This is a genomic window from Sphingomonas sp. (assembly GCF_042096255.1).
Taxonomy (GTDB): Bacteria; Pseudomonadota; Alphaproteobacteria; order Sphingomonadales; family Sphingomonadaceae; genus Sphingomonas.
This window is the reverse complement of sequence record NZ_JBELLZ010000016.1, coordinates 1-50,796: the sequence shown is the minus strand read 5'-3', so window position 1 is coordinate 50,796 and position 50,796 is coordinate 1. Positions and strand designations below refer to the sequence as shown.

The window sequence follows — 50,796 nt, the reverse complement described above, 5'->3', positions numbered from 1 at the left end:
GCTGTTCGTTCCCCGCGCCCGCGCGGGCCGACCGCAATGACCGGCGGGCTTCTCGGATCGTTGGTTCCCCTCGGTGAGAAGGGCGAAGGGGCAGGAAGGAGTTGGAGGGGACGAGGGCAAGATACAAGGCACGCCCCGTTCAGCCGAAAAGCCGAGGCTTTTCCGTGGCTTCACATGGGGGCGTCGGTCGACGAGCGTGCCGCTCGGACGGAAAAAGCTAAGGATTACAAAGCGCCGAACGGCACGACGGCCGGTTTTCGGCGGAAAACGGCCCGGCCATGAGCGAGGAGCGCGAATTCCGCGTCCGGCCGGGCAAGGCCAAGCGCAGCAAGGCGCAGGGCCGCAATGCGCGCGGGCTGGTAGCCGAGGTGCTGCGCATCGCCGCGATGAGCGGCGGCAGCCAGCGTGCGGGCTGGGGCGGATCGCGCCGGCGCGGCCAGTCGAGTTTCGGGAGGGGACGCACGGCCTTCGCGCGCAGCCGCCTGTTCGGCTCCGGCCGGCGCGTGATGGTGAAGGCGCTGCCCGTCAACCACCGCGGCCGGGGCGGATACCGCATGGCGCCGCTGTCCGCGCATGTCGCCTACCTTAAGCGCGAGGGCGTGACCCGCGACGGCTCGCCGACCCGCATGTTCGATGCGGCTGGCGACAACGCCGACGATCGGGGTTTTACCCAGCGGTGCAAGGATGACCGGCACCATTTCCGCATCATCGTCTCGCCTGAGGATGCGGCCGAGCTGACCGACCTGCGCGAATACACCCGCGACCTTGTGCGCCAGATGGAGGCCGACCTGGAGACGCGACTCGATTGGGTCGCGGTCGATCACTGGAACACCGACAATCCGCACGTCCATCTGCTCGTGCGCGGCGTCACCGACCAGGGCGCCGATCTCGTCATGTCGCGCGACTATATCAGCCACAACCTGCGCTCCAACGCCGAGGAGCTGGCGCAGGCCGAGCTAGGTCCCAAGCCCGAGCACGAGGTTCGGCGCAGCCTTGAGCGGGAGGTGACAGCCGAGCGCTGGACGCGGCTCGATACCGAGATCAAACGCGCATCCGACGAACTGGGCGTCATCGACCTGCGCCCCGAGCGCCCCGGCCCGGACGACCCGCAGCTCCGCCGATTGATGGTCGGGCGGTTGCAGCACTTGGATTCGATGGGGCTTGCCGCCGAGGGCGAGCCGGGCCAGTGGGCGGTCGCCGAAGGGGCTGCGGCGAAGCTGCGCGAGCTGGGCGCGCGCGGCGACATCATCCGCACCATCGGCGCGGCGCTTGAACGACGCGGCCAGGACCGGCCGCTCGACAGCTACGCCGTCGTGAGCGGCGCGCCCGAGAAGCCGATCGCCGGCCGGCTGATCGACAAGGGGCTGCACGACGAGCTGACCGGCACCGCCTATGCCGTGATAGACGGCACGGACGGCCGCACCCACCATGTCCGGCTGCCCGGCATCGAAGCGCTGGAGCAGAGCCCAAAGCTCGGCGGCATCGTCGATCTGCGCGGCGTCGGCCGGCCCGGCGAAGCCAAGCCGACGCCGGTTCTCGCCACGCGGTCGGACCTCGACCTTGCGGCACAGGTCAAGGCGCCCGGCGCGACGTGGCTCGACCATCGCCTGATCGAGCGCGGCGCCAGCGTCGCGGACGGCGGGTTCGGCGCGGAGGTGCGCCGCGCGATGGACGCGCGCACCGACCATCTCGTCAAGGAAGGGCTGGCCCGCCGGTTCGGTGAGCGGACGGTGTTCGAGCGCGGGATGCTCGACACGCTGCGGAAGCGCGAGCTGGACTCGGTTGGCGCGAAGATCGCGGGCGAGACCGGGCTTGCCTATCGCCCCGCCGCGTCCGGCGACAAGATCACCGGCGTCGTTCGCCAGCGCCTCGCGCTCGCATCGGGGCGCTTCGCCATGATCGACGACGGCCTCGGCTTCCGGCTCGTGCCCTGGGCCAGCACCCTCGAACAGCAGCTCGGCCGTCAGGTGTCCGGCGTCGTCCGGGCGGGCGGCGGCATCGACTGGACGCTCGGCCGCAAGCGCGGCCTCGGCATCTGAATCAGGAGACCTCCATGTCCGCGACCAAAATCCTCTGGGGCCAGATCATCATCGTGTTTCTTATCGTGCTCGCCGGCGTGTGGGGCGCGACACAGTGGACCGCCGCCGCACTCGCCCATCAGCCCGAGCTGGGGCCGCCGTGGTTTGTGGCCTTCGGGTGGCGCATCTATCCGCCACCGGCCTTCTTCTGGTGGTGGTTCTCGTTCGACGCCTACGCGCCCCGTATATTCCTGACCGGCGCCTATATCGCTGCGTCCGGCGGATTCGCGTCGATCGCGGTCGCCATCGGCATGTCGGTGTGGCGCGCGCGCGAGCTGAAAAACGCCGAAACCTATGGCTCGGCTCGCTGGGCGAGCGAGCGGGAGGTGCGCGCGGCCGGGCTGCTCGGGCCGAACGGCGTTGTGCTCGGCAAGCTCGCGCGCGACTATCTCCGCCACGATGGCCCCGAGCATGTGCTGTGCTTCGCCCCGACCCGTTCGGGCAAGGGCGTCGGCCTAGTCGTGCCCTCGCTGCTGACCTGGCCGGCATCGGCGATCGTCCACGACATCAAGGGCGAGAACTGGACGCTCACCGCCGGTTTCCGAGCGCGGCACGGCCAGGTGCTGCTATTCGATCCGACCAACGCCGAGTCCGCCGCCTATAATCCGCTGCTGGAGGTGCGGCGCGGCCAGTGGGAAGTCCGAGACGTGCAGAACGTCGCCGACGTTTTGGTCGATCCTGAAGGCTCGCTGGAGCGCCGGAACCACTGGGAGAAAACGAGCCACAGCTTGCTGGTCGGCGCGATCCTCCACGTCCTCTATGCCGAGCCCGACAAGACGCTGGCTGGCGTTGCGGGATTCCTGTCGGACCCCTCGCGCACGATCGAACAGACCCTGGCCGCGATGATGGCGACGCCGCACCTGGGCGAAGCCGGCGTGCATCCCGTCGTCGCCAGCGCGGCGCGCGAGCTGCTCAACAAGTCCGACAACGAGCGATCGGGCGTGCTCAGCACCGCCATGTCGTTTCTCGGGCTCTACCGCGATCCCGTGGTCGCGCAGGTAACGCGGGCGTGCCAGTGGCGCATATCGGATCTGGTCGAGGGCATGTCGCCGGCGACGCTCTATCTGGTCGTGCCGCCCAGCGACATCTCGCGCACCAAGCCGCTGATCCGCCTCATCCTCAACCAGATCGGCCGCCGGCTGACTGAGGAGCTGACCCCGAACGGCAACCGGCATCGCGTGCTGTTGATGCTCGACGAGTTCCCGGCGCTCGGCCGGCTCGACTTCTTCGAGTCCGCCCTGGCGTTCATGGCCGGCTACGGCCTCAAGGCGTTCCTGATCGCGCAGTCGCTCAACCAGATCGAGAAGGCTTACGGCCCGAACAACGCGATCCTCGACAACTGCCATGTGCGGGTGAGCTTCGCCACCAACGACGAACGCACCGCCAAGCGGGTGTCGGACGCGCTCGGCACCGCGACCGAGATGCGGGCGATGAAGAACTATGCGGGACACCGGCTTTCGCCGTGGCTGGGCCATCTGATGGTGTCGCGGTCGGAGACCGCTCGCCAGCTCCTCACGCCGGGCGAGGTGATGCAGCTCCCGCCCGATGACGAGATCGTGATGGTGGCGGGCGTCCACCCGATCCGCGCGAAGAAGGCCCGCTACTATCAGGACCGCCGCCTCTCGGAGCGGATCGAGAGTCCGCCGACCCCGCTCGCGGCGAAGGCGCGGCCCGACGACTGGACCGGCCGGCAGGCGTCCGCCGATCCGAAGCAGGTGGCGCGGATCGTTCGCGACGCGGAAGACGCTGCCAATGGCGGGCTGCGCCGGGAGCCCGAGCTGCCAGAGCATGTCGCCATCGCGCCGGAGGCGACGGCACCACCCGCGCAGGAGTTCGCCATCGTGGACGACGATCCCGATGATGCCGCCAGACAAGCCGCCGTGCGCCGCCGGATGCAGGGGTTGGCACGGCAGGCGTCGCTCGATCCCGGCGACGGCATCGAGTTGTAGGAGACCGCCATGCGCACCCGGCTCAACGTCTATTTCCCGCCCGCGCTCGCCAAGCAGGTCGACGAGCTGGCGATCCGGCGGCGCATCTCGCGATCGGCGATCGTGGAGGCGGCGGTCACGTCCTACTTGTCGCCGGACGGCGCCGACCGGATGGAGGCGGCGTTCGCACGCCGGCTCGACCGCCTCTCCCGGCAGATGCAGCGCCTAGAGCGGAATACCGGCCTCTCGACCGAGGCGCTGGCGTTGTTCGTTCGCTTCTGGCTGTCCGTCACGCCGCCGCTGCCAGATGAGGATCAGGCGGCCGCACAGGTGAAGGGCCGTAAGCGCTACGAAGGGTTCGTTGAGACGCTCGGCCGACGTTACGCCAGCGGCAAAACCTTGATGGACGATATACCTGAGGACGTTTGCCCGCGTGCGTCAACGGACCCCGAATGATGCACCCACCGGCCGATAACCTGAGCGTCACGCTTCAAGTTGCATCCGCCAGATGACACGCCAGCCGTCATCGGTTCGCGTGAGGATCAGGATTTCGCGCCCCTTCGCCTCATGGTCGGCACCCTGATCGGCCCAGGCCATGTCCCAGCCATATTCCACCACCGCGGTCGCGCCGCGTTCCGTGACGACATAATCATCGGCGTGGAAGCGCGCGACAGACGAGCGGCTCATGAAATCCCGGTAGCTCTCGACCGCAGCAGTCAAGCCCTCGGCGCGGTGCGCACCGCCGGGGGCGATCATGACGACATCATCGGCGATGTAGGCGGAAAGGTCATCGAAGCGGCTCTCCATCCAGCAACGATCCATCTGGCGTGCGAAGGCGATGAGTTCGTCATCCATGCTCTTCCAATAGCCAACTTGAAGCACGACTCGAAGCGCGCTTGATCGCCACGGTTTCTGTCCGACGGCGGTCGGGGGAAGTCTTGGCCGATAGTCTGCTCCGCCACCGGCAACGTATCTGCCGCCGCCTCTACTACGCTCGCAAGTAGCTGTTGCGACACGACTATTCCTGCGTCTCTTGATGTGCCCCGACAGCCGGGCGGCGGTTCGCCCGGCTCACTTGAGGGGCCGATCCTTGACCGTCCATCCGATCCGATCCGAGGCGAAGGCACGCGGCGTGCGAATGCTGCGCACGGCGCTCGGGCCGTCGATCGCGGCCTGGCTGGACGACCCTGCGGTTATAGAAGTGATGCTCAACCCGGACGGCCGGCTGTGGCTCGACCGGCTCGGCGAGGGGATCAGCGACACCGGCGAGCTGTTGAGCACGGCCGATGGCGAACGGATCGTGCGCCTGGTCGCGCACCATGTCGGCGTCGAGGTTCATGCGCGATCCCCGCGCGTGTCCGCCGAATTGCCCGAGGGCGGCGAGCGGTTCGAGGGGCTGCTGCCGCCCGTTGTCGCCGCGCCGGCTTTCGCGATCCGCAAACCCGCGGTCGCGGTGTTCACGCTCGAGGACTATGCGGCGGCCGGAATTATGTCATCGGCCGAGGCGGCGGCGCTGCGCGAGGGCGTGCAGACACGCGCCAACATCCTCGTCGCCGGCGGCACCGGCAGCGGCAAGACCACGCTGGTCAACGCGCTGCTGGCCGAGGTCGCGAAGACCACCGACCGCATCGTCCTGATCGAAGACACGCGCGAGCTGCAATGCGCCGCGCCCAACCTCGTCGCCATGCGGACCAAGGATGGCGTCGTATCGCTCTCGGATCTCGTCCGGTCCAGCCTGCGGCTGCGGCCCGACCGCATCCCGATCGGCGAGGTGCGCGGCGCCGAGGCGCTCGACCTTCTCAAAGCCTGGGGCACGGGGCACCCCGGCGGCATCGGCACGATCCACGCCGGCACCGCGCTCGGCGCGCTGCGCCGTATGGAGCAGCTCATTCAGGAGGCCGTGGTCACGGTCCCGCGCGCGCTGCTGGCCGAGACCATCGACCTGATCGCGGTCCTCGTCCGCGACGGCCACGGCCGCCGGCTCGTCGAGCTGGCCAGCCTCAGCGGGCTCGACCCGGCCACCGGCGATTACCGCATCACGCCGCTCACCACCCCCCAGACCGGAGACCTGCCATGATCCATGCCTTGTCGCATGGCGCACGCCGCGTCATGCTCACCGCCACCGCCAGCGTGATCGCGCTGACCTTCGCCGTCCCGGCGCACGCGGGCGGCTCGTCGATGCCGTGGGAAGCTCCGCTCCAGTCGATCCTCGAATCGATCGAGGGGCCGGTGGCGAAGATCGTCGCGGTCATCATCATCATCGTGACCGGCCTGACGCTCGCGTTCGGCGATACGTCCGGCGGCTTTCGCCGCCTGATCCAGATCGTGTTCGGTCTCAGCATCGCGTTCGCGGCCAGCTCATTCTTCCTCAGCTTCTTCAGTTTCGGCGGCGGAGCGCTGATCGCGTGACCGGCGCCGGCGATCCTGTCGAGCCGATCCCCGGCTATTACGCGCCGGTCCACCGGGCGCTGACCGAGCCGATATTGCTCGGCGGCGCACCGCGGGCGCTTGCCATCGTCAACGGCACGCTGGCGGGCGCCATCGGTCTCGGCCTCCGGCTCTGGATCGCCGGCCTGGTCATCTGGGCGATCGGGCACGCGATCTCCGTTTGGGCGGCGCGGCGCGACCCGCAGTTCGTGGACGTCGCCCGCCGCCACCTCCGCTTTCCGACATGGATGCAGCCATGATGAGCTTGCGCGAATACCGCAACAAGGCGGCGCACCTCGCCGACTTTCTGCCCTGGGCCGCGCTGGTCGGCGAAGGCGTCGTGCTCAACAAGGACGGCAGCTTTCAGCGCACGGCGCGCTTTCGCGGTCCCGATCTCGATAGCGCGACGCCGGCTGAGCTGGTCGCCACGACCGCGCGGCTCAACAATGCGCTGCGCCGGCTCGGATCGGGCTGGGCGATCTTCGTCGAGGCGCAGCGCACGCCCGCGCTCGACTACCCGGACTCTCTGTTTCCCGATCCCGTCTCGGCGCTGGTGGACATGGAGCGGCGCGAACAGTTCCGCGAGGAAGGCGCGCATTTCGAGAGCGCCTATTATCTCACGCTGCTGTGGATACCGCCGGCCGAGGAAGCCGCGCGCGCCGAAGGCTGGCTCTACGAGGGCCGGTCAACGTCCGGCGTCGATCCGTGGGAGCTGCTCAAGAGCTTCACCGATCGCAGCGACCGCGTGCTCAATCTGGTCGAGGGCTTCGTGCCCGAGGTCCGCTGGCTCGATGACAGTGAGACCCTGACCTACCTGCACAGCACCATCTCCACCCGCCGCCAGCGCGTGCGCGTGCCGGAAACGCCGATGCACCTGGATGCGCTGCTCGCCGACGAGCCGCTGACCGGCGGGCTCGAACCGCGCCTGGGCGACCATCATCTCCGCACGCTGACGATCACGGGATTCCCTAGCGTCACGTTCCCCGGGCTGCTCGACGAGCTGAACCGGCTCGCCTTCGAGTATCGCTGGTCCACCCGCGCGATCATGCTCGACAAGACCGACGCGACCAAGCTGCTCACCCGCATTCGCCGCCAGTGGTTCGCCAAGCGCAAGAGCATCGCGGCGATCTTGAAGGAGGTGATGACCAACGAGGCGAGCACGCTGCTCGACAGCGACGCTTCGAACAAGGCAGCCGACGCCGACACCGCCCTGCAGGAGCTGGGGGCCGATTATGCCGGCATGGCCTATGTCACCGCGACGGTGACGGTATGGGACCGCGACCTCGCCATCGCCGCCGAGAAATTGCGGCTGGTGGAGAAGGTCATTCAGGGCCGTGACTTCACCGTCATCCCCGAGGGCATGAACGCGATCGAAGCATGGCTGGGAAGTCTTCCCGGCCACACCTACGCCAACGTCCGCCAGCCCCCGATTTCTACCATCAATCTCGCCCACCTGATCCCCCTGTCAGCAGTATGGGCGGGGCCGGAACGGGACGAGCATTTCGGTGCGCCCCCCTTGCTCTATGGCAAGACCGAAGGCTCGACCCCGTTCCGGTTTTCCCTTCATGTCGGCGATGTCGGCCACACGCTGATCGTCGGCCCGACCGGCGCGGGCAAGTCGGTGCTGCTCGCGCTGATGGCGATGCAGTTCCGTCGCTACGAGAATGCGCAAGTCTTCGCCTTCGACTTCGGCGGCAGCATCCGCGCCGCCGCGATCGGGATGGGCGGCGACTGGCAGGATCTCGGAGGGATGCTCGCCGACGAGGCCGGCGACGGCGTGCAGCTCCAGCCGCTCGCCCATATCGACGATACGGCAGAACGCGCATGGGCGGCCGAATGGCTGGCGGCGATCCTCGCGTCCGAAGGCGTCGCGGTTGATCCGCAGGCCAAGGAGCATCTGTGGTCGGCGCTCGGTTCGCTTGCCAGCGCGCCCGTGCCGGAACGCACGCTGACAGGGCTCGCGGTCCTGCTCCAGAGCCAGCAGCTCAAGCAGGCGCTCGCCTCCTATTGCCTCGGCGGACCGTGGGGCCGGTTGCTCGATGCCGAGGCCGAACGGCTCGGCGAAGCGTCGGTGCAGGCGTTCGAGACCGAGGGTTTGGTCGGCGCCGGCTCGGCCGCCGCTGTGCTGTCCTACCTGTTCCACCGGATCGAAGGCCGGCTGGACGGTTCGCCCACGCTCATCATCATCGACGAGGGCTGGCTGGTCCTCGACAGCCCGGACTTCGCGGCCCAGCTCCGCGAATGGCTGAAGACGCTGCGAAAGAAGAACGCCAGCGTCGTGTTCGCGACGCAGAGCCTCGCCGACATCGAGACGTCGAGCATCGCGCCGGCCATCATCGAGAGCTGCCCGACACGCATCTTCCTGCCGAACGAACGCGCGGTCGAGCCGCAGATTGCCGCCATCTACGAGCGGTTCGGGCTCAACGCGCGGCAGATCGAAATCCTTGGCCGGGCGACGCCCAAGCGCGACTATTATTGCCAGTCGCGGCGGGGAAACCGCCTGTTCGAGCTGGGGTTGGGCGAGGTCGCGCTGGCCTTTGCCGCCGCGTCGTCGAAGACCGACCAGCTCCGCATCGCCGAGATCACCGAAACCCACGGGGCATCCGCCTTCGCGGCCGAGTGGCTGCGCCATCGCGGCTGCGCCTGGGCCGTCGAGCTTCTTCCCCCCAGCCAGCAGGAGTTACCGCTATGAAGACCAGAATCCTGCGCCGCGCCATCGTGGCCGGCGTCCTCGCCACGTCGGGCGTCATCGGCATCACCGCCGCGACTCCGGCCTACGCGCAGTTCGGCGGGATCGTCTATGACCCGACCAACTACGCGCAGAACGTGCTGACGGCCGCACGGTCGCTGGAGCAGATCAACAACCAGATTCAGCAAATCCAGAACCAGGCAACGAGCCTTATCAACGAGGCGCGCAATCTGGCCTCGCTCCCATTCAGCTCGCTCCAGCAGCTCCAGCAGCAGGTGCAGCGCACCCAGCAGCTTCTCGGCCAGGCGCAGCGCATCGCGTATGACGTGCAGAACGTCCAGCAGGCGTTCACTGACCGCTACAAGGGCACGGCGCTTTCCGGCACCAACGCGCAGATGGTCGCCAACGCCAATGCGCGTTGGCAGGATAGCGTCAGTGCGTTCGAGGATGCGCTGCGCGTGCAGGCTGGCGTCGTCGGGAATATCGACGGCGCACGCACGACGATGGACGGCTTGGTGTCGTCCAGCCAGTCGGCGACGGGTGCGCTTCAGGCCGCGCAGGCAGGCAATCAGCTTCTCGCACTGCAATCGCAGCAGCTCGCCGACCTGACCGCACTGCTGGCCGCGCAGGGACGCGCGCAGACGCTGGACGCAGCGCGCAAGGCGGCCGTCGAGGCCGAGAGCCGCGAGCGCCTCCGCCGCTTCCTTGAGCGGCCGACCGGCTATCAGCCGGGCAACGCACAGATGTTCCACGACTGAGCCGATGGATACCAAGCTCTTCGCGCGCATCGGCGCTGTCGTCTTCGTCGCCATCGCGATCACGATGACCGCGATCGAGATGAGCCGCCCGCCTCGGCCCGCGCGCGAGGAGCCGACGGCCGTCGCCGACACTTCGGCGAAGGCCGATCCGCTGTTGATCGAGCTTCGTCGCTGCCAGTCGCTCGGACAGGCCGGCGCGAGCGACGCCAACTGCCTCCGCGCCTGGGCCGAGAACCGTCGCCGGTTCCTCGCGCCCGGCGCGCCCCCCGCTGCTCGCATCGCCGACGGCATGTCGGCACAGGAGAATTAAACATGGGCGGCACCGGCGTCGTCGATCGTTTCCTAGAGGTCTTTACCCGCTACATCGACAGCGGGTTTGGTCTGCTTGGCGGCGAGGTGGCGTTCATCGCCACCACTCTGATCGTCATCGACGTGACCCTAGCGGCGCTGTTCTGGACCTGGGGCGAAGGCGACGACATCATTGCGCGCCTTGTCAAGAAGACCCTTTTCGTCGGGATCTTCGCCTACATCATCGGCAACTGGAACAGCCTTGCGCGGATCGTCTTCGAGAGCTTCGCCGGCCTCGGCCTGAAAGCGTCCGGCACCGGCTTCACCGCCGCCGAGCTGCTCCAGCCGGGGCGCGTCGCCCAGGTCGGGCTCGATGCCGGCGAACCGATTCTCCAATCGATTTCCGATCTGATGGGCTGGGTCGCGTTCTTCGAGAACTTCATCCAGATCGCGGTGCTGCTGTTCGCCTGGGTGCTGGTCATCCTGGCCTTCTTCATCCTGTCGATCCAGCTCTTCATCACCCTGATCGAGTTCAAGCTGGCGACGCTCGCAGGCTTCGTGCTCATCCCGTTCGGCCTGTTCGGCAAGACCGCCTTCATGGCCGAGCGTGTGCTGGGGCTGGTCATCTCCTCCGGCGTCAAGGTGCTGGTGCTCGCTGTCATTGTCGGCATCGGCTCGACGCTATTCGACGAGTTCCGCGCCGGCTTTGGCGCCGCGCAGCCGAGCATCGAGGATGCGATGGCAGTCGCGCTCGCCTCGCTCTGCCTGCTCGGCCTCGGAGTCTTCGGGCCGGGCATCGCCAACGGCATCGTCTCGGGCGGTCCGGCGCTCGGCGCTGGCGCAGCGGCTGGAACCGTACTTGCGGCCGGCGGTGCCCTGGTCGGCGGCGCAGCCGCCGCCCGTCTCGGCGCGGGTACGGCCGCTGGCGCGATCGGCGGTGTAGCGCGCGGCGCGGCCTTTACATCCGGTGCCGCCAACAGCGCCTATGCGCTCGGCTCGGCCGGGAAGACTGGCGCGGCCGCCGTTGCGGGTGGAGCCGCCGGCGTCGGCAAGGCCGCGGCCGGCGCAGCCATGTCGCCGCTCCGCCGGGCTGCCGCCTCGCTCAAGGACAGCTACCGCTCGGGCGGTCGCGCCGCCGTGTCCGCTACCGGCGGCACGATCTCGGGCGGGCCGCCGACCCCGTCGCCGTCGCCGGACGGTCCCCCCGCCTGGGCGTCCGCGATGAAGCGCCGCCAGACCATGACCCACGGCGCGACCGTCGCCGCTCACACGCTGCGCTCCGGCGACGGCGGGGGCAGCGGCGCATCGGTCGACGTCAGCCAGAAGGATTGATCCATGTTTAGACGCCCCTCCATCCGCTACGGCCAGACGCCCGAACCCACGACGCCTTACCAGCGGGCGGCCCAAGCCTGGGACGATCGCATCGGCTCCGCGCGCGTGCAGGCGAAGAACTGGCGGCTCGCCTTCTTCGGCTCGCTCGCCCTATCGGGCGGCCTGGCCGGCGGCCTGATCTGGCAGTCGGCACGCGGCCACATCGTGCCGTGGGTGGTGCAGGTCGATCGGCTGGGCGAGGCGCAGACCGTCGCACCCGCCGAGGCTGGCTACCGCCCGACCGATCCGCAGGTGGCGTTCCACCTGGCGCGCTTTGTCGAGCAGGTGCGCAGCATCCCGGCTGATCCGGTCATCGTCCGCCAGAACTGGCTCCGCGCCTACGACTTCACGACCGACAAGGGCGCGCTGTTCCTCAACGATTATGCGCGCGCCAACGACCCGTTCACGCAGGTCGGCAAGGTGCAGGTCGCGGTGGACGTGTCGAGCGTGATCCGCGCCTCGCCCGACAGCTTCCGCGTTGCATGGACCGAGCGCCGCTATCAGGACGGCAGCCTTGCCGCCATCGAGCGCTGGTCCGCAATCCTCACCGTCGTCGTGCAGCCGCCGCGAACGCCCGACGCCCTGCGCAAGAATCCGCTCGGCGTCTTCGTCAATGCCCTCAACTGGTCGAAGGAGCTGTCGCAATGACCGCCAGTCCGTTCCGCCGCGCGGTGTCCGCTGCGCTGCTCGTCTCCGCATCGGCACTTGCTGGATGCGCTACCATGTCTGCGAGGCCGCCGGCGATCGCCTACGACGATCCGCCGCGTGAGATCGCGGCGACGCCCGCGCCCGAACCCGCGCGCGCTGTCGAGGTGGTGACAACCCCCGAGCCGCTGCCGCTGCCCGGCCAGTTGAAGCCGGTCGGGAACACCGCATCGCCGCCGGAGCCTGCCGATCCGCGCCGCCGCGTCGGCGCCGCCAACGCCGCCGCCCGCGTGCAGCCGGTGCGCGACGGGTTCCTCAACGCCATCCAGCAATATCCGTGGACCGATGGCGCGCTCTATCAGGTCTATGCCGCACCCGGGCAGGTAACGGACATTGCCTTGCAGGAAGGCGAGCAGCTCGTGGGGCCGGGGCCGGTCGCGGCCGGCGACACGGTGCGCTGGATCATCGGCGACACGATCAGCGGCAGCGGCCCGACCGCGCGCGTGCATATCCTCGCGAAGCCCACGCGGCCCGACATCGCAACCAACCTCGTCATCAACACCGACCGCCGCACCTATCACCTCGAACTGCGCGCGACGCCTTCGACCTACATGGCGTCGGTATCCTGGACCTATCCGCATGACCAACTCATCGCGCTGCGCAGCGCCAACGCGGCGGCAGCATCCGCGGCACCCGCAGCGAGCGGCGTGGACGTGTCCGCGCTCAATTTCCGCTATCGGATCGACGGCGACCGCGCGCCGTGGCGCCCCGTCCGTGCGTTGGATGATGGCCGACAGGTCTTCATCGAGTTTCCCGCCGGCATATCGCAGGGCGAGATGCCGCCGCTGTTCGTGACCGGCGCGGCTGGCGGTGCCGAGCTGGTCAACTACCGTGTTCAGGGCCGCTACATGGTGGTCGATCGCCTGTTCGCCGCCGCCGAGCTGCGCCTCGGCGACCGGCGCGCCGAGCAGCGCGTCAGCATCGTGCGCGACGATGGGCGCAGGGGGCGGCCGTGAGCGAACCTGCCGACACCGCGCCCCAGCCGCCCGCCGCACAGCCGGCCCCGGCCGATCCGCACGCCTTCCAGCTTCGCGGGCCGCCGCCGCGCGTCATGCGCCTGTCCCGCAAAGCACTTACCGTCGTCGGCGTCGCCGCCGGCTTAGGGATCGGCGGCTCGCTGATCTACGCACTGAGGCCAGCCGGCGAGCGCAAGGCGCAGGAACTGTACAACACCGACAGCCGCGCCACCGCCGAGACCATCACGTCGGGGCCGCGCGACTACGCGCAGGCGCCGCGTCTCGGGCCGCCGCTTCCCGGCGACCTCGGTGGACCGATCGTCTCGGCCCAGCAGCGCGGCGATGCAGTGCCCGTCCCGCCGGTCGGCGCGCAGGCAGCGCAGCCCGATCCGCGCGTGCAGGCCGCCGAAGCGGCTCGCCAGCGCGCCCAGCAGGAGCGCGACGCGGCCCGCACCAGCTCGGTCTTCCTCGGCAGCGGCGAGGGAGCCACGTCGTCGTCGCCGCCGGCCGCGCCGAGTCTTGCCGCAGCAGCCCCAGCGGCCCCGGTGTCGGCCGATACGGCGGCGCAGGGCGACCAGGCCGGCAAGCGCGCCTTCATGGCGCAGGCATCGAATCAGCGGACGGTCAGCGTCGAGCGGCTGACGGCGCCGGCGTCGCCTAACATCGTGCAGGCCGGCAGCATCATCCCGGCCGCGCTCATCACGGGCGTCCGTTCCGACCTTCCCGGCCAGATCACCGCGCAGGTGACGGCCAACGTCTATGACAGCCCGACCGGGCGCATCCTGCTCATTCCGCAGGGCGCGCGACTGATCGGCGAGTATGACAGCGAGATCGCCGCCGGGCAGACTCGGGTGTTGCTGGCATGGGATCGCCTCATCATGCCGGACGGCCGCTCGATCGTTCTCGAGCGCCAGCCCGGCGCGGACGGATCCGGGTTCGCGGGCCTTCAGGACCGCGTGAATCAGCACTGGGGTAATCTCCTGAAGGCCGCAGCCGTCTCCACGTTGCTTGGCGTTGGCGCCGAGCTGGGTGCAGACAGTGAGGACGACCTGACCCGCGCGCTGCGCCGCGGCTCGCAGGACACCATCAACCAGACTGGCCAACAGATCGTGCGTCGGCAGCTCAACGTGCAGCCGACGCTTACTATTCGGCCGGGCCATCCGCTGCGCGTGATCCTGACCCGCGACCTTGTGCTCGAACCGATCGGAACTGCACGATGACGAAGTTGAAGCTAGGACCGCTCGCCGACGACCGGCCTGTCAAGTTGACGGTCGAGCTGCCCGCTGCCGTTCACCGCGATCTCGTCGCTTACGCCGCTGCGCTGGCGGCGGAGACCGGCGAAGAGACCATACCTCCCGAGAAGCTCGTCTCGCCGATGTTGGCGAAGTTCATGGCGAGCGATCGGGGGTTTTGTCGGCGTCGACGCTCCGCAAAGGACTGACCCGACCCGGAGGAGTTCAGTTGCCCAAGAACTTCCGCCGACGTTCGGCGGCTTCAACTTTGGTGATGGCTTCCTCGGCGGTGGTGCATTCACCGCCGCGCACCGAACCGTCGCGACACCCGGCCACGACCTGCCGCGCCTCGTCGATATGCGCAACGAAATACTGCGTACCACGGGCTTCGCTCGACACCGCGGCGGCCGGTATGACAGCGGCGACCGCCTCGGCTTGTTGCATCGGTAAAATCACCGGCCGCAAGACAAACCCACCTGCGAAGCCAACGATCAAGGTGACGAGTATGACGATGACCGTCTTGCCTTGCGACATGTCGATGAACTCCATGAACTATCCGCATATATGTTATTGGAATACCTGCGATAAATCAAAGGACAGAGCGTGCCGCGCCTTGATGAATCCAAGGAAGCGCCGCAGCGCAGGATTGCCGTTGTCGTCTCGCCAGCAACCCGAATAGCCGGTCAGCGCCGGGCCTTGTTCGCCGTGGATCGGTCGATAGACGACATCGGGATAGATTGCTCCGGTCGATCCCTCGCAGACGATGCTTACGCCCGAGCTGCCGCCGAGAATACTGAGGACCGTCTCGCGACTCACTTGGGACATTTGGATGTCGGGCTTGCTGCCGGAGACCGCTAGTCGACCGAACAGCATGTCGCGTATCTCGGGACCGGGATCGGCCGCCGGCAAAACGAAACGTTCACGGCGAAGGTCCGTCCAGTGAACCACCTCGCGGTCCGCCAGCACATGTGAGGCGGGGAGCGCGACTAGCATCCGCTCGCTCCAAAACGTCTCGCAGCGGAACCCGTCATGCCCGGCTGCGCCCATCAGGATCGCGATGTCGATCTCCCCGGTGTCGAGTCCGGCGAGCAGCACGCTCCGATCGGCCTCGACGCAATCAACCTCGACTTGAGGATGCGCCTCGCGCCAACTCACCAGGGTCGCACGCAGATTGCCTGCGGAGACCGAGCTGTTGTGCCCCAGCCTCAGCCCTCCGGCGCAGCCCTGACCGGCTGCACGCATCATCGCCACCAGCTTATCAGCCGTGGCGACCATCGGCCTGGCGCCGCGGATGAATACACTTCCCGCCAGCGTCATTGTGACACCCGAGCGCGACCGCTCGAATATTGGCGCTCCGATCGAACGCTCCAGCTTCGAGATATTGCGGCTAAGAGTTGATTGCTCGATTTCTAGCGCGCGGGCCGCTCGGTAGAAGCTGCCGTGATCCGTCGCGGCTATGGCATATCGAAGCTGACGGATATCAAAAGGCAAGCCAGTCTCCGTAACAGGTACTCAAAATCTAGTTGTATCGCCCACATCTTTTTTGGCGCAGGATCAGTGACGTGTTAGTAGAAAAGTGCGCTGGCTCGACGTGACGAAGAAAGTCCGTCGAAATCCGCCATTCATCCGACGGCAGTTGAAGACCCGACGCAGCGTTGCCTTAGAAAGACGATTTTTTACGGCGCACCGAACAGTGTGCGTCCTAATCCACGACCTCGTTTGGCGAGGATCTCGCTTGCCATGATCCGCCACTCGCGAAAGGCGATCGTTAACGGATTTGCGGTCGGCATTCGATGCGCAAGGCCGTAACGGACAGGCTCATCGGCACATTCGGTAGCGAGCGTACCGAAGAGGCGATCGTAGATTATGAGGACGCCGCCATAGTTGCGGTCGATATAGGGGGCGTTGCAGGCGTGATGCAGCCGATGGTGTGCCGGCGTGTTGAATACCCACTCCAGCGGCCCCAGCTGGCCGATCAGTTCGGTATGGAGGAACGTCTGGAAGCGCAGGTTGAAGACTAGCAGCCCGACCACCAAGCGCGGATCGAAACCGACGAGCACCAAGGGGGCATAGAACAGCCATCCCGCCGAAAGCAGGCTGGTCCACCCCAACCGGAAGGAAGAAAGCAAAGTAAGCTGCTCGGCCGAATGATGCACAGAATGCGACGCCCACAGCCAGCGGACACGATGGCTGGCACGATGGAACCAGTAGTAGGCCAGCTCGACGAGAAGGAAGCCAGCCACCCACGTCCGCCAGTCATCGAGCGGCAGGTGGACGGGCGCCACGGACCAAAGGGAGGAATAGATCGCCGCGATGACCAGGCCGTTGAAAGCCGCAAACGGCACGCCGCCGAGGATCAGGCCGAATGAGGTGAGTGCCGTGCCCCGATCATAGCCGCGACCGGAACGCAGCCTCAGAAGCGCCTCCGCCATCACCATCGCTGCCACGAAGGTCAGCCACAGCGGCGATTTTCCCATCGCTTCCATGTCAGCGTTCGTTGTCCAGCGCCTGGCGCAACACGGCGAGTTCGGCCTTGTCCACCACGCCGTCGCGATTGACGTCTGCGCGCTCGAACAGAGGCGCGGGCGAAGCGGCGAATTCGGGCTTCGTGACTCGGCGATCATGATTGGCATCCGCCGTCTGGATCAACATGTTGAGCCGCTGGCCGATTTCCGGACGGAATTGAGCGATGCGCCCGACATCGGCCTGGGAGATGGCCCCGTCGCCGTTGCGATCGAAGCGGTCGAACTGCCGTGTCCGCGCCGCTTTGAACTCGGCCAGGGTGATGAGACCGTCGCGGTTCGCGTCAGCGCGTTCGAACACTTCCATCTGGTTGGATTGGGCAAATGCCACTACGGGCGTGGACACCAGGATAGCAGCAATGAGAAGGCGGAATTTCATGGCTTGTCCTTTCAAGGGAGGCCGCGCGCACCGGGGGGCTTATGGAAGTGCGGCGCGGCCTCCACGCGGCCTCGGGGGCAAGGGCGGCCGCGAATGAAGCAGTTGATCAGGGGATCGTGGTTCCGCTGACAGCGGCTGTACTACCATCGAGCCGGGTTCGGGACGCCGAATAGGTGATGCTGCCGTCGGCGTTCTTGGTAGCCGCGGCGGAGTGACCGACCGTGCGACCGTCGTTGAGCGTGGTCGACCGGCCGCCTGCATAGCTGCCGTCGTCCCAGTTGCGGCTCGAACTGGTCGCCGCGCCGCGACCATCATTGCTCGTGACAGTGCCGTTGGTCGAGGAGTTGCCTGCCTGGCGCGAGGCGTAATGGGACGCGGAATATCCGTATCCATCGTTTGTCCGCAGGCTGCGCGACGATGTCAGGCTGCCGTTCGATCGACTGGCCGAACGCTGTTTGACATAGCCGCCGCCATGGGCGCCTTGCACGCTGACGGTGCGACCCCGGGCCTGTGCTTCGGTCGCTGCGGGGATACCTGACGTCAGTGCGGCAAGGCCGCCCGCGATCAGGAGACTTCGTTTCATCATGCACTCCTTTCGGCTTTGAGGGCCGGGTGTGCTGATGGAAATGAAGCACTTGCGTAAGCGGAATGCTGCACAGGGAAGACATAGTGTAACGGAGTGTTACTCGGCGCCGGTGCGGATGCTGCCTTGGCCGCAACATGCGTGAGAAACGACGCGTCGCCGCCGCCATTGCGACCCGAGCGAACCCGCTACGGTTTCAATCCCCGCAACGCTGAGGACAAGGTGGCCTCCAGTAGTTCGTCAGCCAATTTCGTCTCGTCCGGAACGGCACGGGAGAGGATCAAAGCTCCGACCATGGCGGCCACAAGCGCAACCGCCTGCTGACGCGAATGCTCGGTCTCGTTATCTGGCAGGCGCTGCCGGATGGACTCGATCATTTCCTCGAGACCGCCAGCGAAGGCGGTTCTGACGGCGTCCGATTGTCGCGCGACTTCGCCCGCAAGCGCCGCCGCGGGACAGCTCATGCCGGGACTGTCGCGCGTCGGGCGCGAGAGATAGGCCATCAGGAGTCGCGACAGATCGCTTGCGGTGGCGCGCTCGGTGGCCATCTCCGACCAGGCGCTTTCGAGGGCCTCGGTCGCAAGCGCGTCCTTGGTGCTGAAGTGATTGTAGAAGCCGCCGTGGGTGAAGCCGGCCGTCTTCATCAGGTCGGAAACGCCAACGCCTTCGAACCCGCGTTCGCGAAACAGTCGGGAGGCGGTTTCGACCACTTTCTCCCGGTTTTCCCTCGCTTGCTCCTTGCTGATGCGCATCCGCGCAGGCCCTCCGTTCAGACCTGCCGATTATGATGATGCGTGACATCATTGACAAGAGGCGTGGCTTTGAACATCAATGATGACGATCATCATCATTGAGTCGTTCGCCCGAGGAGAACCGCCATGCCGCTTTGGAATGTCTTCCACCCAGCCGGAGCCTTCAGCCGCGAAGACAAGGAATTGCTCGCCGCGCGCATCACCGAGCTCTACAATCCGCTGCCGAAATTTTATGTCGGCGTGGTCTTCCAGGAAGTCGCCGAGGATTGCTTCTACGTCGGCGGTCGCGGGCCGGTCGGAAACTTCGTGCGGATTTGGGTGGACCATATCGCACGGACCATGCCCACCGCCGAAATCCGCAAACGCTTCATCGGCATGTGCAACGAGGTGCTGACGCCCTTTACGACCGGGCGCGGCCTGGATTGGGAATTTCACATCGACGAGACCGCCTTCGACCTTTGGTCGATCAACGGGCTGGCGCCGCCACTCCCGAACAGCGACGAAGAGAAGCGCTGGCGCGAAGCCAATCGGGCACTCCCCGCCCAGGCCGCATAGATCTCGGCCATCCCATACGACCAATCGGAGACACCCTATGTCCCCTGTTCCCGAAAAGGGCACGGCGCTGGTTACCGGCGCCTCTTCCGGCATCGGCGCCGTCTATGCCGACCGGCTGGCGCGGCGCGGCCATAATCTCATCCTCGTTGCCCGCAATTGCGCGAATCTTGCCCACGTCGCCGAACGCATCGGCATGGTGACCGATCGTTCGATACGAACGGTCGCGGCCGATCTCACGCATGCGCCCGATCTTGCAAGGATCGAGGAGGTTCTGCTCACCGATCCGGCGATCACGCTGCTCGTCAACAATGCCGGAATGGGCGCGATCGGTCCGCTGATCGGCTGCGACCCGGAGACGATAGCCCGCCTTGTCAGCCTCAACGTCGCCGCGCCGACGCGCCTCGCCCATGCGGCGGCAGTGGCCTTCGCCGGGCGCGGCGCCGGCGCGATCATCAACATCTCCTCTATCGTCGCGCTCGCGCCCGACATGCTGAATAGCGCCTATAGCGCCAGCAAGGCCTATATGCTCGCCTTCAGCCAGGCATTGCAGCATGAACTGGAGGCAGAGGGCGTTCGTGTGCAGGCAGTACTTCCGGGCATCACCGCGACCGCATTCTGGGATCAGCTCGGCCGGCCCGCCGACCAACTGCCGGCGAGCATGGTCATGCGGGCGGAGGATATGGTCGATGCCGCGCTCGCTGGCTTTGACGTGGGAGAGACAGTGACCATCCCTTCGCTGCCCGAGGTGGCCGAATGGCAGGAATTCGAGACAGCGCGCAACACGCTCCGCCCCCATTTGTCGCGAGCGGTGCCCGCCACGCGCTATCTGCAGCACCGCATCCAGGCCTGATCGCAACCCCTTGCGGGCGGCAATCCCCGCTCCCGCTTCCAAAGCATCCTGTCGAACGGATCGGCCGAGCGGGGTGTGCGTGACGACTCTGACAAACTCCGCCCCGTCTGACGATGGGTTTACGGCTTTCGGAACATGGCCGTAGCCAAGATATGCGCGGCTTCGCCATGGGATGCCAAAGCGCAACAATTCTCATCCTGTCGAGTGCGTGCCGTGAAACGAACGTCTGGCGTTCACGGCCGCCACTGGAGGCTCAGGAAACCGGACAATCCGCCCTCGATTTGTTGCGAGGCGCCAATACCGAGGACCAGCCTGTCCGCGACCGGTAGGCCGACTCCGGCCTCGACCGACCAGGGATTCACATATTTTTGAGTGATACGGACCTCATATTCCTGATCGCCGACGATCTTGGTCCGCCGCACGTCGCGAGTCAGCCAGTTGTAGCTGGCGCCGATGCGGAACACACCGGGAATGCCACCGCTCGGATCGACGGCATAGGCGAGCCCGGCGCTGGTCCGCGTCGCCCTGGACACGACTTCCGATCCATTCAGATTGTTCCACAAGTGCTGGAAGCTCGCCCATCCGGCGACACGATCCTCTCCGATGCGCGCGAGCGGAACGAACGCGTTGGCGCCCAGGCCGAGCGAATAGCCGTTCACATCATTTTCGGCATCGGTGACCAGTTCGATCGGTCCGTCGACGAAATCGCTGAGCGCTCCGGTCGGCGTGCCCTTGATCGTCACCCCCGTCGCGGCGCTGCCGAACGAGAGCCCAGCCCGGGCTGAGACCTGCAGGAACGGCAGCACACGATAGCCGACGCTAGCCGAGACAATCTTGGTCGAGACCGACAGCTTGTCACTGATCGTGACTTCCATGTCCTCAAGAGGCGCGTCGGCAGGCACATCGACCTTGCTGTCCACGACTTGCAGCTTGGCGTTTGTCAGCGCTACGTTCGCCGAGACGGTAAGCTTCCTGTCCTTCAACGGACCGTCCCAGGACTCGCCCATATCCTGGGCCTGCGCGGCAGCCGAACAGCAGGCGAACGGCATCAGGAAACAATATCCTATGGATTTCATACTAGTTGCACCTCCCTTATTTCAAGATGAACGGTTGTGGCTGGACCGGATCGGCCGCACTCTTCCCGGTTGCTTCCGATACAATCCGACCGTCCTCGAGTTCGATCACGCGGTCGAACAGGTCGAGCGAGCGCGGATCGTGCGTGACCACCATGACGCAGGCCTCCCGCTCGATCGCGATACGGCGGAACAGTTCCATCACTTGCCGCCCGCGCACGCTGTCGAGCGCGGCGGTAGGCTCGTCGGCCAGGATCAGCGGCGGATCGTTCGCAAGGGCGCGGGCGATCGCGACGCGCTGCTGCTCGCCGCCGGACAGGCGCGCGGGACGGTTTTCGACCCGGTGACCGAGATCGAGCGCCTCGAGGAGTTCCACCGCATAGTCATGGGCGGGCTGCGGCGCGACATTGGCGATCTCCAGCGCGACCGCGACATTCTCGGCCGCTGTCAGGAAGGGGATGAGATTGGCCTTCTGGAACACGAAGCCGATATTGTCCCGCCGGAAAGCGCGCAGCCCGTCGAGATCGGCATCGGGATAGGAGACCTGCCGGCCGCGGATACAGACTTCGCCATGGGTGGGCGGCTCAAGGAGACCGCAGATCAGCAGCAGCGTGCTCTTGCCCGATCCGCTTGGTCCCGTGATCCCGATCAGTTCCCCGGCATGGGCGTCCAATGACGCATCGTCGAGCGCGCGAACGATGGTATCGCCGCTCTGGTAATGGCGCGAGGCCCCACGCACGCTGAGCAGGGGCGCGCCGATCACGACAGAACTTCCTGCGCCCGAACCTTGAGCGCGCGGGAAATGCCGAACCAGCTCGCGATCACACAGATCACGCAAAGGATCGCGAACAACATGCCGAGATCGCTCGGCAGCATGACGATGCGGCGCGGGAACCAGGGGAATATAGTGTTGGCCAGCAGTAGCGAAAGCACGAACCCGAACAGCCCGATCAGCGCGGCCTGCTGCAGGATCATCGAGACGATCCGGCTATTGGCCGCGCCCAGCAGCTTCATCAGCGCGATCTGATGCAGCTTCTCCATGGTCATGGTGTAGAGGATCAGCGAGATCACGATCGCCGTCACCAGCAGCAGCACCGACGTGAAGGCGAGAATCTGAACGCGCAGCCGCCACAAGCGCTGGTTCAGAAGCAAATCGCGCTGCTCGGCCTTGCTGATCACATTGGCATCACCCCAGCGCATCACGGCCGCTTTCACTTGGCCGGCATCAGCGCCCGGCCGGAGCGTCACCAGCACGGCGGCGATCTTGCTGTCCTGCGGGACCGAGCTTTCGCCAGAGCCGGCCGCCTGCGCCGCAGCGGTGCCGTTCGCCTCGCGCGCAAGCAGGACCTGCTCACTCGGGCGACGCGAGGCGATCGTCATCGCATCGTTGATCGAAACGAACATCAGCCCGTCGCCGGCGGAGTCGACCAGCCCGCGGGTCAGGCCGACCACGGTATAATCGTCCTTGGCGAGCCGTACCTTGGCGCCCAGCGGCAAGCCGATGCTGACATCGGCCACCGCCTCGAAATGCGCTGCTGCAAGGTGGCGCCCTTCAGTAACGGCGAACCAGTCGCCACGATCCTTGGGATAGTCGAGGCCGGTAATCGTGGCGCGCAACGGTCGGCCCGCATGATTGAACTGCTGGCTGAACTGCACGAAGCGGCGAACCGCATCGACCCCTTGCACGCCCTCGACGCGGCGGTCCATCGTGCCCGACACTGAGGAGCCTTCCGCAAATGGCCCCACGCGTTCGCCCTGCACGACCCACAGGTCTGCTCCGATCCGGTCGATCACGAGCAAGGCATCGGCGACGATGCCGCGATAGAGGCCCAGCGCACCGATCGCGCCCATTAGCAGAAAGCCGATGCCGAGCGCGGTCAGCGCGAAGCGGGCGAAGTTGAAGCGGATGTCCTTGATCGCGAGATTCATGGCGCACTCGCTTCCTGGCGCGCTACCCGCATCCCTGCATAGACGTCCTGGGGCGCCGCGATGACCTCGCCGGACGCAAGACCCTTGCGGACTACGACCAGCGGTCCGCTTCCCGCCGCTGCTTCAATCGTTCGTCGGTGGACGCGACCGTCGTCGACTACCCAGACGCTTGCGGTCTGGCCCTCGCGCATAACGAAGGAAGCCGGGACGGCTATGCTCGCCGGCCCGGTCGCATAGAGAATTTCGACGTTCGCGCGCTGGCTGAGCGCCCAGTTTTCGGGGAGATGATCGACGACGATGTCGACCGTGAACTCGCGCGTTTCGGGGTCGACCTCGCGGCTCAGGCGGAGCACGCGCCCTGTCAGCGCTCGGCCGGGATCGGAGACGAACCGGATTCGTGCGCGCTGTCCCACGCGAACCGAGCCGATCACGCTTTCATCGAGGCGCGTGGTCAGGACGATGCTCGCCGGATCGACGATCTCCATGATCGACGCACCGGCGCTGAGGACATCGCCGACGCTGCGATTGCGCACCGCGACCACGCCGGCGAACGGCGCGCGTACCGTCGCCATGGCCAGCTGGGCCTCGTCGGCCGCCAAGTTCGCTGCCGCCGCGCCGGTCTGCGCGCGGGTGCGCTCGACCGTCTGGTGCATGGCCGCAAGCTGCGCCTCGCTTTGCTTCAGGCTGGCCTGCGCCTGATCGTAGCTCGCGCGCGACACCCAGCCGTCCGCGCGCAATTCGGCTTGCCGATCAAAGGTCGCGCGCGCGTTCGTCACTGTCGCCTGGGCGCCGCCAACATTGGCTACTGCCTCGCGCTGCGCGCCCTCTGCCGCCAGCAGATTGGCGCGTGAGGCCGATACCTTGCTGCGCAGGTCATCCTGCTCGATGAAAGCAATCGGCTGCCCGGCGGACACGACAGCATTGCGGTCCACGAGAATGCGCGTGAGTCTGCCGGAGATGCGCGAGCTGACATTCGCCTTGTTGATCGCATCGAGCGTCGCCGGGCCGGAAACCGTCTGCTCATAGGGCGCCCGAACCGCAGCATAGGTTTCCACAGGATGGGGCCAGACATAGCGCCAGAGCACCCATGCAAGAAGAAGGACCGCAAGCGCGCCCACGCTCCAAAGAAGACCCCGGCGCTTGCCGCGGTGACGCGCCGGCGGCCGCTGCAAAGATAGTTTTCCAGCAGATGCGGTTTCATTCATCGGTCGGGTGCAGCTCGCGGAGAAATCGGAAGGTTGAGGTCGATGAACTTGTCATCGGCCGGCATCTCTCACCCCGAACTGTAATCGCAGCGCTTCACGGAGATTGCAGAGCGTAACGAAGAGTAACCGAGCCGGCAGACCTGTTTTCTTGTGCATGCCAAGGCGGCAATATGGCGCTCATGGAAAACAGTCTTATCGCAGTCGTCGAGGACGACCGGGAAATCCGGACAATGGTTGTCGAGCTGCTCGCGCGCGAGGGCTTCGCGCCCGCCGGCTGCAAGTCCGTCGAGGAGTTCGACCGACTGCTTGAACGCCAACGCGTCGATCTTGTCGTGCTCGACGTCATGCTACCCGGTGAAGACGGGTTGTCGCTGTGCCGGCGCCTGCGATCGCAGACCGGCATCCCGGTGCTGATGGTCACCGCGAAGGCCGAAGACGTGGATCGAATCGTCGGCCTTGAGGTCGGCGCCGATGACTATTTGCCCAAACCCTTCAATCCTCGCGAACTGATCGCCCGCGTCCGAGCGATATTGCGCCGGACGCGCGAGGCGAACCGCGTGACGGCCCCGCTCAGCGTCGAACGCTACCGCTTCGCAGGCTGGAACTTCGATGCGGGGTGCCGGTCCCTGCTCGACCCCGACGGCACGTCGATCGAATTGACGGGCGGCGAGTTCGACCTGCTGGTGAGCTTCGTGACGCATCCCCATCGCGTGCTAAACCGGGACCAACTTCTCGATTGGACGAGAGGGCGCAATGCGGTGCCCTATGATCGGTCGATTGACGTGCAACTCAGCCGGCTGCGCCGCAAATTGGCGCAGCATCCTTCGGGCGAAGCGCTGATCAAGACAGTCCGCGGCGGCGGCTATGTGTTCGCCCAGCGCGTCGACAAGGTCTAGCCCGTTGAGCGTTTCACGCAATCTGTCGCTTCGGTTCGCCACGGTTCTCATCGCGGGATTCGTGTTGCTTCAGATCATGGTGACGCTCGCTATGCTGCTGCCGAGCCAGGTCTACCAAAGACAGGCATCCAATCTTCCGCCACCCGATCAAGTCCGCGCCATGGCTTTCACCCTGGAGACCATCGATCCCAAGCTCCGCTCGGCAGCGCTCGCGACGTTCGACGACTCTCTGTTCCAAGTCCGCGTGGCGGAGGAGCTGCCTCCGGTGACCTCGGAGAAAACCGGCCATGTCTCAGGCCAGCGCCGCGCCTATCTGGCGGCTCTCGCCGACCGGCCCGTGCTGTTGTGGCGTGACGATGCCATCATCCATCGGCCTTTGGGCGATCGGCCGGGACCGCAGAATTTCATCGACCCCACCAGGCTGGCGGTCGGTTTGCGCGACGGGCGATGGCTGCTCATCGACAGCAGGCCGTCGGTCGTCGTCCAGCGTTACATGCGCGTCCGCGCCTATGCCGGCATGGTGCTGGGAACATTCGTGCTGCTCGCACTCGCGATCGCTGTCCGTCAGACGACCCGGCCGCTGGTCCAGCTCTCGCGCCGAATCCGGACCTTCGCGGCGGAACTGGATGCGCCCGACTTGCCGCAGGAAGGCGCCCAGGAACTGCGCGATCTCAGCACTGCCTTCAACGAGATGAAGGGCCGCATTCGCGGTCTTGTCGCCGAACGGACGCGATTGCTCGCCGCCGTCGCGCATGACATGCGGACCTATCTGACGCGCCTTCGGCTCCGCGCCGAGTTCATCGACGACGCCGAGCATCGTCAGCGGGCGATCAACGATATCGCGGAAATGCACGACCTCCTGGAAGATACGTTGCTGTTCGCACAGCAGGAGGCGATGCCGGCGCCAACCCGGCTGCGGGTCAACCTCGCCGAGGAACTGACCCGGATCGTCGAAATACGAACCGAGATCGGCGACGCTGTCACGCTCGACCTCGCCTCTGGTCCCTTGATCGTGGAGAGCGACCCCGTGGCGCTGCGGCGGATCGTAGCCAACCTTGTCGATAACGGCCTACGCTATGGAGACAACGTCCGCATTGACGTCGCCGCTGTCGGAACGTCCATCAGGATGATGATCGAGGATGATGGTCCGGGCGTCCCGGAACAGGCGCTGACGCGTCTCGGACGCCCGTTCGAGCGGCTCGATCCGTCCCGCGACCGGGAAACGGGCGGCGCGGGCCTCGGGCTCGCGATCGTTCTGGCGCTGGCCGAACGCAACGGCATCGAAGTCGGCTTCGAAAATGCCGAGACCGGCGGTCTTCGCGTCATGCTGGTCTTCGCCCCGGCGCCTCAGTCAACCTTGAGCGATCCTCCGGCGGTTTCATAATAGGCGGCAATTCGCCGCGCCAGCGCTTTGGAGACATTTCCGATATCTCGGCCCGGTCCCTGGTTGGACTTGGTGGCAACGCCTATCGCGCCCCCGACCGCAGCGTTGACAATCTTGCCAGTAGCGGCGCCGATGCCGGCCGGTAATATCAGTCCGGGCCGGCCGCCGCTGCTTGCGCGGCTGCCGAGATCGAGAAGCACGCCATCCGGCGTCGAAAGAATCGCGCGGACCGCGAGCGTGGACTTGCCCGCGCCAAATCCGATCAGCATGCGCATTGCGGCGTCGCCGCGCCGGTAGTCTTCGATCCGAAGCTCCAGTCGTGTTGCAGAGCGAGCGGCCGACGGCGCGGCCATCGCTGGCAGACCGCGTCTACGCAGATCCGCGACAAGCTGCCGTTCGAGTTTGTGGGCCGCCTCCAGGCGACTGGCTTCCTGCGGCCCGGGCGAAGTCGCTTCGACGACGATGGTCGCGGGCGGCGCGGGGGGCGGCGCGAGCGCTGCGAATTGGGATATCTTCGCGCCGGCACATCCTGCAAGGACGAGGGACAACGTCAGGGCCGCCAGCCTACGACTGCGGCCGCTGGCCGATCGGCACGCTCCTGCCGCTGGCCGACAGGCCATCTGCGACGCAGGACAATTCTGAACGGTCGCGCGGCGATCGGTGGCGGCACTCACGGCTTGCCACCGTCCGCGATCGGCGCCGCTTCCAGGCCCAGTTCGACCGCCGATCGCGGGAAAGAGAACTTGCTGGACATCGTCTCGATGCACCCCTGTCCGACCAAGGGGCTTTCGCCCTCTTTCGCCAGCGCTTCGGATAAGGCATCGCGCCATAGGATGGTGGCAGCCAGGCTGCCGTCGGCGGCTTCCACCAGAACGGAAGCCGCCGCGCCATGGTCGCGGCGCAAGGTGAGCATGGTCATGTGCCAGGCCAGCCGGAACTGCGGCCTGCTCTCATCCTCGATCCAGAAGCGACAGAGTTCGAGCCTGGGCTCGCCGACGAATGTCATGTCCGCATCATCGGTCCGTCTGGTGAGGGACGGCACGCCTTTGGTTGGTATCGAGCCCGTTGCCATGGCGATCACCAGAAGACCGGCCCGACCCTGACGACTACGCCCGTGTGGCCTACCACCAGCACGACCCTGTTGCCCGCGAATATCCAGTTGTAACCGATCGGAGCAGGGGGAAGGCCGTAGACCGCTGGAACCGGGACATAGTATCGGCGCAGGCCGACCGGCACGACCGCGCCGACCGCCCAGGTCCGACCATAATAGGCAGGGGGCACGGTATAATAGCCATAGCCGGGCGCATAATGATATCCAGGGCGAGCGCCACGATACACGGGCGCGGGCGGCGGCGCCCGCCAGGCATCGCCCGAAACCTCGCGCGTCGCAGTGCCGCCATTGGGGCCGGTGACGGTCGTGCGCGCGTCATAGCGGCCACCACCCCAATAGGCGTCCCTGGAGATACTGGCCTGCCGCCCGTCGTTGGTGGTGATTTCGCGGTCGATGGACCGGCCGCCGGGACCCGCCTGAACCGATCGCTCCGCGCTCCATCCCCGCCCCTCAGGGCCGCGGACGCTGATGCTGCCCTGCCGCGCCTGCGCCGCTGATGCGAAGAGGGCCGAGGTAATGACCGAGAAGGTCAGGATGGCTTTAATGCGAGACATGATTGTCGCTCCTTGATGCTCGACTGTCCCCTGCTGGCTAAGGAATGGCGAAGCGAGGTAACCTCATTGCTGCGCCAGGGTGTCCGATGGTGACAAAGTGTATCGCCGCTCTACTTCGCGCTATTGCTGGTCCCGAGCTGCGACCGGTCCTGTGTCCTGCGCCGGTAGTGCGACTGTTCTGGAAGCGGTCGGAGCAGGCTCGGGGTCGAAGGAAAAGTCGCTAAGCTTGCCGCGAACACGCGCGTAGTTGGGCGCAGGATCGTAGCCTGCCGGCACATCCAGCCCCAGCTCCCGCGCATCGGCATGGCCCGTGGCCGCCAGGAGCGAGAAAGCGGCGACATAGGCGTCGCGCCGTGCGGCGATCAGCTGCACCCGCGTGTTGAGAAGCTCTTGCCGCGCGTTCAGGACATCGAGGATCGTCCTATTGCCGACCGAATTTTCCGCCTCGACGCCTTGCAAAGAAAGCTCGGCCGCGCGGATCGCAGAGCGGACCGACAGCATGGCCTCTTCGGTCGACCGCCAGCTCGCATAAGAGGCGCGAACCTGCGCGATGACTTCGCGCTCGACCGCGATCGCCTGTTCAACAGCCGCGGATTCTCGGGCGATCGCCTGACGTTGCGCGGCGGCGGGCCGGCCGCCCTGATAAAGAGGCACGCTGATTGTCAGTCCCGCCGCGGCGCTGTGAGTCGTGGGCGGAATGAACCGCGGATCCTCGCTGCCCAGAAAATCGGTGTAGCTGCCGTTGGCGAAAGCCGAGACGCGCGGCATCACCGTCCCGCGAGCAGAGCGCACATCATAGCGCGCGGCGGCGGTCGCCATTCGTGCCGCAGCGATGTCGGAATTATCCGACAGGGCCATATCGACCGCGATGTCGGGTGTGGCCGGCAAGCCGGCAAGGGGCGGTGGAATCGCAAGATCGCCAGGTGGCGAGCCGACCAGCGCCAAGTAGTTCTCCTTGGAATTCACAAGCTGGGCGCGCGCACGCTCCAGGTCCGCTCGCGCCGAATCCAGCCGCGCCTGCGATTGCGCCACATCCGTGCGTGTTACGTCCCCGGCCGTATATCGATCCGACGTGGACTTGAGACCGACTTCGAGCGTGTCGACGTTCTGGCTGTTCAGCCGCACGATCTCGCTGTCCCGGATCACATCCATATAGGCCCCCACGACGCGCGAGAAGACGGATGCCTCCGTGCCGCGCAAATCACTCTGCCCCGCTTGAACGCGCGCCTCGGCGGCCTTGATGGCATTCCGGATAGAACCGCCATTGTAGAGCGGGACCGAGATTGAGGCCTGTCCCGTGAACGACCGAGCCGGCGTCGTCTGGACGAGCGCCGCGGTTCCCTGGACCGGCTGCGCGGTTCGGGCGAGCTGCTCGGTATAGGTCGCACCCGCGGTGGATAGCGGCCGGCCATCGGCCTTGGCGAGCGGGACGCCTTCGTCGATCGCGCGCTGGTTCGCTCGAGCGGCCGTGAGCGTGGGATTGGTCCGGTAAGCTTCGAGGAGGGCATCGCTAAGCGTTTGAGCATGAGCCGCTTGGGAGAAAGCGGCCAAGGCGCTCGTGCCGACCGCCGCTATTAGAATGGCTTTCCGAATCGCCCGCCATTTCGGGATTATGGGGTCGAGGGGTAAGGGTGTTCCTGTCTTGGGCATGGGGCGTTCCTGCCGATGGGGTGCTTTGCCCCTTCGCCCTGGCGGCCTTCGGTCACCGCAGTGCTGCGCCATCGTGACCTATCGTTACGAAGTGTATCGCGTCGCGCGGCATGCTGATGTCGATGGCGACGCGGACGGGCCGGCAAATCCGAGATGGGGGGAGACGTTTCGTTACAGTCGCTCACACTGCCGCAACGCTGATCCGGTCAATCGCTGCTCGATCGAAGGAGAAGACAGCATGCGGGCCGTGGTATTGGCGCTTGCCATTGCGGGTGGTTTCGGGACGCTGGCGTTTGCGCCCGCGGCGGTTGCCAGATCGAAGGCCGAGCAGAGTGGGCTGTTCGTCAGTCCCATGGGTGAGCCTTTTCGCGTATCGGCTGGATCGGACGAACGTCCTTTCATGGCCTGGTTCGCCTCGGCTGATCGCAACCAGGATGGCAAGCTGGACGGCTCGGAGTTTCGCGCTGACGCCGAGCGCTTCTACCACAATCTGGATGTGGATGGCGACGGCAGGATCGGAGCGGTGGAGATGCGGCGGTATGAGGACGAGATCGTCCCTGAAATCCATACACCGACCTTGGGCCGATCGCAGCCGTCCATCGCTTCGCTCTTGAAAGGCGCCGGTGGCGCAAGTGGTCGACGGTTGGGAAGGCCTGACCCTGAGGAACTGAAGAAAAAGCTGCGAGAACTCGACGCGAAGCGTCCGCAGGGGCTCGAATTGTTCGGATTGCTACCTATTCCACATCCTGTGGCGTCCGCGGACAGGAACCTCAACTTCGTTGTCGAGGAGGCCGAATTTGCGAGCGCCGCAGACCAGCGTTTCGCTTCCTTGGACCGTGATGGTGATAGATTCTTCACCCCTGACGATGCGCGCGAGATTATCAAGGAACGTCGGAGACGTTAGAATTCAGGGCATTCGGAGTCGGCGCGGAAGTGAGCACGAACTCGGCAATCGTCTTGATGGGCGTTCACCACCCTCTGCAAGCAGGAGCGCGATCAGCCCCGACCATCCGATCATTTCCGCTCGAGGCGATCGCCACCACCCACGCGCGCCTGAAGCGCGCCCGGATCGTCGAGCATCGACTTAGCGGTGCGATCTCCCATCAACGCCCAACGCCAGAACGCGATCGTCGTATCGATCACCGCCCTTCGGACATGCTCGTCCGGTCCTTGCTGCCGCATGCCGCCGGCATTGCCGCTGAAGTCGGCGTGCGTCGCGCCTGCGAGCACCAGCAGATATTTGTCACCGGGCGGCATCGCGCGGAAGGGGCGCTCGCGATCGGCGGCGCTGACGCCGGCGGCAGCGGGCGTCGTGTCCTCGGTGCCGCTGATCGAGAAGAACGGCTTGTGTACATTCGCCATGGCTTGCGCGTCCGAGCCCATGCTCGGAGGCGAAGGGCTGAACGCGATCGAGGCGCTGATACGGGGTTCCGCCGTGTCCGTAGTCGTCCGGCTAAACGTCTGCCCCGCCAGCGCCTGCGTCGTGTGCGCTCCGAAGCTATGGCCCGACATGCCGACATGGGCGAGGTCGGCACGGCTGAGTGCGCAGCGTCCTTCGCGGGGATGACGCGGAATTTCGTCCAGCACGAACTTCACGTCTCGAACGCGCGCGTCGAGCTGCTCGGGCGTCATCGCCGCGCGCAGCGCGGCGCCGAGGTCGCCGCCGCCGTTTCTCATCTGGCGGAGCATTCCTAGCCTGCTGCGGCGACCGCCGTCTCCCGACTGCAAGATGCTGCGATCGCTGCCGGGGTGCTGGAGGTGGACGACGACGAACCCCGCATCGGCCCAGGCCCGCGCCCACAGCGTCCCGCCATCGAGCGAGCCGCCCAGGCCGTGGCTGAACAGGATCAGCGGCGCTCTTTCCTTGCCTTCGGGCATGCGGATGCGAACGGGTACATCGCGACCGCGCGTCGCGTCATGCCAGACCGCATCGCAGACCCGCCCAGCCGCCATCGCACCCGTGGGAGCGATGCCGCCGAGAAGCACGGCGAGGATGACAAATCGGGCTCGATGCATCGTTGATGCCTTCCTACCGGACCTGGATCAGCGCGCGCGCCTTCGCCCGCCATCCGCGCGCGGCTATAAAATCGCGGAACATCGCAACCCATTCCTGGAAAGCGAGCTTCACCGGGTTGTTCTCGCGTGCCTTGCCGGCGAGCCCGTAGAGCTTGGGCGTGTCGCTCTCGGGCGCGATCGTGCCGAACAGCCGGTCCCAGACGATCAGCATGCCGCCATAGTTGCGGTCGAGGAACTCGGGGTTGCGGGCGTGGTGCGCGCGGTGGTGGTGGGGCGTGTTGAACACCCATTCGAGCGGCCCCAGCCGCGGCACCGATTCGCTGTGCAGGAAGAACTGGTAGTTGAGGTTGATCGCGAGCAGCGCGACGACCAGGCGCGGATCAAAGCCGAGCGCGATCAGCGGCAGATAGGTGAGCCAGCCGAGCGACAGGATGTTGGTCCAGCCGAGCCGCAGCGAGGCGAGGAAGGTGAGCTGCTCGGCGCTGTGGTGGACGGCGTGGCTCGCCCACAGCCAGCGGACTTCATGGCTGAAGCGATGGAACCAGTAATAGGCGAACTCCACCGCGAAGAAGCCGACAAGCCAGCTCTGCCACTGATCGACGGGAAAACGATGCGGCACCGCGGCCCAGATGGCGCCATAGACGCTGCCGAGCACAAGCGCGCGCGGCGCCCCCGCGATCACGTTTCCGGCGACGATGCCGAGCGTGGTCAGCGCCGCGCGCCCGTCATAGCCGCGCCCGCTGCGCATCCGCCAGACGAGCTCGCCCAGGACCGCGATCAGCGCGACCGAGAGAAACAGCGGCCCATGCTGCCTGATGTCCATGATGGATCCTCAGTTCCGGCTCTGCTGGATGGCATCGCGCATCCGCGCGCGGCCGGCATCATATTCGGCCTGGGTGACCCGGCCGTCCCGGTTCGCGTCGGTCCGGTCGAACATCACGGGCGGCGCCTGCGCCAGTTCGGTGCGCGAGATCGCGCCGTCGCCGTTGCGATCGGCCCCGCCGAGCGCTTCAGTCAATCGGGCAAACGCCTCCGGCCTGAGGCTGGCGAGCCGCGGGAAGTCCGCGGGGCTGACGACGCCGTCGCCATTGCGGTCGAGCCGGCCGAAGTTGGCGTCGCGATACCGCACGAACTCGGCGCGGCTGACGGCTCCGTCGCGGTCGGCGTCGGCGGCGGCGAACCAGTCGCCGCCGCGCTGGGCGAGCGCCGGCGAGGCGAGGCCGGCCAGGGCTGCGGCAAGAAATGCAATGCTGCGCATGGGGATCGGTCTTTCAAGTGGATGTCGGCCGGGCCGGCGCGTCGCGCACCGGCCCGGAAGGGGATCAATCGCGCGTCACGGTCGTCGAGCGGCTCGCCGTCGAGCCATCGGGACGGGTGCGCACCACCGAGCCGCTGTAGCTGCCGTCTCCGTTGTTCGTGATGCTGGTGCTGCGACCCCAGGTCGTGCCGTCGTTGGTCGTGTGGGTGGCGCCGCCGGCATAGCTGCCGTTGCCCCAGCTTGCACCGCGGCTGGATGTGACGCCGCGGCCGTCGTTCGCCTGGAAGCTGCGATCGGCCGACACCGAGCCCGGCTCGCGGTCAACCGAGCGGTTGTAGGCATAGCCGCGGCCATTGTTGGTCTGGAGCGAGCGCGACGCGGCGACGTCGCCTCCGGAACGGCTGTAGCTGTTGTTGTAGTTGTAGCCGCGACCGCCATTGGTCTGGACGCTGCGGCTGGCACTGCGGTAACCCGGCTGGCGCGTGACGCTGCCCTGGCGGACGTAGCCGCGCCCATAGGCGCCCTGCACGCTGACGCTGCGGGCGCGTGTCTGCGCCTCGGCTTGACTGACGAAGGCGAAGCTGCTGCCGGCGAGCGCGAGCCCCATCGTGGCGGCCGTGAGGATCTTGTGCATCGTTCAAACTCCTGATTCGAGGTTGTGCCCCTCGAGGCCGGAGGTAGGTTCGTGAGGTAAGGCGAAGACGAACCGCTGGATTCAAAGAGTAACGAAACGTAACAGCGGTTGCGGGCATTCCGCGCATCGGCATGATCGCCGTCATGATCACCGCAGTGGACACGCCGGACACTCCTCACATCGCCCTCATCGAGGACGACGACGAAATTCGCGATCTCGTCGAAGGGCTGCTCGCGCGCGAGGGCATGTCGGTCCATGCGTGCCGCACCACCGCCGAGTTCGACATGCTGCTGAGTGAGCGGCCGGTCGACCTCGCCATCATCGACATCATGCTGCCGGGCGAAGATGGTCTGTCGTTGTGCCGGCGGATGCGCGCCATCGGCGACCTGCCGATGCTGATCGTCTCGGCGCGCAGCGACGACGTCGACCGGATCATCGGCCTCGAAGTCGGCGCCGACGATTATCTCCCCAAGCCGTTCAATCCGCGCGAGCTGGTCGCCCGCGTCCGCGCGCTGCTGCGCCGGTCGCGCGGGTCCGAAAGCATGATCGTAGCGCCCGGCGGCCATCGTTACAGCTTCGCAGGCTGGACCTGGGACGCCGATGCGCGCAGCCTCATCAGCCCGGACGGCATCGCCATCGAGCTGACCGGCGGCGAGCACGATCTGCTCCACTGCCTCGTCACCCGTCCGCAGCGGGTGCTCTCGCGCGAACAACTGCTCGACTGGACCCGCGGCCGCGAGGCGGCGCCGTTCGACCGGACGATCGACGTGCAACTCGGCCGGCTTCGCAAGAAGCTAGCCGTCCATCCCCAAAGCGAGGCGCTGATCAAGACGGTGCGCGGCGGCGGCTATGTGTTCGTCGCCCCGGTGCGGCGCGGCTGAGCCGTGCGCGGAACGCTCTCCTTCCGGATCGGCGCCATCCTGTTGGTCGGCTTCGTGCTCCTCCAGCTGCTTCTCGTCGTCGTGCTCCAGCTGCCCGGGCGCATCGACGATCGCGGCCGCTACGGACTTCCTTCGCCGCCCGCATTTGCCGAGCTGGTGCGCGCGGTCGAAGCCGCAGGCCCGGCAGGAGGCGCCCGGCTCGTCGAGAATTTCAACGGATCGTTGTTCCAGATCGAACTGAGGCCGGCCGCGCCGGACGACTTTCACGAGGTGCCCGAGCGGATGAAGGCGCTCGCCCTCGACTATCGCCGCGCGCTCGCCGACCACAATGTCACCGTCGACGGCGGCCCCGGCCGGCTCAACGCCATGCTCGGCGACCGTGCGCGGCCGGTCAGGTTCCTGGTGCCGATCCGGGTGACGGTCTGGCTGCGCAGCGGCGAAGTGCTGGTGCTCACCGGCCGGCCGGCCGACGGGTTGCGCGCCTATCTCGCCCAGCGCAGCATGGTCGGCTTGCTCGGCGGCACCGCGCTGCTGCTGGTCCTGTGGGTCGCGCTGCGCCAGACGACCAAGCCGCTGCAGCGGCTGACCCGAAGCGTCCGCGCGCTCGGCGAGAATCTGCAGGCCGATGATGTCGGCTTGGAGGGCAGCCGTGAAGTCCGCATCCTCGCGCAGGCCTTCAACGACATGAAGCATCGCATCGCGCGGCTTATCGAGGAGCGAACCTTCATCCTCGCCGGCATTGCGCATGACCTGCGCACCTATCTCACTCGGCTGCAGCTGCGCGCCGAGTTCATCGAGGATGCCGAACAGCGCGCCCGCGCGACGCGCGACCTGGAGCAGATGTCGGTGTTGCTCGAAGACAGCCTGCTGTTCGCAAGCCTCGGACAGGGGCAGCGCCGCGAGCTCGAGGTCGTCGATCTCGCAGCACTGACGCGCGATCTCGCGGCGCTGCATCCGCACGACGCCCGCATCCACTTGAACATCCCGGTCGCGTGTCCCGTGCTCGGCAATCCAGCCGGGCTGGAGCGCGTGTTCGGCAATCTGGTCGACAATGCGCTGCGCTACGCGTCCACCGTCACGGTCCGCATCGAACGAGCGGGCGCGCGGACCATATGGTCGTTCGAGGACGACGGGCCGGGCGTCGCACCCCATGATCTCATGGTGCTCGGCACGGCCTATGTACGGCTCGATCCTTCGCGCGACCGGCGGACCGGCGGGGCCGGCCTCGGCCTGGCTATCGTGCGCGCCCTCACCGAAGCGATGGGCGGCAAGGTCTCCTTCCGATCCGAAAGCGGCAAGGGGCTTCGTGTCGAGATCGCCTTGCCTCCGGCTGATGTAGCGGACTGAGGTCGGAAAAGCACGTCGGGCGCCCTTTGCCGTTCGGTAGCGCACCTTGAGACCTGCCGGTCAAGAGAGCCGGACTTTTGACGTGCATAGGATCGGGGGCACCGGAATGCGGCGCACGTCGGTAGCAAGCGCCAAGCAGCGGTTCTATAGTAGTGCGAACGGCGAGACGTACTCGTTATGTTTATCCTGCGCGGGGCGCCAAATACCGCCGATTGCCGCCGTCTTCTACGCAGGGACCGCAGCGGCTACGACCAATCAAACCGCTGGGCGTTCAACGTAGTAGGGGCGGCGTAGCGCTTCGGTAATTTCGTTCGAATCGCTCCGGGTGAAGTAGCGGATTCTGATTTCACACCCGTCGCTGGACAGACTTTCTCAATAATCCTGATGCGGGCATCATTCTGGTCGGGCCATCCGCCCCTTTATCGCGCTTGACTGCATCGTCAAAAATGACGATGAGTGCGCGCATGGGATATGCGGGCGGAAAGGGGCGGCTCTGGCAGGACATCGTGTCCCTGATGCCGCCGCACGACACTTATATCGAAACGCACCTCGGCGGCGGCGCGGTCATGCGCAATAAGCGCCCGGCGCGGGTCAGCATCGGCGTGGATATCGACCCGCAGGTCGTCCGGGCGGCGAGCGCCTGGAACGTGCCGGGGCTCGTGCTGCATACCGGCGACGCGCTCGCATTTCTCGCCGGCTACGCCTTCGACGGCGGCGAACTGCTCTACGTCGACCCGCCCTATGTCGCGGCCACCAAGAAGAACCGCCGCTACTACCGGCATGAATATACCGACGAGGATCATTGCAGGCTCCTCGATGCCCTCCTGAAGCTCGACTGCCGGGTCATGATCTCCGGCTATCCCTCGGCGCTCTACGAGCAGGCGCTTCAGGGATGGGAGGTCAAGGAACTCGTCAACGTCAGCCATGCGGGGCCGCGCCGCGAACGGCTATGGGCGAACTTCGAATTCTCGCCCGACCTCCACGACTATGCGCCGATCGGGGGCAGCTTCCGCGAGCGGGAACGCATTCGCCGCAAGACCAGCCGATGGGTGCACAAACTCGCCCGGCTGCCCGACCTCGAGCGCCGCGCGGTGCTCGCCGCGCTGATCCAGTCGTCGGACATCGAGCCTGGCTTCGCCGAGCGCCTGCTTGCCGGCCGGCGCCGAGGATGCGCGGCATGACGGAATTCTGGCGCGCGCCCCTGGCGGAGACGGTTCGGACCTCGCAGCGCCTGGCTCGCCGCCGAGTCGCACTGAGCGATGTCGGCAACTGGCTCGAATGCTATGCCGAAGCCGCGCCGACCTCATCGAACCAGGGCGCGGCCAACATTCCCTTCCAACGGTGGTTCCACTTCAAGGAAGCCTTTTCCCCCAAGTTCGTCGCCGACACTCTGGGCGCGCTGCCCTACAAGGTCGATCGATGCCTCGATCCGTTCGGGGGCAGCGGCACGACCGCCGTGACCTGCCGCATGCTCGGCATCTCGTCGGATGTCATCGAGGTCAATCCGTTCCTGGCGGATCTTATCGAAGCTAAGCTTACGCCCGTGCCGGCCGCCAGCTTCTGCGCTTCCTATGATCGCCTGCTGTCGGACCTGGAGAGCGAGCCCGGCGACAGCCTTCCCATCGAGGGCATGCCACCGACGATGGCCGAACCCGGCGTCAAAGGACGCTTCGTCTTCGCCGCCGACGTCTATGCGACAGTCCGCGCGATCGTTCGGGCATCGGCCGCCCTGCCGCCCGACGAGGCACGACTGCTCAGGGTGCTGCTGGGGTCCGTGCTCGTCCCCAACAGCAACGTGACCATCAATGGCAAAGGCCGGCGCTACCGCCGCGGCTGGGAAACGCGGCCTCGCTCGGCCGCCGACCTCATCGCCAGCCTCGACGATGCGGTCGACATGGCCGCCGCCGACCTCACCTCCTATGCCGGACCGCGCCGAGGCCGCCATGTGGTCCATCGCGGCGATGCCCGGAGCACGCTGGCGAACGTCGACACGGCGGACGTCGCAGTCTTCTCGCCGCCTTACCCCAACTCCTTCGACTATACCGACGTCTATAATCTCGAATTGTGGATGCTCGGCTACCTGAAGTCCGGCCCCGACAATCGCACCTTGCGCCATCAGACCCTGCGCTCGCACGTGCAGATGAAATGGCACGAGACGCAGCGCGTAGCCGCCTCGGCAGCGCTTGAAGATACGCTCGGCGCGCTGCGCCGCGCCAGGCGCGACCTGTGGAATCCCCACATTCCCGAGATGATCGGCTTCTATTTCGACGATCTCGCCATGATCTTCGCGCAGCTCCGTAGAATTCTTGCGCCCGGCCGGCACGCCGTCGTCGCGATCGGCGACAGCCAATATGGCGGCATCCACGTCGATGTCGCCTCCATTCTCGTCGAATGCGTGCAGCCTCTGGGCTTTCGCCTGACCGAGAGCGGCGCTATCCGATCAATGCGCAACAGCTCGCAGCACGGAGGGGGATTCGAGTTGTCCGAACACTGCCTGGTATTCGAGCGCGTGTGACGCGGAGTTGAGGGGAGACGCCAGGTGCCTGACATTGCCGATCGCAAGATCTCCCTGCCGACGATCGCGCGGGTCGCGCTTGCGAACTTCGACCTCTATTCCAACGAGCCGAATGCCCGTGCCGAAATCGAACGTCCGGTCTTCTGCCTCATCGGCGCCAATGGCCTCGGCAAGTCCACCTTCCTGAACACCATCAATTTCGCGATCACCGGCGCGATCCCCGATCCCAGCCGCAAGTTCCAGTCAGCCCACGACTATCTCCGCAACGCCGGGCGCGCCGACCGCGCCGACGACTATTTCAGCGGCCGCATCAGCGAGCATGCCCGCCCGATCGCAAGCGTCACCGTCGACCTTGCCTGGCCGACGACCACCGTGAGCGTCACCCGCGACCTGTTCGGCACCGCCGGAGTCACGCGCCTGGCAATCGCCGACCTGGCCTCCGGCGCGACCGACGTTCGCCAATCGAGCGACGATGACGGCAGCGACCTGACCGGCCTCTATCAGGCCAAGGTTCTCGCGCTGGCCGGCCTCGAGGATTTCGCGCAGTTCGTCTTCCTCATGCATTTTGTCGCCACCTTCGACGAAGGCCGGCATCTCTTGATGTGGGACGACGCGGCGCTCACCAACGCGCTGTATCTTGCGTTCGGCGCCGATCCCGTCGCGGCAAAGGCCGCGGACAAGCTCCAGCGCGACATGGACCGGGAAAGCTCGCGCGGCCGCAACGTTCGCTTTTCCGCGCGGCACGTCGCCGATCGCATCAAACAGCTCGCCGATCTGCTCAAGGGCACCGAAACCGACGATCATACGACCGGCGCCGAGCTTCAGGCCCAGCACGACGCGCTTGTCAGCCGGCAGGCCGAGGCCGAGCAGCGCATGCGCCGCAAGCAAGCCGAGTTGCGCGACGCCGACCTCAAATGGACCGACCTCAGCGCCTCGCTTACCGAAACCCAGCTCGAATATCGCCGCCTGTTCTCGAGCCGGCTGCAGCAATCCTCCTCGGTCGACCATCATCCGATCGTCCGCGCCACTCTGTCGGAGGATCGCTGCGCGCTTTGCGGCACCGTCCATGTCGCCGCGAAGATTCAGGCCGCTCTCGACAGGGGCGATTGCCCCTTGTGCGACAGCGTTCTCGACCGATCCGGCGCCGATGCGGACGCCATCGCCCAACTGCAGCGTCTCGATCGCGAGATCGCCCAAATCCGCGACGACCTCGCCACGATCCTGAACAGCCGCGCGCGCATCAGCGACGAATTCGCCGCCGCCCAGGCGAGCGAGGAGGCGGCAGCCGAGGAGCTTAGGCAGTTCGAGGAGAAGGAGGCGGCGGGCCTCGCCAAGGTGCAGAGCGGGTCCAGCTTCTCCGCGATCCAGCAGGAAATCGACAAGCTCGAGAAGGAACGCCAGGAATTTCTTGCTCAGAGCGAGGCGCACTACAAAAAGCGCGACGAGCTGCGCGATCAGCTTCGCGTCCACGAGAAGGCGCTCAAGGCGCAGTATGAGGCGGGTTCCGAGCGCTTCGTCCCCAGGTTCCGCGAGCTCGCCGAGGACTTCATCGGACTGCCGATCGACGTCGAGTTGGAGCATCGCCAGGGCGCCAACGATTCCGGCTTCGGCCTGCGCATGCGCATGGACGACCAGTTGCGCGCGCAGCCCGATACCGTGTCGGAAAGCCAGCGCTTCTTCATCGACATCGCGCTGCGCATGGCACTGTCGGAATATATGGCGGACGGCGCCGCCACGCTCCTGGTCGACACGCCCGAAGGCTCGCTCGACATCGCCTATGAGGCGCGCGCGGGCTCGATGTTCTCGAAGTTCGTCGCCGAAGGCAATCGCGTGCTGATGACCGCCAATTTGCGCAGCTCGCAGCTCGTGCTGCGTCTCGCCGGGCTTCAGAAAAGCGCGGGGATGCAGATCGTGCGCATGACCGACTGGACCGACCTGAGCGAGGTGCAGCAGACCGAGGAAGCGTTGTTCACCCAAGCCTATGACGCGATCGACGCGGCGCTCACTTGACCAGCGCGGCCGACATCATTCCCGAAGCGTATTTCGACGCCGTGGCGATCGCCGCCGATGCGCCGGCGTCGGTCATGCCGATGACGGTCATCGAAGCCCATCTCTATGCCTATCTCGGCTGCATCCTCGGCCTCTTCAAAGGCCAGGCGGTTGGCGATTGGGGCTATCCGTTCGCGGTCACGTCCGAAGGATTCCCGTTCAGCGTCCAGTTCGAGACGGCACGGTCGATGGTCGTCGCGCGCGGCTTAGTCGACGAGGATGGAGCGGGCTTGATGAGCGCGCGCCACGACGAGCTGGCGGCGGAGATCGGCAGCCTTCTGACCCTGGGTTCCTGGGTCGACCGGCGCCAGTGGCTGCGCGCGGCGACGCAATGCGCGCTCGCGCTTCCGGTCGGCTCGATCCGCCATGCGATCGGCCAGACGCCGGGCTTAGCCGCCTCGGTCCGGCTAGGCCAGCGGCGCCTCCTGCTCCAGGCCGACGACATCGAGCTGCTCTACGAGGAATATGGCATCGTCAGTTCGGTGCTCGGTGCCGACGTGAAGGATCTGCTTTCACCCGCAGTTATCTGGCTGTGTGCGCGGATCCTGCGGACGGAGGACGCGCCCGTTGATTAACCTCGAAAACGTCCAAGCGCTGGTGCGCATGGCCTATCTCCCACACGCGAGCGAGGCGTTCGGCGAGCCGGGCGCGCGCGCGATCACCGCGCTCCTCGATGCCGTCAAGCTGATCTATCAGCGCTATCCGCCCGAAAGTCTGGGCGGGACGCTGACGGTGATGATCGGCATGAGCGCGACGCCGGCGACGCCTATGGTCGCGGCCTGGGGCGCACCGTCAGCGTTTCAGACTTATGAGGAACTCGGCACCGCGCTCGCCTGCGCGGATGCCGGCGCGCACTGCCTGATCGAACTGGTGCCGGATGGCACTTTCCGTTTCCTTCAGCTCGGATCGGATATCGACCTCAAGGCGGCCGCCGCCGACGCGCTAGTCTATCGCTACGACAGTGGCGTCGATCGGATTCTCGCCAAACACCACGACGACTATGTCCAGAAGGTCTCACCGATCCTAGCCAGCAATTTCGCCAATGCTACGCTGAACAGCCTTGAGGAGGCGCTTTCGCGCTACAGCGAATTCGCTCGGGAAACGAAATGCCGCATCCTGGCGGATGTCTGGGAAGGCGGCGTCGATGGTCCGCGGCTGGTCCTGGTCAACCGGCCCGAATCGATCATGCGGGACTCGCTTATCCAGGCGCTGCAACTGGTCCTGCGCGACGCCAATGCTCGGCCCGAGCACAACACCGACGAGACCAAGCCGGTCGATGTCCGCGTCGAATGGTTCGCCTCCGGCGCCTCCGCGCTAATCGAGGTCAAATGGCTCGGACGGTCCACCGCGCGGTCCCGCAACCCCGCGCCGGAGCCCACTTATACCGACTATGGTCCGCCCCGCGCCCAGGAAGGGGCCGACCAGTTAGCCGACTATCTCGACCGCGAGGTGCGACACACCGCCAGCACCGCGACGCGCGGCTATCTTGTGGTCTTCGATGCGCGCCGCCGAAACATCCGCAGCGCGGCCGATCCGCTCGTCGAGGCGGACGCGATGCACTTCGCGAACGACGTCCTTCGCTATGATCCAGATCATTCGCAATCGCGCGACGATTTCGCGCCGCCGGTGCGATTCTTCCTAAATCCGAGAAGGTCGCACTTTGCGCCTGTCTGATTCGAGACCAATTATTGCGCAGTAAGACTAATGGCTTCGCAGTACGGCGTAGGGCGATAGCCGGCATCTGGCGGCGGTCCTATAGTAGTATAAACGGCGACTCATATTCGTCAGGTTTATCCTGCGCGGGGCACCATTGTCGCGGCTAGCTGGCGGCCCGCAATCGGTCGGTGAGTTCGCCGAGCTTGCCAAGCGTGACCTCGCTGACATGGTGCTCGATCCCCTCGGAATCGGCATGTGCCACCGCCTCGTCCAGCCCGAGCGCGATCAGGAATTCGAAGACGATGCGGTGGCGCTCGCGCGAGGCGTCGGCGATCGCCTTGCCCCGATCGGTGAGGAAGATCGCGCGATAGCGCTTGTTCTCGACCAGCCCGTCGCGCCGCAGCCGCGCGATCACCTTCGAGGCGGTCGCCTGGGAAACGCCAAGCCGTTCGGCGATGTCGGTCAGGCGGGCCTCGCCCTCTGCGGCGATCAGGTCGCCGATCAGCTCGACATAATCCTCCGCGACCTCGGTGAGATGGGCCTCGCGGGTCTTGCGGAAGGCGGCGGCGCGATCGGCGGCGGGCAGTGGCATCGACGCAGTCTAGATCGCGGAGTCGAGGTCGCCAACGGACTTGCGCCTGCGCTTGAGACTTAGCTATAGCTAAGACACTCAGCAGGAGGTGATTGGTGGACGCGATCGCAGCGGCATTGGCGTGGGCGGCGGCGGGTACATCGGTTCAGGCCGCAGCGCTGGACCAGTCGCCCGTTCGTGACGATGCGGTGGTCGTGACCGGCACGCGCACGCCGCGTACCCTGCGCGAGGCACCGGTGCGGACCGATGTGATCGGCCCTGCGGTGCTGGAGCGCGCCGCGCCGCGCAATCTTGCCGATGCGATCGATTTTCTTCCTGCGGCCCGGTCGGAGAGCAACTGCCAGAACTGCAACACGACCGAGATCCAGCTGCTCGGCCTGCCCGGCGCGTACAACCAGATCCTGCTGGATGGTCTGCCGCTGGTGACGGGGGTGGCTGCGGTCTATGGGGTCGAGCAGATCCCCGCGGTTCTGGTCGAGCGGATCGAGGTGGTGAAGGGCGGTGCCTCCGTCCTATACGGTCCGGGCGCGGTCGCCGGTGTCGTCAATGTGATCCCTCTGCGGCCGGAAGGGACTACGGTTCGCGCGGCCCTCGACACGCAATTGATCGACGGACACTCGACGGCATTTGGGTCGCTGCTTGCCGGCAAACGCTTCGAACGGGGTTACGTGAACCTGTTCGCGCAGGCCGACTACAGCCCGGCAGTCGACCTGAACGACGATGGCTATAGTGAGCTTGCGCGCCGCAAGCTGGCCATCGCCGGGGCGCGCGGCGAATGGCGGCCGGCGACCGGCACCACGATCGCGCTGGACTATCAGTTCACGGCCGAGCGGCGCCGGGGCGGCAACCGCCTCGAACGCCCCGCCTACCTCGCCAATATCGCCGAAGCGATCGACAGCGACGTGCATCGCGGGTCGATCAGCATCGCGCAGCAGCTTGGCCCTGATACGCGCCTGATCGGCACATATGCGATGTCGCATCTCAAGCGCCATAGCTTCTACGGCGGACTAGGCGACGTCGAAACCGACGCGTCGGCGCCCGGCTTCGACCCGAGCGCCTTAGCGGAAGCGGTCGCGCTCAGTCGGAACCAATATGGCCGTACAGCCGACACGCTACACTATGGCGAGGTGCGGCTGGAAACGCTGTCCGGCGGTCACGCGCTGCTTGGCGGCGTTCAATACCGCAGCGAACATGTGGCCGACCATGGCGAGACCGTCGATGGCAAGCGGCTCGCGACGATCGTGGATGACGGCTTCCACACCCTCGGCGGATTCGTGCAGGACGAGTGGACGCTTGCCGAAGGCTTGCGGCTGGTGCTCGGCGGCCGTGTCGACAAGAGCTCCGAAATCGACGGGGTGATCGTGTCACCGCGCCTCGGTCTTTGGGCATCGCCGCACCCGGCGCTGGTGCTGCGCGCCAATTATTCGACCGGCTATCGCGCGCCGGAAGTCTTCAGCGAGGACATCCATATCGACGTGCTCGGCGCGGCTCCGATCCGCATCCGCAATGCGCCGAGGCTCACCGCCGAGCGCGCCGACAGTTTCGCGCTCGGGTTCGACTGGCGGCCGACCTTTGGCGACGGCGCCTTCACGCTGGACGGCCAGGCATATCTCACCCAGCTACGCGACACATTCTTCCTCGGCGAGATCGAGGAAACTGTCGATGGCACGCTGTTTCGAACGCGATCGAATGTAGGCGGCAGCCGCGTGGCCGGGGGCGAGATGACCGCCGGCTATCGTTTCTCGCAGGTGCTGAACGCCAGCGTAGGCTTCGCTTTCATCGAAGCCCGCTACAACGATCCTCAGGTCGTGTTTGACGACGGCGCGACCGTGATCGCGACGAGGCGCTACCTCAAGTCGCCGCGCTTGACCGGGGTGAGCCAGCTGGTCTGGCGTGCGGCATCATCGTTCGATGTCCTGCTCGCGGCGCGATATACGGGAAAGATGGATGTGCTGAACAACAGGGAGGGAGCGATCCGGCGGAGCGACGACTTCCTCGTGCTCGATCTTACCGGCACGCGCCACATCCGGGTGGGGGACGAGGGGCAGGAGGTCGACGTGACGTTCGGCATCAAGAATCTGACCGACGCACGTCAGCGCGACCTGGAGAGCGGCGCTACCCGCGATAGCGACTATGTCTATGGACCGCGCCTGCCGCGCACGCTGTTCGTGCGGATCAATGCGCGCTTCTAGGCTGCTGCCGCCGCTCGTTGCGGCAGGCATCGCCGCGGCCGCGCCGGTGCCGCTCGGCAACGGGTTCCACCGGCTCGATCATGGCCGCGTCACCCGCGCGGCGCTGCCGGACGAGGCGCGGACCGTCGCGGTCTATTATGGCGCAAGCTGGTGCGGTCCGTGCCGAGTTTTCGTGCCCGAACTCGCCGCCGCCTATCCGCACCTGCGCGCCCGAGGCATCGAGGTGGTGTTCGTCAGCGACGATGCGAGCTGCGCCGCTGCGCTCGACTATGCGCGTACCAGCCGGATGCCCTGGCTGCTGCTGCCCTGCGACCACGAGCGTCGCCGCCGCCTGCGTGCGCTCGGCGGCGCGGCGCTGCCCGGCCTCGTCACGCTCGACCGGACGGGGCGGCTGACGGGCACCAGCTGGCACCCCGACGGCAGCAGCGCGCCGCGGCGCATGTTGAAGGCGTTGCTCAGCGCCCAGCCGCTTGGTCAGTCGTAGCGATACAGCCGCACGCGCTGGATCGAGAAGTGATCGCGCGGGAACTGGACGCGCCGGCCCTGGTGGGTCTGGTCGCCGTTGAGCAGGCGGCCGCGGCGCCACTGGCCCGCCTCGAACCGGCCCTCCCAGGCACTCTCGATGCCGGCGATGTGCGGGCCGGGGCCGACCGGCGTCGGCGTGATCCACAGGCCGCTGCCGGCGATCAGGAACTCGTCCTCGCCGACCTGGAGGATCATGCCGCCATGCGTCGCGAGCTTCTGTTCGGCCAGCGGCGTCCACGGGTCGGTGAAGCTGACGCTGAAGCGATAGCCGCCCAGCTCCACCACCTGCGGCTCCGCGAGGATGGTGCCGTCGAACATCACCGGTGCCTTGACGCCCACCGCGCGGCCCTGCGCCTGCGCGGCGAGCAGCGACGGGGTCAGCTGCGCGAGCACGTCATAACCCTGCGCCAAGCGGCTTTTCGGTAGCTTCTCCAGATCGTCGATCGCGAACGGGCTGTAGCCGATCGCGCGATGGTTGCCGAAGGCTAGGAACGCCTCTGCCGCGCCCTCGTCGCGCCCGGCATTGTTCGCCTCCGGGATAAACAGCGCATTGTCGGGCCGGTCGTAGTGGGCGATCAGCTGGCCGAAGTTCGGGAAGTAAATGTCGGGCGAGAGCATGTCGAGCGAGGGCGCGCCCGCCTTCCACACGTCGATCAGATGGGGCAGGGGCCCGCCGCTCGGATACTCGCCGGGCAGCTTGCCTGGTCGATTGAAAGCGACATTGGCGTACATCGGCAGGCGATAGGCGGCCTTACCCGCGGCGGTGACCGCCTCGGCGTAGCGCGCGTAATGCCAGGCGGTGAACACCTCCTCGGCGGCAGGGCCGCGGCCGAACACCTCGGCCCAGCTGCCGCTCGCTTTGGCGCCATTCTCCTCCCACAGCTTGCGCAACGGCGGCACCAGGCGCGTGCGATTGGCCTGGAGATGCGCCAGCAGTTCGGCCGGCACGGGCGCCGCGAACGCACGGTTCGCCTCCACGCCATATTCCCGCGCGGTCGGCAGCATGCCGATCTCATTCTCCACCTGCACCAGCACCACGGTGTTCTGCGCGGCGTCGATCGCCTTGATGTGCGCCATCAGCGCGGCGAACGCCTTGGCGTCGGCCTGGATGTTGGCGGGGTGGAAGGCGGAAAGGATCTCTTGCCCCTCGCCATTGGCGATCTGCACGCGCGGGAAGCGCGCCTGGTCACGCTTCACCCAGGCGGGAGCGTAGCTGGACATGCTGTTCTTGAAACTGCCGAACCACAGGATCACCAGCTTCATGTCGTGCGCGCGTGCGTCGCGGATGAGGCCATCGACGCTGCCGAAGTCGAACCGGCCCTCGGCGGGCTCGATCAGCTCCCAGGAGACCGGCGCCACCACCGTGTTCATGTGCGCCGCCTTGAAGTCCGCCCAATGCGGCCGGAGATAATCGAGGCTGGACGCGCTGGAGTTGGCGAGCTCGCCGCCCAGCATCAGGAAGGGCTGGCCCTTGACGACCAGTTGGTGCGCCTGGCCCTCGCGGCGCAGCTCCACCTGCGCGAGCGCGGGCGCCGCCGTCACCAGCAGCGCCGCCGCCAACATCCCCTTGATCATCGCACGTCTCCTATCTCGATCTCGAACGGACCCGCGGGCAGACCCGCACCGTCGAACAGATTGACGCTGGGCGTATCGGCCCAGCCGTAGCGGACGCGAGTCACCGGCGCGGCGTCGCCCGGCAGCGTGACGCGGCTGCCCTCCGTGCGGCCGAGCGCGAAGCGGCAGCTTTGCTGGGTGGCGCCGCACAGTTCGAAGCCGATCGCGACGGTGCTGCCGCGCGGCGCGAGCGCGCCGGTAACGTTGGTGAAGGTGAGCATCACGCCGCCATCGGCGCTGCGCGTGGCGCTCTCGATCGCGGGACCGGAGGCCGGCTCGGTAGCGCCGTAGGCGAGGCTTGCCATCGCGTGCGCGAGCCGGCGGCCGACCTCATGCTTCTGCCCGGGATGGATATCGCGCGGGTCGCCCAGGTCGATCGCGATCGCCAGCGCCGCATGCCGGTCAGCCGCCACCGCTTGCCGCTGTTCCTCGCGCAGCTCGGCCCAGCCGCTCGGCGCCGGCGCCCCGCCCGCGGTGGCGCCGAAGCCGGCAAGCTGGACGATGGCGAAGGACAGGTCGGGCGCCCCGAACTGGCCGCGCCAGTCCGCCATCAATGCAGTGAGTCGCTTGGCATAGCCGGGGATCGCAACGTCCGACTCGCCCTGATACCAGGCGACGCCCTTGAGGCCGATCCGGCCGAGCGGCGCGATCATCGCGTTGCGGATGGTGCCCGCGCCGGCGACATCCTCCCACGGCGCGCGTGGCGGCGCGACCGGGCGGCGGCGCTCGATCGCATAGTTCCAGCCGTCGCCCAATGGCACATGGCTACCATCGGCGAAGCGCAACTGCATCGCCTCCACCGGGCCGATCATCCCGCCCTTGCCATAGCTGTCGAGCGCGTTGACCACGATCAGGTTGCGCCCGGCCTTGAGCGTGCCCGCCGTCAGCGCATAGGCCCGCTCGACCTGGTGGTTGCCGCTAGCGCCGACTGCCTTGCCGTTGACCCAGGTCTGGTCCGCCTCGTCGACGCGGCCGATCGCCAGCGTCGCCGCCTGGCGCGCCTGTGCCGCGGTGAGCGTCACCTCGCGGCGATACCAGACCATGCCGTCATGCTTCGCGAGTTCGGCATCGCCCCAGTCCTCCCAGAAGCCGATGCTCGGCACCGGCTTCCAGCCGAGCGCCGCCGTCGCCTGCCATGGCTCGCCGCCGGGCCGGTCGCCCGTGCCCACGCGCCACCATGCGCCCCACGCCTCGCCGAAGCGCCGCGCCGCTGCCTGCGGATCGCGCGCGTAGAGCGCACGCAGCGCCGCGAGATCACCCAGCCCGGTCTTGGTCAGCGCCGCATCGCTCATCCAGGTGCTGATCCGCGACCCACCCCAACTGGCATGGATCGCGCCGATCGGCACATCCGGGTGCGCGGCACGCAAGGTCTTTGCCATGTAGAAGCAGGCGGCCGAGAAATCCGGCACCGTTTCCGGTCCGGAGACCTGCCAGCCCGAATTCTCGCCGAGGTCCCGCTCCGGCACCAGCGCGGCGCGCTTGGCGACGGTGAACAGCCGCAGCCGCGGGTCGGCGGAGCCGGCGGCTTGGGACTGGCCATCCTGCGATTGGGCGACCGACATCTCCATGTTCGACTGGCCCGAGCAGAGGAAGACGTCGCCGATCATCACATCGGTCGCGGTGGCCGTGTTGGCGGTGAGGGTGAACGGCCCGCCCGCCGGGGTCGCGGGCAACATCGCCTCGAACCTCCCGTCCGCGCCGGCACGCGTGCTGGCCTGCACCGGGCCAAGTGCCACGGTCACCGTCTCGCCGGCGGTGGCGCGGCCGGTCACCCGGATCGGCCGGTCGCGCTGAAGCACGGCGCCGTTCCCGAACAGCGGATCGAGCCTGGTCTCGGCCGCGGCCGGACAGCCCGCGATGAGCGCCAGCGCCAGCAACGCGCTCTTCTTCATTCGTCGCCTCCCGTCCATGCATAGGGTCCGATCACCGTGCCGACGAACCCGCCCGCTCGTGCGGTGGTGAGCAGCGAAGCATCCACGTCGGCGCGCAGCGTCCGCGTGTCGCCGCCCGCGGCATAGTCGAATGCCATCGTGCCACCGTTCATGCGGAGGGTCAGCGTCACCGGCCCGTCGGCAACGGGAGCGGACGCGATCAAGGTGTCCGCGTCCGCCTTGTCGCGCGTGTAGAGCGCCACCTGACGGAGCCCGCCGATCCGGGTCACCCCGAAGAACAGGTGCGACCGATCGCTCTGCACCGCCGCCAGCCCGGCGCGGTCGCCCTCCTGGGCCGGCGCGAAGCGCACCTGCGTCGATACGGTGGCGACATGCTGCTGAAGGCGCCGGCCGACGAACGCCGGCACCCCGCCCGTGTCGCCCAGCTTCGCCCCGCCGTCGAGCACCAGCGCGCCGCCCTCCAGACGGTAGACCGGTGCCCGTGGTACCCGCACGCCGATCCACTCCGGGCCAAGCTTCGCGCCGTCGAATTCCTCGACGTAGCGGATCGCGCCATCCGGCTGCGGCGCGCGCACCGGCGCCGCCGGCAGCTTCGGCCGTTTCGCCACGAACGGGATACCGGCGCCGTGCGGCAGCACCTGCGGCCAGCCGTCGCGCCAGGTCACCGGCAGCAGGAAGGTCTCGCGCCCAATGGTGTAGAGGTCACCCGCATAGGGCCGCGTCGCCAGGAAGGTCGCCCACCATTCGCCGCTCTGCGTCTCGACGAACTTGGCGTGGCCCGCCGAGGTGACCGGATGCGTCCGGGCCGGATCGAGCCCGCGCTGGCTGAGGATCGGGTTGCCCGCGAACGGCTCGAACGGGCCGGCGAGGTCGCGCGACCGGAACACCACTTCGGAATGCTGATCGCCGGTGCCGCCCTCGGCCGCGATCAGGTAATAGAAGCTGTCCCGCTTCAGCAGATGCGGCCCTTCGATCCACGAGGGCTTCTTGGCAATGTCGGTTCCGCCGTTCACGAGGACGGTGCGCGATCCGACCATCCGGCGCGCGCGCCAGTCGAACCGCTGGAGCCAGATCGCGCGGTGGCCATCATAGCGCGGCACCTCTGCCGGCGCGCCGTTGTTGACGATCCAGGCGGCCTCGCCGTCCCAGAAGATCGACGGATCGATCCCCTCGAAGCCGAGCCAGACCGGATCGGACCACGGCCCCGCCGGATCGCGCGCGGTGATCACGAAATTGCCGCCGCAGTCGACGCAGGTCCCGGCGATGTAGAACAGGCCGTCGTGGAACGAGATGTCCGGCGCGAAGATCCCGCGCGAAAGGCCGAGCCCCTTGAAGTCGAACTGCCCCGCCCGGTCGAGTGCGTTGCCGATCTGTCGCCAGCTGACCAAGTCGCGCGAGTGGAACACGGGCAGGCCGGGGAAGTGCGTGAAGGACGAGTTGACGAGATAATAGTCCTCGCCCACCCGCGTGATCGATGGGTCGGGATAATAGCCCGGCAGGATCGGGTTGCGGTACTCGCCAGGCCCGGCGGTCGCCCGCTCCTGCGGCTCACCCTGATAGCGGAACCAGTCGAACCGAGCGGGCTCGGCCGAAGCCGGCGACACAAGCGCAGCGGCCGCCAGAAGCGTCCAGCCCAACCGATTAGCGGCGGACATCATTGCCACCTTGCGCAAAGCCTTCCAGGTCGTCGGCCGTGGCGAGGCTCTGGTCGCCAGGCGTCCAGTGCTTGAGCGCAGCCAGATGCAGCCCG

51 protein-coding genes are annotated in these 50,796 nt (G+C 66.8%); 28 read left to right on the top strand and 23 right to left on the bottom strand.

Translation table 11 applies throughout. The features are described from left to right. Positions 1 to 278 precede the first annotated feature (278 nt). Genes ACFDTH_RS05290 through ACFDTH_RS05280 form a run of 3 tightly spaced genes read left to right on the top strand, consistent with a single transcriptional unit; the run spans position 279 to position 4,462 of the window. Positions 279 to 2,039 carry a relaxase/mobilization nuclease domain-containing protein gene (locus tag ACFDTH_RS05290; RefSeq protein WP_375286464.1) on the top strand — a complete coding sequence of 587 codons (1,761 nt, stop codon included), beginning with the start codon at positions 279 to 281 and terminating at the stop codon, positions 2,037 to 2,039. Between the two features lie 14 nt (positions 2,040 to 2,053). After that, positions 2,054 to 4,027, top strand: a complete 1,974-nt coding sequence (locus tag ACFDTH_RS05285) for a conjugal transfer protein TraG (RefSeq protein WP_375286463.1) — start codon at positions 2,054 to 2,056, stop codon at positions 4,025 to 4,027. 9 nt (positions 4,028 to 4,036) lie between these two features. Beyond that, positions 4,037 to 4,462: a CopG family transcriptional regulator gene (locus tag ACFDTH_RS05280; RefSeq protein ID WP_375286462.1), complete on the top strand. Its 426-nt coding sequence runs from the start codon at positions 4,037 to 4,039 to the stop codon at positions 4,460 to 4,462. A 27-nt stretch (positions 4,463 to 4,489) separates the two neighbouring features. Here the strand turns inward: ACFDTH_RS05280 and ACFDTH_RS05275 are convergent, their stop codons facing one another. Next, entirely contained in the window at positions 4,490 to 4,861 is a 372-nt protein-coding gene (locus tag ACFDTH_RS05275; protein ID WP_375286461.1) for a YybH family protein, read from the bottom strand. 235 nt (positions 4,862 to 5,096) lie between these two features. Here ACFDTH_RS05275 and trbB point away from each other — a divergent pair, with 235 nt between their 5' ends. Genes trbB through ACFDTH_RS05220 form a run of 11 tightly spaced genes read left to right on the top strand, consistent with a single transcriptional unit; the run spans position 5,097 to position 14,641 of the window. After that, positions 5,097 to 6,083, top strand: coding sequence for a P-type conjugative transfer ATPase TrbB (gene trbB / locus ACFDTH_RS05270; protein ID WP_375286460.1), 987 nt, complete (start codon positions 5,097 to 5,099; stop codon positions 6,081 to 6,083). 32 nt (positions 6,084 to 6,115) lie between these two features. Further along, positions 6,116 to 6,415 carry a TrbC/VirB2 family protein gene (locus tag ACFDTH_RS05265; protein WP_228221089.1) on the top strand — a complete coding sequence of 100 codons (300 nt, stop codon included), beginning with the start codon at positions 6,116 to 6,118 and terminating at the stop codon, positions 6,413 to 6,415. Continuing rightward, complete coding sequence (locus tag ACFDTH_RS05260; RefSeq protein WP_375286459.1) at positions 6,412 to 6,693, top strand: VirB3 family type IV secretion system protein; 282 nt, start codon at positions 6,412 to 6,414, stop codon at positions 6,691 to 6,693. The genes ACFDTH_RS05265 and ACFDTH_RS05260 overlap by 4 nt, the downstream gene beginning before the upstream one ends. Next, positions 6,690 to 9,125, top strand: a complete 2,436-nt coding sequence (gene trbE / locus ACFDTH_RS05255) for a conjugal transfer protein TrbE (RefSeq protein ID WP_375286458.1) — start codon at positions 6,690 to 6,692, stop codon at positions 9,123 to 9,125. The genes ACFDTH_RS05260 and trbE overlap by 4 nt, the downstream gene beginning before the upstream one ends. After that, entirely contained in the window at positions 9,122 to 9,880 is a 759-nt protein-coding gene (gene trbJ / locus ACFDTH_RS05250; protein WP_375286457.1) for a P-type conjugative transfer protein TrbJ, read from the top strand. The genes trbE and trbJ overlap by 4 nt, the downstream gene beginning before the upstream one ends. A 4-nt stretch (positions 9,881 to 9,884) precedes the next feature. Beyond that, a complete protein-coding gene (gene trbK-alt, locus ACFDTH_RS05245) occupies positions 9,885 to 10,190 on the top strand; it encodes a putative entry exclusion protein TrbK-alt (RefSeq protein WP_375286456.1) in 306 nt (101 codons plus the stop codon). 2 nt (positions 10,191 to 10,192) lie between these two features. Beyond that, positions 10,193 to 11,500, top strand: coding sequence for a P-type conjugative transfer protein TrbL (gene trbL / locus ACFDTH_RS05240; RefSeq protein ID WP_375286455.1), 1,308 nt, complete (start codon positions 10,193 to 10,195; stop codon positions 11,498 to 11,500). A 3-nt stretch (positions 11,501 to 11,503) separates the two neighbouring features. Beyond that, on the top strand, positions 11,504 to 12,187 hold the full coding sequence (gene trbF, locus ACFDTH_RS05235; RefSeq protein WP_375286454.1) for a conjugal transfer protein TrbF: 684 nt from the start codon (positions 11,504 to 11,506) through the stop codon (positions 12,185 to 12,187). Next, positions 12,184 to 13,200, top strand: coding sequence for a P-type conjugative transfer protein TrbG (trbG, locus tag ACFDTH_RS05230; RefSeq protein ID WP_375286453.1), 1,017 nt, complete (start codon positions 12,184 to 12,186; stop codon positions 13,198 to 13,200). Before trbF ends, trbG begins: the two co-directional genes overlap by 4 nt. Further along, the gene (locus ACFDTH_RS05225; protein WP_375286452.1) at positions 13,197 to 14,420 is read left to right on the top strand and encodes a TrbI/VirB10 family protein; all 1,224 of its coding nucleotides are present in this window, start codon (positions 13,197 to 13,199) and stop codon (positions 14,418 to 14,420) included. Before trbG ends, ACFDTH_RS05225 begins: the two co-directional genes overlap by 4 nt. After that, positions 14,417 to 14,641, top strand: a complete 225-nt coding sequence (locus ACFDTH_RS05220) for a DUF2274 domain-containing protein (protein WP_375286451.1) — start codon at positions 14,417 to 14,419, stop codon at positions 14,639 to 14,641. The genes ACFDTH_RS05225 and ACFDTH_RS05220 overlap by 4 nt, the downstream gene beginning before the upstream one ends. 16 nt (positions 14,642 to 14,657) lie before the next feature. Here the strand turns inward: ACFDTH_RS05220 and ACFDTH_RS05215 are convergent, their stop codons facing one another. From ACFDTH_RS05215 to ACFDTH_RS05190, 6 genes are all read right to left on the bottom strand, one after another. After that, entirely contained in the window at positions 14,658 to 14,981 is a 324-nt protein-coding gene (locus ACFDTH_RS05215; protein WP_375286450.1) for a hypothetical protein, read from the bottom strand. A gap of 18 nt (positions 14,982 to 14,999) precedes the next feature. Next, a complete protein-coding gene (locus tag ACFDTH_RS05210) occupies positions 15,000 to 15,923 on the bottom strand; it encodes a LysR substrate-binding domain-containing protein (protein ID WP_375286449.1) in 924 nt (307 codons plus the stop codon). Between the two features lie 185 nt (positions 15,924 to 16,108). After that, positions 16,109 to 16,918 carry a sterol desaturase family protein gene (locus ACFDTH_RS05205; protein ID WP_375286448.1) on the bottom strand — a complete coding sequence of 270 codons (810 nt, stop codon included), beginning with the start codon at positions 16,916 to 16,918 and terminating at the stop codon, positions 16,109 to 16,111. A gap of 1 nt (position 16,919) precedes the next feature. Beyond that, entirely contained in the window at positions 16,920 to 17,333 is a 414-nt protein-coding gene (locus ACFDTH_RS05200) for an EF-hand domain-containing protein (protein ID WP_375286447.1), read from the bottom strand. A 106-nt stretch (positions 17,334 to 17,439) separates the two neighbouring features. Next, entirely contained in the window at positions 17,440 to 17,919 is a 480-nt protein-coding gene (locus tag ACFDTH_RS05195; protein WP_375286446.1) for a hypothetical protein, read from the bottom strand. A 185-nt stretch (positions 17,920 to 18,104) separates the two neighbouring features. Then, positions 18,105 to 18,668, bottom strand: coding sequence for a TetR/AcrR family transcriptional regulator (locus ACFDTH_RS05190; protein WP_375286445.1), 564 nt, complete (start codon positions 18,666 to 18,668; stop codon positions 18,105 to 18,107). Between the two features lie 126 nt (positions 18,669 to 18,794). On the opposite strand from ACFDTH_RS05190, the gene ACFDTH_RS05185 reads away from it, so the two are divergent. Both ACFDTH_RS05185 and ACFDTH_RS05180 read left to right on the top strand, forming a co-directional pair. Continuing rightward, the gene (locus ACFDTH_RS05185; protein WP_375286444.1) at positions 18,795 to 19,223 is read left to right on the top strand and encodes a tautomerase family protein; all 429 of its coding nucleotides are present in this window, start codon (positions 18,795 to 18,797) and stop codon (positions 19,221 to 19,223) included. 37 nt (positions 19,224 to 19,260) lie between these two features. After that, positions 19,261 to 20,073: an SDR family NAD(P)-dependent oxidoreductase gene (locus tag ACFDTH_RS05180; protein ID WP_375286443.1), complete on the top strand. Its 813-nt coding sequence runs from the start codon at positions 19,261 to 19,263 to the stop codon at positions 20,071 to 20,073. Positions 20,074 to 20,306: 233 nt separating this feature from the next. Here ACFDTH_RS05180 and ACFDTH_RS05175 read toward each other — a convergent pair whose 3' ends face one another. From ACFDTH_RS05175 to ACFDTH_RS05160, 4 genes are read right to left on the bottom strand one after another with little or no spacing between them, the layout of a single operon-like run. Next, the gene (locus ACFDTH_RS05175) at positions 20,307 to 21,122 is read right to left on the bottom strand and encodes a hypothetical protein (protein ID WP_375286442.1); all 816 of its coding nucleotides are present in this window, start codon (positions 21,120 to 21,122) and stop codon (positions 20,307 to 20,309) included. A 43-nt stretch (positions 21,123 to 21,165) separates the two neighbouring features. Further along, entirely contained in the window at positions 21,166 to 21,909 is a 744-nt protein-coding gene (locus ACFDTH_RS05170) for an ABC transporter ATP-binding protein (protein WP_375286441.1), read from the bottom strand. Beyond that, positions 21,906 to 23,075: an ABC transporter permease gene (locus tag ACFDTH_RS05165; protein ID WP_375286440.1), complete on the bottom strand. Its 1,170-nt coding sequence runs from the start codon at positions 23,073 to 23,075 to the stop codon at positions 21,906 to 21,908. The genes ACFDTH_RS05170 and ACFDTH_RS05165 overlap by 4 nt, the downstream gene beginning before the upstream one ends. Further along, on the bottom strand, positions 23,072 to 24,160 hold the full coding sequence (locus ACFDTH_RS05160; protein ID WP_375286439.1) for an efflux RND transporter periplasmic adaptor subunit: 1,089 nt from the start codon (positions 24,158 to 24,160) through the stop codon (positions 23,072 to 23,074). The genes ACFDTH_RS05165 and ACFDTH_RS05160 overlap by 4 nt, the downstream gene beginning before the upstream one ends. Before the next feature lie 290 nt (positions 24,161 to 24,450). On the opposite strand from ACFDTH_RS05160, the gene ACFDTH_RS05155 reads away from it, so the two are divergent. Next, positions 24,451 to 25,176: a response regulator gene (locus ACFDTH_RS05155; protein WP_375286438.1), complete on the top strand. Its 726-nt coding sequence runs from the start codon at positions 24,451 to 24,453 to the stop codon at positions 25,174 to 25,176. A gap of 4 nt (positions 25,177 to 25,180) precedes the next feature. Continuing rightward, a complete protein-coding gene (locus ACFDTH_RS05150) occupies positions 25,181 to 26,560 on the top strand; it encodes an ATP-binding protein (protein ID WP_375286437.1) in 1,380 nt (459 codons plus the stop codon). Here ACFDTH_RS05150 and ACFDTH_RS05145 read toward each other — a convergent pair. The 4 genes from ACFDTH_RS05145 to ACFDTH_RS05130 all read right to left on the bottom strand — a co-directional run bounded on the left by ACFDTH_RS05145 (position 26,524) and on the right by ACFDTH_RS05130 (position 29,875). Continuing rightward, the gene (locus ACFDTH_RS05145; protein WP_375286436.1) at positions 26,524 to 27,108 is read right to left on the bottom strand and encodes a DUF4410 domain-containing protein; all 585 of its coding nucleotides are present in this window, start codon (positions 27,106 to 27,108) and stop codon (positions 26,524 to 26,526) included. The genes ACFDTH_RS05150 and ACFDTH_RS05145 overlap by 37 nt on opposite strands. 122 nt (positions 27,109 to 27,230) lie before the next feature. Further along, complete coding sequence (locus ACFDTH_RS05140) at positions 27,231 to 27,566, bottom strand: hypothetical protein (protein ID WP_375286435.1); 336 nt, start codon at positions 27,564 to 27,566, stop codon at positions 27,231 to 27,233. 71 nt (positions 27,567 to 27,637) lie between these two features. Further along, positions 27,638 to 28,225 carry an RcnB family protein gene (locus ACFDTH_RS05135; protein WP_375286434.1) on the bottom strand — a complete coding sequence of 196 codons (588 nt, stop codon included), beginning with the start codon at positions 28,223 to 28,225 and terminating at the stop codon, positions 27,638 to 27,640. Between the two features lie 120 nt (positions 28,226 to 28,345). After that, positions 28,346 to 29,875: a TolC family outer membrane protein gene (locus tag ACFDTH_RS05130; protein WP_375286433.1), complete on the bottom strand. Its 1,530-nt coding sequence runs from the start codon at positions 29,873 to 29,875 to the stop codon at positions 28,346 to 28,348. A 73-nt stretch (positions 29,876 to 29,948) separates the two neighbouring features. Between ACFDTH_RS05130 and ACFDTH_RS05125 the strand changes: the two genes are divergently transcribed. Then, positions 29,949 to 30,779, top strand: coding sequence for a hypothetical protein (locus ACFDTH_RS05125; RefSeq protein ID WP_375286432.1), 831 nt, complete (start codon positions 29,949 to 29,951; stop codon positions 30,777 to 30,779). Between the two features lie 110 nt (positions 30,780 to 30,889). Here ACFDTH_RS05125 and ACFDTH_RS05120 read toward each other — a convergent pair whose 3' ends face one another. The 4 genes from ACFDTH_RS05120 to ACFDTH_RS05105 all read right to left on the bottom strand — a co-directional run bounded on the left by ACFDTH_RS05120 (position 30,890) and on the right by ACFDTH_RS05105 (position 33,783). After that, positions 30,890 to 31,891, bottom strand: coding sequence for an alpha/beta hydrolase family protein (locus ACFDTH_RS05120; RefSeq protein WP_375286431.1), 1,002 nt, complete (start codon positions 31,889 to 31,891; stop codon positions 30,890 to 30,892). 13 nt (positions 31,892 to 31,904) lie between these two features. Continuing rightward, positions 31,905 to 32,714: a sterol desaturase family protein gene (locus ACFDTH_RS05115; RefSeq protein ID WP_375286430.1), complete on the bottom strand. Its 810-nt coding sequence runs from the start codon at positions 32,712 to 32,714 to the stop codon at positions 31,905 to 31,907. A 9-nt stretch (positions 32,715 to 32,723) separates the two neighbouring features. Further along, positions 32,724 to 33,149, bottom strand: coding sequence for a hypothetical protein (locus ACFDTH_RS05110; RefSeq protein ID WP_375286429.1), 426 nt, complete (start codon positions 33,147 to 33,149; stop codon positions 32,724 to 32,726). A 64-nt stretch (positions 33,150 to 33,213) separates the two neighbouring features. Continuing rightward, positions 33,214 to 33,783, bottom strand: a complete 570-nt coding sequence (locus ACFDTH_RS05105; RefSeq protein WP_375286428.1) for a hypothetical protein — start codon at positions 33,781 to 33,783, stop codon at positions 33,214 to 33,216. 131 nt (positions 33,784 to 33,914) lie between these two features. On the opposite strand from ACFDTH_RS05105, the gene ACFDTH_RS05100 reads away from it, so the two are divergent. The 7 genes from ACFDTH_RS05100 to ACFDTH_RS05070 all read left to right on the top strand — a co-directional run bounded on the left by ACFDTH_RS05100 (position 33,915) and on the right by ACFDTH_RS05070 (position 42,249). Further along, positions 33,915 to 34,664: a response regulator gene (locus ACFDTH_RS05100; RefSeq protein WP_375286427.1), complete on the top strand. Its 750-nt coding sequence runs from the start codon at positions 33,915 to 33,917 to the stop codon at positions 34,662 to 34,664. A gap of 3 nt (positions 34,665 to 34,667) precedes the next feature. Next, positions 34,668 to 36,011 (top strand): sensor histidine kinase, encoded by a 1,344-nt coding sequence (locus ACFDTH_RS05095; RefSeq protein WP_375286426.1) that lies wholly within the window; start codon positions 34,668 to 34,670, stop codon positions 36,009 to 36,011. Between the two features lie 464 nt (positions 36,012 to 36,475). Continuing rightward, on the top strand, positions 36,476 to 37,192 hold the full coding sequence (locus tag ACFDTH_RS05090; protein WP_375286425.1) for a DNA adenine methylase: 717 nt from the start codon (positions 36,476 to 36,478) through the stop codon (positions 37,190 to 37,192). Continuing rightward, on the top strand, positions 37,189 to 38,526 hold the full coding sequence (locus ACFDTH_RS05085; protein WP_375286424.1) for a hypothetical protein: 1,338 nt from the start codon (positions 37,189 to 37,191) through the stop codon (positions 38,524 to 38,526). The genes ACFDTH_RS05090 and ACFDTH_RS05085 overlap by 4 nt, the downstream gene beginning before the upstream one ends. Before the next feature lie 24 nt (positions 38,527 to 38,550). Continuing rightward, entirely contained in the window at positions 38,551 to 40,536 is a 1,986-nt protein-coding gene (locus ACFDTH_RS05080) for an AAA family ATPase (protein WP_375286423.1), read from the top strand. Then, the gene (locus ACFDTH_RS05075) at positions 40,533 to 41,150 is read left to right on the top strand and encodes a hypothetical protein (protein ID WP_375286422.1); all 618 of its coding nucleotides are present in this window, start codon (positions 40,533 to 40,535) and stop codon (positions 41,148 to 41,150) included. The genes ACFDTH_RS05080 and ACFDTH_RS05075 overlap by 4 nt, the downstream gene beginning before the upstream one ends. Before the next feature lie 28 nt (positions 41,151 to 41,178). Then, a complete protein-coding gene (locus ACFDTH_RS05070; RefSeq protein ID WP_375286421.1) occupies positions 41,179 to 42,249 on the top strand; it encodes a hypothetical protein in 1,071 nt (356 codons plus the stop codon). Positions 42,250 to 42,394: 145 nt separating this feature from the next. Here the strand turns inward: ACFDTH_RS05070 and mntR are convergent, their stop codons facing one another. Continuing rightward, positions 42,395 to 42,823 carry a manganese-binding transcriptional regulator MntR gene (mntR, locus tag ACFDTH_RS05065; protein WP_375286420.1) on the bottom strand — a complete coding sequence of 143 codons (429 nt, stop codon included), beginning with the start codon at positions 42,821 to 42,823 and terminating at the stop codon, positions 42,395 to 42,397. A gap of 95 nt (positions 42,824 to 42,918) precedes the next feature. Between mntR and ACFDTH_RS05060 the strand changes: the two genes are divergently transcribed. Together ACFDTH_RS05060 and ACFDTH_RS05055 are read left to right on the top strand one after the other, a co-directional pair. Beyond that, entirely contained in the window at positions 42,919 to 45,015 is a 2,097-nt protein-coding gene (locus ACFDTH_RS05060; RefSeq protein WP_375286419.1) for a TonB-dependent receptor plug domain-containing protein, read from the top strand. Then, positions 45,002 to 45,499 (top strand): thioredoxin-like domain-containing protein, encoded by a 498-nt coding sequence (locus tag ACFDTH_RS05055; protein ID WP_375286418.1) that lies wholly within the window; start codon positions 45,002 to 45,004, stop codon positions 45,497 to 45,499. Before ACFDTH_RS05060 ends, ACFDTH_RS05055 begins: the two co-directional genes overlap by 14 nt. Here the strand turns inward: ACFDTH_RS05055 and ACFDTH_RS05050 are convergent. Genes ACFDTH_RS05050 through ACFDTH_RS05040 form a run of 3 tightly spaced genes read right to left on the bottom strand, consistent with a single transcriptional unit; the run spans position 45,490 to position 50,701 of the window. Next, positions 45,490 to 47,115: a DUF5597 domain-containing protein gene (locus ACFDTH_RS05050; protein ID WP_375286417.1), complete on the bottom strand. Its 1,626-nt coding sequence runs from the start codon at positions 47,113 to 47,115 to the stop codon at positions 45,490 to 45,492. The genes ACFDTH_RS05055 and ACFDTH_RS05050 overlap by 10 nt on opposite strands. Then, a complete protein-coding gene (locus ACFDTH_RS05045; protein WP_375286416.1) occupies positions 47,112 to 49,046 on the bottom strand; it encodes a sialate O-acetylesterase in 1,935 nt (644 codons plus the stop codon). The genes ACFDTH_RS05050 and ACFDTH_RS05045 overlap by 4 nt, the downstream gene beginning before the upstream one ends. Next, complete coding sequence (locus ACFDTH_RS05040; protein ID WP_375286415.1) at positions 49,043 to 50,701, bottom strand: glycoside hydrolase family 43 protein; 1,659 nt, start codon at positions 50,699 to 50,701, stop codon at positions 49,043 to 49,045. Before ACFDTH_RS05040 ends, ACFDTH_RS05045 begins: the two co-directional genes overlap by 4 nt. Positions 50,702 to 50,796: the final 95 nt, after the last annotated feature.

Bases quoted from the DNA above. Each gene is read 5' to 3' on its own strand.
- ACFDTH_RS05290 (WP_375286464.1), top strand. From the start codon at position 279: ATGAGCGAGGAGCGCGAATTCCGCGTCCGGCCGGGCAAGGCCAAGCGC.
- ACFDTH_RS05110 (WP_375286429.1), bottom strand. From the start codon at position 33,149: ATGCGCAGCATTGCATTTCTTGCCGCAGCCCTGGCCGGCCTCGCCTCG.
- ACFDTH_RS05280 (WP_375286462.1), top strand. From the start codon at position 4,037: ATGCGCACCCGGCTCAACGTCTATTTCCCGCCCGCGCTCGCCAAGCAG.
- ACFDTH_RS05180 (WP_375286443.1), top strand. From the start codon at position 19,261: ATGTCCCCTGTTCCCGAAAAGGGCACGGCGCTGGTTACCGGCGCCTCT.
- ACFDTH_RS05105 (WP_375286428.1), bottom strand. From the start codon at position 33,783: ATGCACAAGATCCTCACGGCCGCCACGATGGGGCTCGCGCTCGCCGGC.
- ACFDTH_RS05275 (WP_375286461.1), bottom strand. From the start codon at position 4,861: ATGGATGACGAACTCATCGCCTTCGCACGCCAGATGGATCGTTGCTGG.
- ACFDTH_RS05100 (WP_375286427.1), top strand. From the start codon at position 33,915: ATGATCGCCGTCATGATCACCGCAGTGGACACGCCGGACACTCCTCAC.
- trbJ (WP_375286457.1), top strand. From the start codon at position 9,122: ATGAAGACCAGAATCCTGCGCCGCGCCATCGTGGCCGGCGTCCTCGCC.
- ACFDTH_RS05200 (WP_375286447.1), bottom strand. From the start codon at position 17,333: ATGAAATTCCGCCTTCTCATTGCTGCTATCCTGGTGTCCACGCCCGTA.
- trbK-alt (WP_375286456.1), top strand. From the start codon at position 9,885: ATGGATACCAAGCTCTTCGCGCGCATCGGCGCTGTCGTCTTCGTCGCC.
- ACFDTH_RS05045 (WP_375286416.1), bottom strand. From the start codon at position 49,046: ATGAAGAAGAGCGCGTTGCTGGCGCTGGCGCTCATCGCGGGCTGTCCG.
- ACFDTH_RS05265 (WP_228221089.1), top strand. From the start codon at position 6,116: ATGCTCACCGCCACCGCCAGCGTGATCGCGCTGACCTTCGCCGTCCCG.
- ACFDTH_RS05085 (WP_375286424.1), top strand. From the start codon at position 37,189: ATGACGGAATTCTGGCGCGCGCCCCTGGCGGAGACGGTTCGGACCTCG.
- ACFDTH_RS05040 (WP_375286415.1), bottom strand. From the start codon at position 50,701: ATGTCCGCCGCTAATCGGTTGGGCTGGACGCTTCTGGCGGCCGCTGCG.
- trbE (WP_375286458.1), top strand. From the start codon at position 6,690: ATGATGAGCTTGCGCGAATACCGCAACAAGGCGGCGCACCTCGCCGAC.
- ACFDTH_RS05190 (WP_375286445.1), bottom strand. From the start codon at position 18,668: ATGCGCATCAGCAAGGAGCAAGCGAGGGAAAACCGGGAGAAAGTGGTC.
- trbL (WP_375286455.1), top strand. From the start codon at position 10,193: ATGGGCGGCACCGGCGTCGTCGATCGTTTCCTAGAGGTCTTTACCCGC.
- ACFDTH_RS05220 (WP_375286451.1), top strand. From the start codon at position 14,417: ATGACGAAGTTGAAGCTAGGACCGCTCGCCGACGACCGGCCTGTCAAG.
- ACFDTH_RS05185 (WP_375286444.1), top strand. From the start codon at position 18,795: ATGCCGCTTTGGAATGTCTTCCACCCAGCCGGAGCCTTCAGCCGCGAA.
- ACFDTH_RS05165 (WP_375286440.1), bottom strand. From the start codon at position 23,075: ATGAATCTCGCGATCAAGGACATCCGCTTCAACTTCGCCCGCTTCGCG.
- ACFDTH_RS05070 (WP_375286421.1), top strand. From the start codon at position 41,179: ATGGCCTATCTCCCACACGCGAGCGAGGCGTTCGGCGAGCCGGGCGCG.
- ACFDTH_RS05205 (WP_375286448.1), bottom strand. From the start codon at position 16,918: ATGGAAGCGATGGGAAAATCGCCGCTGTGGCTGACCTTCGTGGCAGCG.
- ACFDTH_RS05120 (WP_375286431.1), bottom strand. From the start codon at position 31,891: ATGCATCGAGCCCGATTTGTCATCCTCGCCGTGCTTCTCGGCGGCATC.
- ACFDTH_RS05115 (WP_375286430.1), bottom strand. From the start codon at position 32,714: ATGGACATCAGGCAGCATGGGCCGCTGTTTCTCTCGGTCGCGCTGATC.
- trbG (WP_375286453.1), top strand. From the start codon at position 12,184: ATGACCGCCAGTCCGTTCCGCCGCGCGGTGTCCGCTGCGCTGCTCGTC.
- ACFDTH_RS05090 (WP_375286425.1), top strand. From the start codon at position 36,476: ATGGGATATGCGGGCGGAAAGGGGCGGCTCTGGCAGGACATCGTGTCC.
- trbF (WP_375286454.1), top strand. From the start codon at position 11,504: ATGTTTAGACGCCCCTCCATCCGCTACGGCCAGACGCCCGAACCCACG.
- ACFDTH_RS05055 (WP_375286418.1), top strand. From the start codon at position 45,002: ATGCGCGCTTCTAGGCTGCTGCCGCCGCTCGTTGCGGCAGGCATCGCC.
- ACFDTH_RS05140 (WP_375286435.1), bottom strand. From the start codon at position 27,566: ATGACATTCGTCGGCGAGCCCAGGCTCGAACTCTGTCGCTTCTGGATC.
- ACFDTH_RS05130 (WP_375286433.1), bottom strand. From the start codon at position 29,875: ATGCCCAAGACAGGAACACCCTTACCCCTCGACCCCATAATCCCGAAA.
- ACFDTH_RS05195 (WP_375286446.1), bottom strand. From the start codon at position 17,919: ATGATGAAACGAAGTCTCCTGATCGCGGGCGGCCTTGCCGCACTGACG.
- ACFDTH_RS05285 (WP_375286463.1), top strand. From the start codon at position 2,054: ATGTCCGCGACCAAAATCCTCTGGGGCCAGATCATCATCGTGTTTCTT.
- mntR (WP_375286420.1), bottom strand. From the start codon at position 42,823: ATGCCACTGCCCGCCGCCGATCGCGCCGCCGCCTTCCGCAAGACCCGC.
- ACFDTH_RS05135 (WP_375286434.1), bottom strand. From the start codon at position 28,225: ATGTCTCGCATTAAAGCCATCCTGACCTTCTCGGTCATTACCTCGGCC.
- ACFDTH_RS05175 (WP_375286442.1), bottom strand. From the start codon at position 21,122: ATGCCGTTCGCCTGCTGTTCGGCTGCCGCGCAGGCCCAGGATATGGGC.
- ACFDTH_RS05050 (WP_375286417.1), bottom strand. From the start codon at position 47,115: ATGATCAAGGGGATGTTGGCGGCGGCGCTGCTGGTGACGGCGGCGCCC.
- ACFDTH_RS05215 (WP_375286450.1), bottom strand. From the start codon at position 14,981: ATGGAGTTCATCGACATGTCGCAAGGCAAGACGGTCATCGTCATACTC.
- ACFDTH_RS05155 (WP_375286438.1), top strand. From the start codon at position 24,451: ATGGCGCTCATGGAAAACAGTCTTATCGCAGTCGTCGAGGACGACCGG.